The organism is Streptomyces sp. NPDC020742, from assembly GCF_040641675.1.
Taxonomy (GTDB): domain Bacteria; phylum Actinomycetota; class Actinomycetes; order Streptomycetales; family Streptomycetaceae; genus Streptomyces.
In genome coordinates, this window is sequence record NZ_JBFAEA010000015.1 from 55664 (window position 1) to 100394 (window position 44731).

The following is a 44731-nucleotide window of genomic DNA, read 5'->3' on the forward strand; positions in this document are numbered from 1 at the left end:
CTTCGGCGTCGGCGCGGTGGTCGCCGCCCGGCTGGTGCGCGAGGGCCGGCAGGCCCGGGCGGTGGCCACCATGTTCCTCGGCCTGACCATCGCCAACATCGTCGGCGTACCCGCCGCGACCCTGCTGGGCCAGCACTTCGGCTGGCGGGTCACCTTCCTGATCGTGGCCGGCATCGGCCTGGTCGCGATGGCCGCACTGACCCGGCTGATCCCGCCGCTGCCGGCCGAGGAGCACACCGGGCTGGCGCGCGAGCTGCGCGCCCTGGCCGGCCGCCAGGTGCTGCTCGGCCTGCTCACCACGGTCTTCGGCTTCGCCGGCATCTTCGCCGTCTACAGCTACCTGGCCTCGATGATGACCGAGGTCACCGGCTTCGCCGAGGGCTCGGTCCCGCTGGTGCTGGCCCTCTTCGGCATCGGGATGACCCTCGGCGCGCTGGCCGCCGGCCCGCTGACCGACCGGGCGCTGCGTCCCACCCTCTACGGCTCCCTCGCCGCCCTCGCGCTGGTCCTGGCGGCCTTCCACCTCACCGCCCGGTCCCCGGTGGCCGCCCTGGTCACCGTCGTCCTCATCGGCGCGGTCGGCTTCCTGACCACCACCCCGCTGCAGATGCTGGTGATGGACAAGGCCCAGCAGGCGCCCACCCTGGCCGCGGCCTCCAGCCAGTCCGCCTTCAACCTGGCCAATGCGGGCGGCGCTTGGGCCGGCGGGCTGGCCCTGTCGGCCGGCTGGGGCTGGACCTCACCGACCCTGGTGGGCGCGGGCCTGGCGGCCCTCGGCCTGGCCGTCGCCGTGGTGGCCGGCCGCCTGGACCGGGACGCCCCCGACGCCTCCCGCATCGTGGCCCGCAGCCACGAGGAGGCGGACCGGCCGGCGCCGGCTACCTCGGAGGCCGCCTAGTCCACTGGCTGTCCCGTAGTCCCAGGTGGATCAGCGCACGGCGTCAGATGCACTGCGCTCGCTGCGTCCACTTCGTCTCGGCTCCTTGCTTGCTGTACGGATGCCGAGCTGCATCGCAAGGCGGAGGGACGTCCTGATGGTGGGCGTATCCGGACGTTCCGAGAAAGCGGCGAGGCGCTTGGACCTTCCTCGATGCCGTCCCGACTCCCGGTGTCATCCGGCCCGGACATGGGGCAACAAGACGATCACGTTCCCCAGTTGGCTATCGAGGACGCCCTGTCGTTCCAGCCGAACGGAGTCAGGTCGGGAGTATTACAGCCTTTGGGGGCGAAGAATTCTCCTCCGCCCGCGTCGAAGCCGGTCAGATCGAAGAGTGAGATATCGAACCGACACCAGCTGAGCGAGGAGATGATGTTGTTCCAGTTCTGTGTACCGAGGAATCCACGGTGTAGCCCGCTCAAGTCCTTGTATCCCAAACCAGGTCCGACGCTCCTGATGTCGCCCTGCTCGCCGGCGTCCTCCCAAAAGCGCACGATGTCCTCAAGGGAGTCCGGGTTGGACGTGCAGACGTGTTCGCTCTCCAGCAGCGTCGCCGACTGGCTAACGGCTGGCAGCCGGCGCGCCTCCGAGACCATCGCCTCGCGGTCGGTGAAGGCGCCGAGGGCCACGGACGAGTCGTGAACCAGACGGGTCATGAACAGCGGGACCGTGGTCTCCGCATTCATGCGCTCAAGGTCCTCGACGACTTCCCCATCAAGGACAAGCGGGACCTGGGGCACGAGGGGGCGTTTGCGCTGGCCTGGCGCCCGCTCTTTGTTCAGCTCTTGGACGAGTTCGCCCGGGAGTGTCACAGGTTCGGTGTCCCTGCCCGGGTCTATGGTCTCGCGCGGTGTACGCGTCATTTCCCTCACTCCCCGCATGGTTGCTCGGGCGGCCACATGTCCTCTCACGCCACCAGGCCACCAGCCGATCCGCCAACTCGGAAGGCCTCATGGTCGGCGCGACACCGACCGACCGAACCTACGTCCAGATGCTCCGGACCCGGCCGCATCATGACGTTCGATCGCTCTGGATGGACGGGCAGCTCCCAGCCCCTGTTTCCGGCGTAAACCGCGCTTCAGGCGGCTTCTCCACTCCAGAATGCTCGGAGGTGGCACGAAGCGCATCTGGGGTCCCGAGCATGGGCCCTGCCGACGCGCTTCCATGAAGTATGCGGGCAGGGCCTTTGCGGGTTACTCAGGTTGAACTGAGCCCCTTCCAACCTTGCTGTGCAAGGCGGTGGTTGGGGCCGTGAGCGGCGTCCGGGCGCGGAGAAGCTCCTGGTGGACGGGGGTGTCGAAGTCAAGCCGTGTTGCCAGGAGCTTCCGTGTGTCACGGACTCGCAGCGCTATGTCTTGCGTGTCGACAGCCCGATCTACGCCTTGCCTCCGGCTGAGGAGAACGAATCCGACCGCATCGAGTGGGCTCCCTCGCCGTCGTTCGAGGCGTGATCATGCCAGGTCGGGTACGTGCCTGAGAGGCGCGAATGTCGTATCCGGCTAGGCTGAAAGTAGCGCCCAACAACAGTGCGCCCTTCAACTTTGGGGCAATAGTCGTCCCCCCTTGAGCCAGCTGAGCCTCGCAAGCGCGGCTGTTGGCGAGGACTCAAGTGCCCTGGTGTGGGACCGGTCTTGGGGCCGTGCGTAGTGGGGACCTCCGGGGCGAGCTCATCGATTCAGGTGAGCCAGATGGCCAGGAAGGCCGATATCATGCCTACAGAAGCGCAAGTGTTCGTCGACTGGACGTCGCGGGACAGCGATCAAAAGGCGACCGGGCAGCTGGAAGGCCGAACGGTGACCGTCACCGGGCCCTTGGGCGAGGCGGACCTCAACGGGCAGTCCACCGTCTTTGGGACGCCGTCCGTTTTCACTCCCCCGCTGCCCACCTCGGACGCGATAGAACTCAGAAGCAAGCCCACTGACAGTGACTTCGAAGTCGACCTCGGTGCCGCGGTACAGGACGCCGTCTTTCACCTGGCATCGCTCGGTTCAATCATGACGATTGACCCTGATATGACTGTCGAGCAGCTCAGCGGCGACAACGGTTTCGCCGTCCAGGGCAACGTAGTCACAGGTGTGGCGAAGAACGGCCCGCCCAGTGATTCCAACGGCACCATTCTCGTCAGCAGGTCCACCCCCTTCAGCTCGGTCAAGTTCACACTGAGGCTGAACTTCGCGGGCGATGGGGAGGGTGTACTCCTCCAGGTCGGCCGTTAGCCTCGGTTGTTTATGAGTCCTCATTGAGGTGCTGATGGGGACTCATGGAATGCCGGTAGCGGTTTCGGCCTGGCGCGGGGTGCGTTGCCGGTCCGCGGTGGGGAGGCGTCCTCGGTGAAGGGGGTGTGTCTCACGTGGTGCAGCGCCGTCAGCACAACGAGCGCCGACCGCCCCTCTGTCGAGGCCCCCCGTGGCGCCCCGCTCAGTCGCCCTCGCGCCAGTGGTTGGTGATCGGGAGGCGGCGGTCCTTGCCGAAGCCCTTGGCGGAGATCTTGGGGCCCGGCGGGTACTGGCGGCGCTTGTACTCGGCGTGGTCGACCATCCGCAGCACCCGGGTGACCAGGGCCTCGTCGAAGCCCTGCGCGATGATGTCCTCCCGGCCGCGGTCGTGGTCGACGTAGAGGGCCAGGATGCGGTCCAGGACGTCGTAGTCGGGCAGCGAGTCGGTGTCGACCTGGCCGGGGCGGAGCTCGGCGCTGGGCGGCTTGGTGAGGGTGTGCTCCGGGATCGGCGGGGTCCGGCCACGGTCGGCGGCGGCCTGGTTGCGCCAGCGGGCGAGCTGGTAGACCACCGACTTGTAGACGTCCTTGATGGGGCCGTAGCCGCCCACCGAGTCGCCGTAGAGCGTCGAATAGCCGCACGCCAGCTCGGACTTGTTGCCGGGGGCGAGCACCAGGTGGCCCTCCTGGTTGGAGATCGCCATCAGCGTCGTCCCGCGCAGCCGGGACTGGAGGTTCTCCTCGGCCAGCCCGGTCAGCGCCAGCGAGTCCATGTACGCGTCGAACATCGGGCCGATCGGGACCGTGCGGAACGACAGCCCCGTGCGGCGGGCGAGCTCCTCGGCGTCGGTGACCGAGTGCTCGGAGGAGTAGCGGGAGGGCATCGCCACCGCGTGGACCCGGGACGGGCCCAGCGCGTCGCAGGCCAGGGAGGCGACCAGGGCCGAGTCGATCCCGCCGGAGAGGCCGAGCACGACGCTGGTGAAGCCGTTCTTGGCGACGTACGCCCGCAGTCCGACCACCAGCGCGGTGTAGATCTCCTCCAGGTCGCCGAGCCGCTCCGCCTGCCCGCCCGGCGTTTCCGGGGCGTACGCCGGCAACGGGTCGGCGGAGAGCACGACGTGCTGGACGCGCAGCCCGTCGTCCAGGACGCCGGAGGGTGGCTCCGGAGCGGCGGCCGGCAGGTCGAGGTCGACCAGCACACAGCCCTCCGTGAACTGCGGGGCCCGTGCGATCACCCCACCGTCCTTGTCGACCACGATCGAGTCGCCGTCGAAGACCAGCTCGTCCTGGCCGCCGATCATCGCGAGGTAGGCCGTGGTGCAGCCGGCCTCCTGGGCGCGCTTGCGGACCAGCTCCAGGCGGGTGTCGTCCTTGTCCCGCTCGTACGGCGAGGCGTTGATGGACACCAGCAGCCCGGCCCCGGCGGACCGCGCCGCCGGCACCCGGCCGCCGTCCTGCCACAGGTCCTCGCAGATCGCCAGCGCCACATCGACGCCGTGCAGCCGCACCATCGGGAGTGTGTCGCCCGGGACGAAGTAGCGGAACTCGTCGAAGACGCCGTAGTTGGGGAGGTGGTGCTTGGCGAAGGACAGCGCGACCTCGCCGCGGTGGAGGACGGCGGCGGCGTTCTGCGGTGCGCCGGCCGGCCGGCCGTACCGGGGCCGGTCCTGCGCACCGCGGTCCAGATAGCCGACGATCACCGGGAGGTCGCCCAGCCCCTCGGTGGCCAGCCGCGCGGCCAGCTCCCGCAGGGCGGTGCGGCTCGCCCCGACGAACGACGGCCGCAGCGCCAGGTCCTCGACGGGGTAGCCGGTCAGCGCCATCTCGGGGAACGCGACGAGGTGAGCGCCCTGGTCGGCGGCGTGCCGGGTCCAGTGCACGAGCGTCTCGGCGTTCTGGACGAGGTCGCCGACGCAGGAGTCGATCTGGTTGAGGGCGAGACGAAGTTGGGGCACCCCGCCAGTGTAATCGTCTTTCTGACGCAATGGGGGGTCGGGCGGATGCGGAGCGAGGAAAGGGCGGCCCGCTCCTGCCGTGCGGGCCGCCCCGGAACCGGTGCCGCTCACCTCATCGCGACGACCGGTAGCCCACGATCGTCATCATCCCGGATTCCGAGTGGTAGACGTTGTGGCAGTGGATCATCCACAGCCCGGGGTTGTCGGCCTGGAAGTCGACCGGCACCTCCCGGCCGGGCAGCAGCATCAAGGTGTCCTTGCGGGGGCCGCCGTCGGGCAGCGTGAAGCTGTGCCCGTGCAGGTGCATCGGGTGGAACATCCCGGAGCGGTTGCGGAAGACGAGCCGCACCCGCTCGCCCGCCCGCACCGGGTAGCGCTGGGACGACGAGTACGTCCGGTGGTTGATCGCCCAGTCGTAGCGCGCCATGGAGCCGGTGAGGACCATGTCGATGCTGCGGTCCGGGGCCCGCCGACCGGCCCGTGCCGAGCCGGCGGCCCGGAGCCGGTCCGCCGTCATCAGCGCGCCGCGGAGCTCCCTGGGGCGGGTTCTGGCGCCGGGCGCCTCCCCGCCACCGGTCCGCAGCACGGCCAGTGCGGAGCGCCCGCGTTTGCCCTCGGCCAGCGCGGTGAGCGGGAAGACCCCGTCCCCCGCGGTGACCAGGACGTCATAGCGCTCGCCCATGCCGATCAGCAGCGCGTCGGTCGCCCGGTGCTGCACGGGGGAGCCGTCGGTGTGGGTCACCGTCATCCGGTGCCCGCCGAGCGCCAGGCGGTAGGCGGTGTCGCTGCCGGCGTTGATGATCCGGATCCGGATGCGATCGCCGGGCTTGGCGTGGAAGGTCTCCGGATTCTGCGCCATCCGGCCGTTGACGAGGTGGAGCGGATGGTCCACGCTGCCCGCCTCGCCGCCCAGCAGCCGGCTCCGCGCGCCCATCAGCACCCGCGACGGGCCCTGCGGGCGCACGTCCGACTGCGCCCGGCTAGCGTCCGTGCCCGCCATCTCGCCCATGTCGTGCCCGCCGTGCGGCATGCCCTTGTGGAGCTGCCTGAGTACCGCGTCCGGGGTGCTGCCGTCGATCCCGTCGAGCCAGTCGTCGAGCAGCACCACCCACTCCCTGTCGTACGCCAGCGGCTCCCTGGGGTCCTCGATGATCAGCGGTGCGTACAGGGCGCGGTCCAGCTGCACCCCGACGTGCGGGTGGATCCAGTGCGTACCGGGTTCGATGACCGTGAAGTGGTAGTCGAAGGAGGCGCCGGGCGCCACGGCCCGCTGGGTCACGCCGGGCACGCCGTCCATGTCGTTGCGCACCGGCAGCCCGTGCCAGTGCACGGTGGTCGTCTGCGGGAGGCGGTTGTTCAGGGTCAGTGCGACCCGGTCCCCCGCCGTGACCCGGATCTCCTTGCCGGGCAGCTCCCCGTCGTACGCCCAGGTCGTGACGGTGCGTCCGCCCAGGTCGACCCGGTCCTCGGCGGGGGTCAGCGACAGCCGGCGCACCGGGCCGGTCAGCCCCCGCCTCCGCTCGGCCTCGGCGACCTCCGGGCCGTCGGGGGTGACATAGCCCGACGGGGTGTCACCGCCGGTGTCGTGGGAGCCGTGGGAGCCGTGGGAGCCGTGTCCGCCGTGGGTCGCGTGTCCGCCGTGGGAGCCGTGCCGGCCGTTGTTGCCGTCCATACCGGCGAGGACCGGGCCGGAGCCGTCGGCGGAGCAGGCGGCCAGCAGCCCGCTGCCGGCGGCGGCCAGGCCCGCGCCGAACAGGGCGCGTCGGGAGTGCGTACGCATGGGAGAAGCACCTCGTCACGGTGTCGATGGTGTGCGGTCGGGGTGAGGGCGCTGCCGCGGACTTCCGGGGGTGTCGGCGGCGGGCGCGCTACACGCGCAGCGCCGACGGCCGGGCGAGGAGTCCGGGGCGGGACGCCGGGGATATCGACCACCGGCCGCGCCGCAGCCCGGCGCGGAGCACGGCGGGCGCACCGGCCCGCTGACGCCCGGTCAGCGCGCCCGCGACGAGGAGGAACGCCTGCCCCGCCGCCCAGGTCGACAGCGCGGCGCGGCAGGCGGTGCCGGGGGCCATGGCGCGGTGTCGGGAGCCGGTGTGCGTGCCGTCGGCCCGTGCCGGGGGCGGGTCGGCCGGACGCAGTACGGGTGTCCCGGCCCGGCGGCCGGCCGGCGCCGCCCCTGCCGCTGGCTGGACCGTCCGCGCGGCCCGTGCCGCCCTCCGCGCCGCCCCCGTCGTCGGCCGCACCACCGGTCGCGCTGCCGCCCCCGGCCGCGCCCCGTCCACGGTGCCCGCCGCCCCGGCGGCCCGGTGCCCGTCCCCGTCCGCCCTCGGGTGCCCGCACGCATACCGGGTGACGAGGCCGACGACCAGCGCCGTGAACAGCAGCAGCCAGCCGCACCATGCGGCGGCGTCGCCCTGTTCACGCATCGCGGACCTCTCGACGGGACGGACCGGCGGACGGCCGGAGGACCATCCTCCGCACCCTACCCCCTAGGGGTATACCTCTCCATGGGTGAACCGCCGAACGGAGTGGCGCCCGCCTATCCTTGGCCTTCCCGCGCCACCGGCGTACCCGGCATCACGACCGGCCGGTTCCACCCGAACACCTGGATGCCCGTGACCCGTATCCGCCGCTCCGTCGCAGGCCACCGGGTGGCCGCCGCCCTGCTGCTGCTCGGCGCGGTCGCGTACACCGCATGGGTGCTGGAGCTGGTGCTCGCCACCGGCCTCGACCCGGTCCGGGCGTACGTCAGCGAGCTGGCCGCCGCCGACCAGCCGCTCGGCGGGCTCTTCCGGGCCACCGACCTGGTCGCCGGGCTGCTGGTGCTGACCGGTGCGGTCACCGCGCTGCTGACGACGGAGCGCCGGCCCTGGACGAGTGCCGGTTGGGCCGCGCTGGCCCTCTTCGGCGCCGCCACCGCGGTCGACTCCCGGCTGCCGCTGAGCTGCACACCGACCAGCGACCCCGTGTGCGCCGCACGGGAGACCGCAGGCCTGGTGCCGGCCACCCACACCGCGCACGCCGTCAGCAGCTCCTGCGCCATGGTCGGCGCGCTCGCCGCCCTGGTCCTGCTCACCCACGCCGCCCGGCGCGAGGACCGCTGGCCGCCGCTCGGCCGCTTCGGGCCCCCGCTGGTGCTCGCCGAACTCGCCGCCACGGCCTGGACGTTGGCGTCCGTCGCGGCCTTCAGTGCCGGCCGGGGCACCTGGGCGCTGGGCGCCGGCCAGCGCCTCCAGGTCCTCCTGGTCGCCCTGTACCTCCTGCTGCTCGCGCGGTGCGTGGGGCGCCCGGACGGCGCCGGGGCCCCCTCGCCACCGGAGTCCCGTACGCCCCAGCACCCCCAGCGCGCCGCACCAGGAGAAGGAGACCGATGAACCGCCCCCGCCGCCCTCTCCGCCCCGGTGCTCCCGGCCCCTCAGCCCTCCCCGCCCCGGGCCGCTTCGTACGGGTCGACGGGGTGCCGCTGCACGTCCTGACCGAGGGCCGGGGACCGGTCTGCGTGCTCAGCGGCGGGCTGGGCATGGCGTGGTTCGACTGGGACGCGGTCGCCGCGCTGCTCGCCCCGTACCGCACCGTCGTCCGGTTCGACCGCCCCGGCCTCGGCCTGAGCGCCCCCGCGCCCGAACCGCCCACCCTCGCCGCCGAGGCGGGTCGGATCGCCCGCCTCCTCGACGCCCTCGGCCACCGTGGGCCGGCCACCGTCGTCGGCCACTCGCTGGCCGGGTTCCACGCCGAGGCCTTCGCCCGGCTGCACCCCGGCCGCTGTGCCGGGCTCGTCCTCGTCGACGCCAGCATCGAGGAGGACCCGCGGCCCCGGCTGCCCCGCGCGGTGCGCACCGCCTGGGCGGGCGGTGTGGCCGACGCGCTGTCCGCCGCCGGCCTGCCCCGCGTCCTGGGCCCCGCGGCCCGCCGCCTGATCGGTCGCGCCTCGACCGTCGGCAGCCACCCGCCGCACCCGTGGGAGCGCGCCGGCTACCGGACCAGCCGGGTGGCGCGGGCCTGTGTCCTGGAGAACGCGACCTACCCCTACCAGGCCGCCGAACTCGCCGCGCTCCGCCCGGAGCGCCCGATGCCGCAGGTGCCGGTGACCGTGCTGGCGGCGTACGACGGCAGCGAACGGCCCGGCCGGCTGCGCTGGCTGGAGCGGCAGCGGGCGCTCGCCGCCGAATTGGGCGGCCACTTCGCGGTGGCCGCCCCGGCGGGCCACCTGGTGATGACCGATGTGCCGGAGGCGGTGGCGCAGGCGGTACTGGACCTGTCGGGGACGGGCCGCGGGGCGGCGGCGGAGCTGTTCTAAAGGCCGTGCCGGTGGGGCGCGTGACGTCTGGGTGTCCCGCCCCTTCCGGTGGCTGTGCGGCGGGACGCCGGTGGACCTGACCTTGACCGGTCGGATGCCCCTGGTTCCGGCAAGCAGCTGCGGGTAGCCCGACCAGGCGGCCGTGACCTGGTTCTTCGGGCTCTGGTGGCGCTGACTTCCCCTCCTCACAGCCGTGTTAGCCAGACGTTAGCGCCGCAGCAGCTTCCCGATAGCGGCCCCGACCAGAGTGGGTGACGTACCGAGGAAACAGCGACACCGATTGTCCCGGGGGGGACCCGAAAATGAGCTCCGACATCACCGTCCGCACCGCCCGTCGCCGCACCCTGCGCATCGCCGCCGCGGCCCTGACCGCAGTCGCCGGCCTCACCCTGACCGCCTGCTCCGGCTCGGAGAACACCGGCATGCAGCCCTCGGGCCAAACGGGCGCGGCCGCCGCCGAGTCCAGCGGCGCGGGCTCCTCCGCCGAAGCGCAGGGCTCCGAGGCCCCGGCGGGTCCCGGCGCCAAGGCCGACACCAAGGCCGGCGCCAAGGCGGGTGCTGCGGGCAAGCAGTCGGGCAGCGGGCACGCCGCCGGCGGTGGCAAGGCGGCCTCGGGCGTCCAGCGCTGCCACACCTCCGGCCTGAAGGCAGCGTTCGCCACGGGCGAGGATGCGACCCCGGACCCGAACGCGGGCGGCTCGACGACCACCAGCGTCGTGCTGACCAACAAGGGCAGCCACACCTGTGTGATCGGCGGTTTCCCGGGCGTGGATCTCAAGAGCGAGAACGGCGGTGGGGTCTGGTCGCTGCAGCGCTCGACGGCCAAGCACGGCTCGATCACCCTGGCGCCCGGGGACAGCACGGACTTCACGATCAACCTCGCCTTGTCCAAGGGTGAGGAGGGCTCCTACAAGCCCGCCTCCGCGGTCATCACCCCGCCGAACGAGACCACCTCGCTGACCCTGGCCTGGCCCTGGGACGCGCTCGTCGACCAGCAGGGCGCCACCCACCCGGCCACCTTCGTCAACCCCATCGGCTGACCACCTCGGTACTGCCCTGGGCAGGAGCCCACAGCCTCTCTGAGCGGAACCAGCTCAGAGCGTCAAAGAGAGCAAGGAGAGAGCCATGAAGTTAGCCATGAAGTCGTGGCGTACTCGTGTCGGTCTCGGTCTGGCCGCCGGTGCCGCAGCGGTTGCCGTTCCCCTGACCGCCACCACCGCCCTCGCCGCCCCGCCCCCCGGCGACGGCTGGGTCCCGATCGGTGCCGAGAAGTACCCCTCGAAGGCGGAGTGCGAGGCGAAGGAACTCCCGACCGCCCAGGCGAACGGGTACCACGAGGTGTGGTGCGACGACAGCAAAGAGATCATGCCCATCTTCAACCGCTGACTGCGCTCCCCCCGGCGAGGACGCGTCCCGCCGACGCTGACGCCAAGAAGGTCCGCTGCCCCGGTGCGACACACCGGGGCAGTGGACTTCGGGCGTTTCTTTTGGATCTTCGTGGACCCCGCGAGCCCACGAAGCTCCGAAAGAAGCGCCCCTAGGCCGCCGAGAGCAGCCCCGTGAGCAGCGGCACCTGCCGGCGCTCACCGGCCTCCAGCGCCAGCCAGGACCCGTCCGGGAAGGCGATGTCCACCCGGTCCCGGTGCCGCGGCGGATGGGGGGCGCTCCGTAGGGCGAACTGCCCGCGGGGCAGCTCACCGAGCAGCTGGGAGGCCTCCCGCTCGGGCGTCACCGGCTTGCTGAGCAGCAGCAGCCGCTGCTCCGTGCAGGCCAGTGCGATCTCGTTGGTGCGGTATCCGCGGTCCAGCGGCGCTCCCGTCCGGGTGGTGAGGACGAACCAGCCCGCGGTGCTGTTCCAGCCGCCCTCCCAAACGCGCCCCCGGAAGATCCGGCGCACCCCGTACCAGGTGTGGTGGGCTCCCCGCTCCAGCAGACCGGCCGGCAGGGAGCACAGCCACATGACCCAGGCCACTGGCAGGAAGATCCGCCCCCACCCCGTGAAACGGCCCGCCTCCTCCGCCTCCGGCTTGGGCCGGCGGTGGCGCCTGGGGACGACGTCGGGCACGAGGGGGTCGAGTCTCACCGGCAGGACGCCCCGCAGCGTCTCTCCCGGCCGCAGGAGTGCCGAGCTGTGCGCGACGAGCCAGGCGTCCCGCTCCGGGACGACGGGGGAGGGGTGCATCAATTCCGTCTCTCTGTCCGCTCGGCGCTCAGCCGAAGGTGTCCTCGATACTGCCTTTGGGCACGCGGTAGGGCGCCGGCTCCTTCGGGCCCTCGTCGTCCAGCGCCTCCTTGCCGAAGTGCTTGACGGCGTCCTCGGCCGGCGTCTTGAAGTCCCCGGTGAGGCCGGTGGGGCCCTCGATCAGCGGCTTGGAGCCGTACTCGGCGACCTTGCCGGTCACGATGTGGTGGGCCATCCAGTCCCGCATGCTCTGGCCGCGCATGCCGGTCGGCCCGCCCAGCTTGCGCAGCGTGCCGGCGACCTTGCGCGCCTCGTTGAAGGACTTGGCGCCGCTCTTGAACTCCTTGACCGCCTTCATCAGCTCGCGCAGCGTCTTGGCCAGCCCCGTCGAGACCTTCTCGATCCGGCCGATGAAGACCGCGACCTCGGCATCCGCCACCAGCCCGTCCACCACGGTGGCCAGCCCGAGGGTGAGGATGTCGGTAACCACCATCGCGGCCAGCGTCACCGCCGCCCACTCGATCGCCTCCCGGATGATCTCGATGATGGCGTCCTCGGCCATCTTGCACTCCGCGGCGGCCTGGCTGAGGATCGTGGCGGTCCGGCCCATGTCCTTGCCGGTCTCGTCGATCGCATCGACGATCTTGCCCATGCCGCGGCCGAACCCCTCGGAGGCCTCGCCCTCCCAGTGATCGGGCAGCTGGCGCGCGGCCGAGCGCAGCCCCTCGGCCACCTTGTGCAGCGCCTCGCCCTGGGCCTTCCACTCCAGGGCGGCGTGGGTCAGCTGGGTCGGCATCCCGGTGACCTTTTCCAGCTTGTCCATCACATGGATCTTCTCCAGGAACCACCGGATCGCGTCGTCGAGCCCGGAGTCGATCCCGTGCTCTTCGTTGCTGTGGACCTGCTGGATGTCGGGGAGCTTCTCGATCTCCTTGTTCACCCAGGCGTAGGCGTCGGTGACGGTCATGCGCCCACGCTCCCGCCGCCGGCGCCGCTGCCGCCGAAGCCCTCCTGGGTGGCGTACTCGTTGGCGACGTAGTTGCCGGCCATCGCCCGCAGGCTCTCCGCGGCGTCGTGCAGCAGTTCGGCGATGTCGTGGATGTTCTGGTGCGCTGCCGTGGCGTGCTCGTTGTACGACGAGTGCAGCTCGTCGGACTCGGGAAGCTTGCCGAAGGCGCCCGAAGGAATCTCCACGTGCTCCAGGGCCCGCGCGATGCGGGGCACCTCTTCCTTCAGCCGTTCGGCTCCGGACGCACAGTGGAATATCGCGTCCGGATTGGTGTGGAAGCCTGCGCCCATACCTTGTCTCCCCGTTGTTCCAGGCCGTTCACAGTCCGGAACCACCCTAGGAACGGTAAGGAACGGACCCTTCAACACCGGGTCAACGGTCACTCAGTGCTGGTTCAAGACTGAACCAAGCCGTCCGATTGCCCCTGTCGGCCGCGCTGTGCTCCGTCGTGGCGCGGGAAGGGATCAGGGGTGAGGGTTACGGGACGGCGGTTCTGGTTCAGGCCAAGGGTGCGTAATGTGACGGTAACCGCCCCACGTGATACTGGTGTGCCACGCGCGTCGTTCCTCGCGCGCGGACAGGCCGATTGACCTGCAAGGATTGGTGACCCATGGACAAGCAACAGGAGTTTGTGCTCCGGACGCTGGAAGAGCGCGACATCCGCTTCGTCCGGCTGTGGTTCACCGACGTTCTCGGGTTCCTGAAGTCCGTGGCGGTGGCCCCCGCCGAGCTGGAGCAGGCCTTCGACGAGGGCATCGGCTTCGACGGCTCGGCCATCGAGGGCTTCGCCCGGGTGTACGAATCGGACATGATCGCCAAGCCGGACCCCGGCACCTTCCAGATCCTTCCCTGGCGCGCCGAGGCCCCCGGCACCGCCCGGATGTTCTGCGACATCCTGATGCCGGACGGCTCGCCGTCGTACGCCGACCCCCGGTACGTCCTCAAGCGCATCCTCGCCAAGACCTCCGACCTCGGGTTCACCTTCTACACCCACCCCGAGATCGAGTTCTTCCTGCTCAAGGACAAGCCGGTGGACGGCTCCCGGCCGAACCCCGCGGACTCCTCCGGCTACTTCGACCACACCCCGCAGAACGTCGGCATGGACTTCCGCCGGCAGGCCATCACGATGCTGGAGTCGATGGGCATCTCGGTGGAGTTCAGCCACCACGAGGGCGCCCCCGGCCAGCAGGAGATCGACCTGCGGTACGCCGACGCGCTCTCCACCGCCGACAACATCATGACGTTCCGGCTGGTCATGAAGCAGGTGGCGCTGGAGCAGGGGGTGCAGGCGACGTTCATGCCCAAGCCGTTCTCGGAGTTCCCCGGCTCCGGCATGCACACCCACCTCTCGCTCTTCGAAGGCGACCGCAACGCCTTCCACGAGTCCGGCTCGGAGTACCAACTCTCCAAGGTGGGACGCTCGTTCATCGCCGGCCTGCTCAAGCACGCCGGGGAGATCTCCGCCGTCACCAACCAGTGGGTGAACTCCTACAAGCGCATCTGGGGCGGCGCCAACCGCACCGCGGGCGCCGGCGGCGAGGCCCCCTCGTACATCTGCTGGGGCCACAACAACCGCTCCGCGCTGATCCGGGTGCCGATGTACAAGCCCGGCAAGATGGGCTCCACCCGGGTCGAGGTCCGCTCCATCGACTCCGGCGCCAACCCCTACCTCACCTACGCCGTGCTGCTCGCGGCCGGCCTCAAGGGCATCGAGGAGGGCTACGAGCTGCCGGCCGGCGCCGACGACGACGTCTGGGCGCTGTCCGACTCCGAGCGTCGGGCGATGGGCATCGAGCCGCTGCCGCAGAACCTCGGCCAGGCCATCGAGCTGATGGAGCGCAGCGAGCTGGTCGCCGAGACGCTGGGGGAGCACGTCTTCGACTTCTTCCTGCGCAACAAGAAGCAGGAGTGGGAGGAGTACCGCTCGGAGGTCACCGCCTTCGAGCTGCGCAAGATGCTGCCCGTGCTCTGAGCCACCGCGCCCCCGAGAGGCTGGACCATGGCACTACCCGCTCCGCAGGGACGGCGGAGCAGCACCTTCGCCCGGCTGTTGAGACACGGTTTCACCGACCCCTCCGCAGCCGGGGAGCTGCTCGACATCCCCGAACTCGCCCCGGTGCACGACGACTCGGCGCTGCTGGAGGCGCTCGGGGCGAGTGCCGACCCCGACCTCGCGCTGCGCGGCCTGGTCCGGCTGGTGGAGGCGCTGCCCCCGGACGAGCGGCAGACGCTGCTCGGCACCCTCGTCGCGGCCAAGCCGCTGCGGGACCGGCTGCTGGGCGTGCTGGGCGCCTCCGAGGCGCTCGCCGACCACCTCACCCGGCACCCGGAGGACTGGCAGTCGCTGGTCACCTACGAGTCGGCCGACCTGCACCCCACCACCCCCGAGTTCGAGCTGGCGCTCGCCGAGGGCATCTGGGGCGAGCAGGGCGCCGACCGGCCGCGCCCGGACGCCCTGCGCGCCGCCTACCGCCGCGCCCTGCTGGGCATCGCGGCCCGCGACGTGTGCGGGACGACCGATGTCGCCGAGGCCGCGGCCGAGCTCGCCGACCTGGCCACCGCCACCATCCGGGCCGCCCTGGAGATCTCCTACGAGGAGGCGCCCGGCGACGCCGCGGTGTGCCGACTGGCGGTCATCGGCATGGGCAAGTGCGGCGGCCGGGAGCTGAACTACGTCTCGGACGTCGACGTCATCTTCGTCGCCGAGGCCAAGGAGGGCGTCGACGAGGCCAAGGCCCTCCAGGCCGCGACCCGGATCGCCGCCCGGCTGATGCAGGTGTGCTCGGACAACACCATCGAGGGCACTATCTGGCCGGTGGACGCCAATCTGCGCCCCGAGGGCCGCAACGGCCCGCTGGTGCGCACCCTCTCCAGCCACCTCGCCTACTACCAGCGTTGGGCCAAGACCTGGGAGTTCCAGGCGCTGCTCAAGGCCCGCCCGATGGCCGGCGACCTGGGGCTGGGCCAGGAGTACGTCGATGCGCTGGCGCCGATGGTGTGGGACGTCGCCGAGCGGGAGAACTTCGTCTCCGACGTTCGCCAGATGCGCCGCCGGGTCGTCGAGAACATCCCCGCAGCCCAGGTCGAGCGGGAGCTCAAGCTTGGCCCCGGCGGGCTGCGCGACGTCGAGTTCGCCGTCCAGCTGCTGCAACTGGTGCACGGTCGCAGCGACGGCACGCTGCGCAGCGCCACCACCCTGGAGGCCCTGGCGGCGCTGGCGGCCGGCGGCTACGTCGGACGCCAGGACGCCGCGGCCCTGGACGCCGCCTACCGCTTTTTGCGTACGTTGGAGCACCGCATCCAGCTCTTCCGGCTGCGCCGCACCCATCTGATGCCCGAGGATGAGTCCGAACTCCGGCGCCTGGCACGGTCGTTGGGACTGCGCACCGAGCCGGTGGACACCCTCCGCAAGGAGTGGAAGTGGCATGCGAGGGAGGTGCGCCGCCTGCACGAGAAGCTCTTCTACCGGCCCCTGCTCGACGCCGTCGCTCATCTGGAACCCGGCGAGACCCGGCTCTCCGCGAAGGCCGCCGGCCACCGTCTCGAAGCGCTCGGCTACGCCGACCCGGTCGCCGCGCTGCGCCACCTGGAGGCGCTGGCGTCCGGCGTGACCCGCAAGGCCGCCATCCAGCGGACCCTGCTGCCGGTGCTGCTGGCCTGGTTCGCGGACTCCGCCGACCCGGACGCCGGCCTGCTCAACTTCCGCAAGGTCTCCGACGCGCTCGGCAAGACCCCCTGGTACCTGCGGCTGCTGCGCGACGAGGGCGCCGCCGCCGAGAACCTCGCCCGGGTGCTCTCCGCCGGCCGCCTCGCCCCCGACCTGCTGCTGCGCGCCCCCGAGGCGGTCGCCCTGCTGGGCGCCCCGGACGGGCTGCAGCCGCGCACCCGCACCGCCCTGGAGCAGGAGGTGCTGGCCGCGGTCGGGCGCGCGGACGGTGCCGAGGCGGCGGTGGCGGCGGCCCGCGGGGTGCGCCGCAGGGAGCTGTTCCGTACCGCGGCGGCGGATGTGATCGGCGCGTACGGCACCGAGTTCAGCCCGGCCGGCACCGACCACGGCCAGTCCGTCGACCAGGTCGGCACCGCGCTCTCCGCCATCAACGCCGCCACCCTGGCCGGTGCGCTGCGCGCCGCCGTCCGCGAGCAGTGGGGCGACACCCTGCCCACCCGCTTCGCGGTCATCGGCATGGGCCGGTTCGGCGGCCGGGAGCCCGGCTACGGCTCGGACGCGGACGTGCTGTTCGTCCACGAACCGCGCGAGGGCGCCGACGAGCAGGAGGCCGCCAAGGCCGCCCACGCGGTCGCCAACGCGATGCGCCGGCTGCTCGAACTCCCCTCCTCCGACCCGCCGTTGATCATCGATGCGGACCTGCGCCCGGAGGGCCGGTCCGGCCCGCTGGTGCGCACCCTCGCCTCCTACGCTGCCTACTACCGCCGCTGGTCGCTGGTGTGGGAGGCGCAGGCCCTGCTGCGGGCCGAACCGGTCGCCGGCGACGAGGAGCTCGGTGCGCGGTTCGTCGAGCTGATCGACCCGCTGCGCTACCCCGCCGAGGGGCTGGGCGACGACGCGGTCCGCGAGATCCGCAAGCTCAAGGCCCGGATGGAGGCCGAGCGGCTGCCCCGCGGCGCCGACCCGACCACCCATGCCAAGCTCGGCCGCGGTGGCCTGAGCGACGTGGAGTGGACGGTGCAGCTGCTGCAGATGCAGCACGGCTGGGAGGTCCCCGGGCTGCGCACCACCCGCACCCGCGAGGCGCTGGCCGCCGCGCACGCCGCCGACCTGATCGGCACCGAGGACGCGCAGATCCTGGACGAGGCCTGGGTGCTGGCGGCGCGGGTGCGCAACGCCGTGATGATCGTCCGCGGGCGCCCCGGGGACACCTTCCCCACCGACGGCCGGGAGCTGGCCGCGGTGGGCCGCTACCTCGGCTACGAGGAGGGCCACATCGGCGAGATGATCGACGACTACCGGCGGATCACCCGGCGGGCCCGCGGGGTGGTGGAGGAGATCTTCTACGGGGCGTGAGGCGGGCCGAGGGGGCCGAGGGAGGCCGCGGCGAGCGGCCCCGCCGGCTCACACCGGCACCGGCGCCAGCCGGGCCAGCCGGTGCGGCAGCGTGCCGTACCAGACGCAGGCCACCACGAAGCCGAAGCTCAGGCACAGCACCCCGCCGACCGCGTCGAGCCAGAAGTGGTTCGCGGTGGAGACGATGACCAGCAGCGTCATGGTCGGGTAGAGCAGGCCGAGGACCCTGGCCCACAGCGGTCGCGCGAGCAGGGCGATGGTGATGCCGCACCACAGCGACCAGCCGATGTGCATCGACGGCATCGCCGCGTACTGGTTGGACATCGAGGCGAGGTTGCCGGACGCCATCGACCCCCACGTCCCGTGGTCCACCAGGGTGTCGACGAAACCGCCGCCGGTCATCAGCCGGGGCGGCGCCAACGGGTAGAAGTAGTAGCCGATCAGCGCGACACCCGTGGTGGCGAACAGGGCCAGCCGCGCCGCGGCATAGCGGCCCGGGTGCCAGCGGTAGAGCCAGACCAGCACCCCGATCGTGACGATGAAGTGCAGCGTCGCGTAGTAGTAGTTCATCGACACGATCAGCCAGGTCACCGAGTTCACCGCGTGGTTGACGGTGTGCTCGACGGCGATGCCCAGCGAGTGCTCCGCCTGCCAGATCCAGTCGGCGTTCCGCAGCGCCTTCGCCTTCTGCTCCGGCACCGCGTTGCGGATCATCGAGTACGTCCAGTAGCTGACCGCGATCAGCAGGATCTCGAACCAGAGCCGGGGGGTACGAGGCGAGCGCAGCCGGCCCCAGCGGCCCTCGCGCTCCGGGCGGTCGGCACGCTGCTCCTGATGCTCCCCCTTGGGTGGCGGGGTGGTCGGCAGGCCGTCCAGAGTCCTCGTATTCGCATCACCCATAGGCAGACAGTCTGCCAGAAAGGGACCTACCGGCGATCATCCTTCGGTCGGGTATTCGATCCTTTGTCTCTGTCTTGAGAGGGACGTCGAACCCGTACTTGGGAGGGGTGCGCTCCCCGGGATCTGGCCCCCGCGCACCGGGTCCGACCGGGTCGGCGCAGGTGGCGGCGCCGGGCCGAACGGCGGGGCGGGCGCGGCCCCTGACAGCCCGTCGCCCCCCCGGCCGCCGCACCGCCGTTCCGCCCGTTCCCGCGGGAAGGGGGCGGGCGCCGACGGACGGCACACCGGCGTCGCTGGCCGGGGCGTGGGGTTCGGGACGGGGCGACGGTGGCTCGCCGTACGGGCGGACCGGTGGTGCCTCAGGCGGCCTGCCGTACGGGGCCGTGGCGCCTCCGTGCGGTCCGCCGCACGGGGGTGGACCGGCTGCGCCTCAGGTGGCCCGCAGCGGCCGGGGGATGCCGGCCGTCTTTGGGGCCGAGGCGGTGGACCCGCGGACCACCAGCTCGGGGTGGAAGACGAACTCGCTGTGCGGCGCCGGGGTGCCCCCGACCTCCTCCAGGAGCGCGCGCACCGCCGCCTGCCCCATGGCCGTGACCGGCTGCCGGATCGTGGTGAGCGGCGGGTCGGTGAAGGCGATCAGCGGGGAGTCGTCGAAGCCGACGACGGACAGGTCGCGGGGGACCTCCAGCCCGCGCTGCCGGGCCGCCCGGATCGCACCGAGCGCCATCATGTCGCTGGCGCAGACCACGGCCGTGGCGCCCCGCTCGATCAGTGCGCCCGCCGCGGCCTGCCCGCCCTCCAGGGTGTAGAGGGAGTGCTGGATGTACGGCTCGACCTCGGCCGGGCCGATGTCCAGCCGCACCTGCATGGCCCGGACGAAGCCCTCGATCTTGCGCTGCACCGGCACGAACCGCTTGGGGCCGAGCGCCAGCCCGATCCTGCGGTGGCCGAGCGCGCTGAGGTGGGTGACGGCCAGGTCCACCGCGGCCCGGTCGTCCGGAGAGACGAACGGCGCCTGCACCTGGTCGGAGAAGCCGTTGATCAGCACGAACGGCACGCCCTGGCCGCGCAGCCGCGCATAGCGCTGCATATCGGCGCTGGTGTCGGCGTGCAGCCCGGAGACAAAGATGATGCCGGCCACCCCGCGGTCGACCAGCATCTCGGTCAGCTCGTCCTCGGTGGAGCCGCCCGGGGTCTGGGTCGCCAGCACCGGGGTGTAGCCCTGGCGGGTCAGCGCCTGCCCGATCACCTGGGCGAAGGCCGGGAAGATGGGGTTCTCCAGCTCCGGGGTGATCAGCCCGACCAGACCGGCGCTGCGCTGCCGCAGCCGCACCGGGCGCTCGTAGCCCAGGACGTCCAGGGCGGCCAGCACGGACTGGCGGGTGGTGGCGGAGACGCCGGGCTTCCCGTTGAGAACCCGGCTGACGGTGGCCTCGCTGACACCCGCCTGTGCTGCGATGTCGGAAAGCCGGGCGGTCATGAAGGGGACCTTACCGTCCGGCTGTCAGATTGCCCACCAGGTGCAGCTGTCACCGGGGAGCCCGGCCAGCGCCCCGTCCACGGTCACCGGGGCGCTGGACAGCAACGGCGTCCCCGGCAGCGGCAGAGTGACGTCATGGCCGAGGGTGTTGACCGTGCACAGCAGCCCGGGGCGGGCGAAGGCGAGGACGCCGTCGGGGGCGTCCCGCCACTCGACGGTGTCGCCGGCGCCGAGGCCGGGCAGCCGGCGCCGCAGGAACAGGGCGGTGCGGTAGAGCTCCAGGGTGGAGGCGGGGTCGCCGGTCTGGGCCTCGACGGTCAGCGCCTGCCAGTCGGTGGGCTGCGGCAGCCAGCTGCCGCCCGTGCCGAAGCCGTACGGCGGTGCGCCGCCGGACCAGGGCAGCGGCACCCGGCAGCCGTCCCGGAAGCCGTCCTGGCCGCTGGTGCGGTGGCCGCGGAAGAACGCCGGGTCCTGGCGGACCTCGTCGGGCAGGTCGGTGACCTCGGGCAGGCCGAGCTCCTCGCCCTGGTAGAGATACGCGGAGCCGGGCAGCGCCAGCATCAGCAGGGTGGCGGCCCGCGCCCGGTCCTCGCCGCCACCGAGGCGGGTGCGGTGGCGGACCACGTCGTGGTTGGACAGCACCCAGGTGGTGGGGGCGCCGACGGAGCCGGCGGCGGCGAGGGAGGCGTCGATGACGCTGCGCAGCGCGTCGGCCTGCCAGGGGGTGTTGAGGAACTGGAAGTTGAAGGCCTGGTGGAGTTCGTCGGGGCGGACGTACCGGGCGAGGCGCTCGGGGGTGGGGGCCCAGGCCTCGGCGACGCCGATCACCTGCCGGCCGTGGGCTGCGCCGTAGTCGTCCAGCAGGCGGCGCCAGGCGCGGTGGATGGCGTGCACCCCGTCCTGGTCGAAGAACGGCAGGACCTGATTGCCGATCAGCTTGGCCTGCTGGCCGTGGCCGATGTCCGGCAGGCCGGGGGCCTTGACCATGCCGTGCGCGACATCGACCCGGAAGCCGTCCACGCCGAGGTCGAGCCAGAAGCGCATGATGGCCTCGAACTCGGCGTGCACCTCCGGGTCGTCCCAGTTCAGGTCGGGCTGCTCGGGGGCGAACAGGTGCAGGTACCAGTCGCCGCGGTCGGTGCGCGTCCAGGCGGGGCCGCCGAACACCGACTCCCAGTCGTTGGGCGGGAGTTCGCCGTGCGCGCCCCGGCCGGGGCGGAAGAGGTAGCGCTGCCGGGCCAGCTCGGGGTCGGCGAACCACGGGTGCCGGTCGGAGGTGTGGTTGGGCACGATGTCGACGATCACCCGTAGGCCCAGGTCGTGGGCGGTGCGCAGCAGGTCGTCGGCGTCCTGGAGGCGGCCGAAGAGCGGGTCGACGGCGCGGTAGTCGGCGACGTCGTAGCCGCCGTCGGCCTGCGGGGAGGCGTAGAACGGGGTGAGCCAGAGGGCGTCCACGCCCAGGTCGCGCAGGTACGGCAGCCGCTCGCGGGTCCCGCGCAGGTCGCCGATGCCGTCTCCGTCGCTGTCGGCGAAGGAGCGGACGTAGACCTGGTAGATGACGGCGTCGCGCCACCAGCCCGGACCGTCGCCCGGTCGGGACGGCTGGGAGGCGGGGCTGGGAGAGGTGAGCTCCTGGGTCATCGGTCGTCCCTGTCGGGGTCAGCAGGCCTGAGCGCCTGTACGGGGTCAATGCCGGGGTGGGCGCGGGGTGACGGGGCACCCGGCGCCTTCAGGGTCCCGTTCCGGCCAGTTCGCTGCAATACCTTCCAGCAACCTTGCAGCAATTTGCCGCAAGGTCTTTCGGTTTGTTTTCAGCGCTGTTACGTTCCTGACCGCCATCTGAGGCATTTCCCTAAGGAGTTCACATGCGGCGTGGCATACGGGGCATAGCGGCCACCGCGCTGGTAGCGGGCCTGACAGTGACGGCATCGGCGTGCGGTGGCGGGGGTGACGACGGCAACGCCAACAGCGGTGGCGAACTGTCCGGAACCGTCACCTTCTGGGACACCTCCAACGACGCCGAGAAGGCGACCTACCGCAAGCTTGCGGAAGGGTTCCAGAAGGAGCACCCGAAGGTCCACGTCCAGTATGTGAACGTCCCGTTCGGCGACGCCAACGCCAAGTTCAAGAACGCCGCCGGCGGCAACTCCGGGGCCCCCGACGTGATGCGCACCGAGGTCGCCTGGACCGCCGACTTCGCCAACCTCGGCTACCTCGCCCCGCTCGACGGCACCCCCGCCCTCGACAAGACCGAGGACTACCTGCCGCAGGCCCTCGGCTCCACCAAGTTCAAGGGCAAGACCTACGCCGCACCCCAGGTCATCGACACCCTCGGCCTCTTCTACAACAAGAAGCTCCTCAAGGACGCCGGCGTCGAGGTGCCCAAGACCTTCGCCGAACTGGCCACCGCCGCCAAGAAGATCAAGTCCAAGACCGGCGCCACCGCCCTCTACCTCCGCGGCGACGACCCCTACTGGTTCCTGCCCTACCTCTACGGCGAGGGCGGCGACCTGGTCAACGCCCGCGACAAGGTCATCGAGATCGACGACGGCGCCGGGGTCAAGGCCTTCAAGACCCTCAAGGACCTGGTCGACTCCAAGGCCGCGGTCACCGACGCCACCGACGGCCAGGAGAACCAGCTCAAGGCCCTCAAGGACGGCACCGTCGCGATGGCCATCGACGGCCCCTGGGACATCGAGGGCGCCCGCGCCGGCAAGGCCTTCAAGTCCCCCGCCAACAAGGAGAACCTCGGCGTCGCCCCGGTACCCGGCGGCAGCACCGACCAGGGCTCCCCGCAGGGCGGCTGGAACCTCTCCGTCTACGCCGGCAGCAAGAACCTCCGGGCCTCCTACGCCTTCGTGAAGTACATGAGCTCGGCCCAGATCCAGCAGCAGACCACCGAGAAGCTCAGCCTGCTGCCCACCCGCAAGTCCGTGTACGACGTACCGGCCGTCAAGAAGAACGAGATGGTCAAGTTCTTCAAGCCCGCCGTCGACGGCGCCGTCCAGCGCCCCTGGATCGCCGAGGGCAACTCCCTCTTCGAGCCCATCAAGGTCCAGATGAACAAGGTGCTCACCGGCTCCGCCACGCCCGAGCAGGCCGCCAAGGCGACCGGCGACGCCTACCGGAAGCTGCTCAAGGACTACAAGTGACCCTCGCCGTACGGGTGCGCCGGGCGCTCGGCACCCACTGGTACGCATGGACGATGGTCGCCCCGGTGGTGCTCGTCATCGGGGTGATCATCGGCTACCCGCTGGCCCGCGGCGTGTTCCTCTCGCTCACCGACGCCAACGAGGCCAACGTCGAGCGGAACATTGGCGTCAACCACCTGCCCGCCACCTACTCCTTCACCGGCCTGGACAACTACCAGGCCGTGCTGACCGACGGCGTCTTCTGGGACCGCCTGGGCTGGACCGTCGGCTGGACCGTGGCCTGCGTCGGCCTCACCTTCCTCATCGGCCTGGCGCTGGCGAACATGCTCAACCGCACGCTGCGCGGCCGCACCTTCTACCGCCTCGCGCTGATCCTGCCCTGGGCCGTCCCCGCGTTCATCTCCGTCTTCACCTGGCGGATGCTCTACAACGAGAAGAACGGCATCCTCAACAAGCTGCTGGCCGGCGGCGGCATCGACGCCGTCCCCTGGCTGAACGACCCGACCTGGGCCAAGCTCTCGGTCATCGCCGTCAACATCTGGCTGGGCGTGCCCTTCATGCTCGTCGCACTCCTCGGCGGGCTCCAGTCCATACCCGGCGAGCTCTACGAGGCCGCCGAGATGGACGGCGCGAGCGCCTGGCAGCGCTTCCGCCACATCACCCTCCCCGGACTGCGGGCCGTCAGCAGCACGGTGATCCTGCTCTCCGCCATCTGGACCTTCAACATGTTCCCGGTGATCTTCCTGCTGACCCGGGGCGGCCCCGGCGACTCCACCGAGATCCTGGTGACCTACGCCTACCGGCTCTCCTTCGTCGACAGCCCCCGCAACTTCTCCGAGTCCGCGACCTGGGGCGTCCTGATCCTGGTCCTGCTCGCGGCGGTCGCGGTGGTCTACCGCCGGGCGCTGCGCAAGCAGGGAGAGGTGTGGTGACCATGACCCGCCAAGCCGCGCCCCGCCGGCGCAACCAGCGCTCCCCGCTGGCCTCGGCCGCCCTGCATACGGGCCTGCTCCTGGCCGCCGCGGTGGCCGTCTTCCCGCCGCTGTGGCTGCTGGTGACGTCCTTCAAACCGAAGAACGACGCCTTCTCCACCGGCCTGGTCACCCACTTCACCCTCGCCAACTACACCCATGTGGTGGCCGATACGGAGTTCCTGACCTGGTTCAAGAACTCCGTGATCATCGTCGGGCTGACCACGGTCCTGGGCGTCTTCCTCGCCGCCACCACCGGCTACGCCGTCAGCCGCTTCCGCTTCCCCGGGATGCGCCCGCTGATGTGGCTGCTGCTGATCACCCAGATGTTCCCGGTCGCGGTGCTGATCGTGCCGCTCTACAACCTCCTGGCGAGCCTGGGCCTGCTCAACCAGCCCGCCGGCCTGGTCATCACCTACCTGACCATCGCCGTCCCGTTCTGCGCCTGGATGATGAAGGGCTTCTTCGACACCATCCCGGTGGAGATCGACGAGGCCGGCCGGGTCGACGGCCTCAACCCGTTCGGCACCTTCTGGCGGCTCGTCCTGCCGCTGGCCCGCCCGGGCCTGGCCGTCACCGGCTTCTACACCTTCGTCACCGCCTGGGCCGAGGTCGCCTACGCCTCCGCCTTCATGACCGGCGAGGAGAACCTCACCCTCGCCGGCGGGCTGCAGACCTTCGTCAACCAATACACCAACGACTGGGGTTCGATGACCGCCGCCGCCGTGATCATCGCCGTGCCGGCCGCGCTCGTCTTCGCCTTCGCCCAACGCCACCTCGTCGCCGGACTGACCGCCGGCACCACCAAGGGTTGACATGACTCCACAGCACAACGTCACTCCGGCCGCCGACTGGTGGCGCCACGCGGTGATCTACCAGGTCTATCCGCGCAGCTTCGCCGACGCCAACGGCGACGGCATGGGGGACCTGGCCGGCGTCCGCAGCCGGCTGCCGTACCTGCGCGACCTGGGCGTGGACGCCGTCTGGCTCAGCCCGTTCTACGCCTCCCCGCAGGCCGACGCCGGCTACGACGTCGCCGACTACCGCACCATCGACCCGATGTTCGGCACCCTGGCCGACGCCGAGGCGGTCATCGCCGACGCCCACGGCCTGGGCCTGCGCATCATCGTCGACCTCGTCCCCAACCACTGCTCCGACCAGCACGCCTGGTTCCGCCGTGCGCTGGCCGAGGGCCCCGGCTCCGCGTTCCGCAAGCGCTTCCACTTCCGCAGGGGCCGCGGCGAGAACGGCGAGCAGCCGCCCAACGACTGGGAGTCCCTCTTCGGCGGCCCCGCCTGGACCCGGGTGCCGGTGGACCCCTCCGCGCCGAAGGCGGGTGAGGAGGGAGAGTGGTACCTGCACCTCTTCGCCCCCGAACAGCCCGACTTCAACTGGGACCACCCCGCCGTCCAGGACGAGTTCCGCTCCATCCTGCGCTTCTGGCTGGACCTGGGCGTCGACGGCTTCCGGGTGGACGTCGCCCACGGCCTGGTCAAGGCACCCGGCCTGCCCGACATGGGCCACGCCGAACAACTCAAGCTCCTCGGCAACCAGACCCTCCCCTTCTTCGACCAGGACGGGGTGCACGAGATCTACCGCTCCTGGCGCACCGTGCTGGACGAGTACCCCGGCGAGCGGATCGCGGTCGCCGAGGCCTGGACCCCCACCGCCGAGCGCACCGCGCGCTACCTCCGCCCCGACGAGCTCCACCAGGCGTTCAACTTCCACTACCTGAACACCGGTTGGGACGCCGAGGCGCTCCGCGCGGCGATCGACTCCTCGCTCGACGCCATGCGCCCGATCGGCGCCCCCACCACCTGGGTGCTGTCCAACCACGACGTGGTCCGCCACCGCACCCGCCTCGGTGGCGGCGAGGACCGGGCGCGGGCCGCCACCCTGCTGATGCTGGCGCTGCCCGGCTCCGCGTACCTCTACCAGGGCGAGGAGCTCGGCCTGCCCGAGGTCACCGACCTGCCCGACGAGGTCCGCCAGGACCCCTCCTTCTTCCGGGACAGCGGCCAGGAGGGCCTGCGTGACGGCTGCCGGGTACCGCTCCCCTGGAACGGCGACGCACCCCCGTACGGCTTCGGCGACGGCGGCAGTTGGCTGCCCCAGCCCGCCGACTGGGCCCCGCTGACCGTCGCGGCCCAGACCGGCGACCCCGCCTCCACCCTGGAGCTCTACCGCACCGCCCTGGCCCTGCGCCGCACCCACCCCGGCCTCGGCGCCGGCGATGCGGTCGAGTGGCGGGACGCCCCCGACGGCGTGCTGGTCCTCCGCCGCCCCGGCGGCCTGGTCTGCACCGTCAACACCACCACGGCCCCGGTCCGCCTCCCGTCGCCCGGCCGCCTCCTGCTCTCCTCCGGCGCACTCGACCCGACGGACGGGGAGTTCACCCTGCCCGCCGACACCACCGCCTGGTGGGAGGAGTGACCCTGCCCGAACCCCACCCCGCGCCCCGGCTGTCCGACATCGCCGCCCAGGCGCAGGTCAGCGAGGCGACCGTGAGCCGGGTCCTCAACGGCCGGGCGGGTGTCGCCGCGAGCACCCGGCAGCGGGTGCTCGCCGCGCTCGACGTCCTCGGCCACGAGCGCCCGGTCCGCTTACGGCGCCGCAGCGCGGGCCTGGTCGGGCTGGTCATCCCGGAGCTGACCAACCCGATCTTCCCCGCCTTCGCCCAGATCATCGAACAGTCCCTGGCCGGCCACGGCTACACCCCGGTGCTGTGCACCCAGATGCCGGGCGGGGCCACCGAGGACGAACTCGTCGAGCAGCTGGAGGAGCGCGGGGTCACCGGCATCGTGTTCCTCTCCGGGCTGCACGCCGACACCCGCGCCGACCCGTCCCGCTACACCCGCCTGACGGACCGCGGCATCCCGTACGTCCTCATCAACGGCTGCAACCCGCACATCGACGCACCGTTCGTCTCACCCGACGACGGCGCGGCGGCCCGGATGGCCGTGCGCCACCTCGCCGAACTGGGCCACCAGCGGATCGGACTCGCCGTCGGCCCGGCCCGCTACGTCCCCTCGCTCCGCAAGGCCGAGGGCTTTGTGGCGGCACTGGGCGAGTCGTTCGGCCTGTCGAGGGGGCAGGCCGAACGGCGCGTCCAGCACACCCTGTTCGGCGTCGAGGGCGGCGACGCGGCGGCCGCCCCGCTGCTCGACGACGGCTGCACCGGCATCGTCTGCGGCAGCGACCTGATGGCCCTGGGCGTCGTCCGCGCCGCCCGCCGCCGCGGCCTGGACGTCCCCGCCCGGGTCTCCGTCGTCGGCTTCGACGACTCCCAGCTGATCGCCTTCACCGACCCGCCGCTGACCACCGTCCGCCAGCCGGTCCAGGCGATGGCGACCGCCGCGGTCGGCGCCCTGATAGAGGAGATCCACGAACGAGCCTCGGGCCGCCAGGACCCGCCCCGCCGCACCGAGTTCATCTTCCAGCCGGAGCTGGTGGTACGGGGGTCGACGGGGCCGCTGCGACGTTGACGGGGCCGCTGGCCCGGCCGGGCGCCGGCGGTGGGTGCGGGCCACCGGATTGTCAGTGGCCTTCTGACGCCCCTGCCTGGCAAGCGAGTTGAGCCCAGGCGCGGCAAAAAGGGCTGGACACGGTGCGGAAGATTGGGGGCATGGAGTTCTTCTGTTACCACCGCGATCGGCCCGGCTCCTTGGCGCTCCGTGACGAGTTGCTGGAAGAGCACTGGTCCTACATGGACCGGTACGCGGCGGAGATGATCGCCCGCGGCCCGACGCTCACCGACGACGGCGAAGCGCCCACCGGCAGTGTGCACATCGTCGACCTGCCGGACGCTGCCACCGCCCGTGCGTTCGCCTTCGGCGAGCCCGGCTACCAGGCGGGCGTGTACCGCGACGTGCTGCTGCGCCGGTGGCGCAACCTACTGGGGCGCACCATGTGGGACTTCCCCGGTGGCCGGACCGGCGGCGACCGGTACCTGGTGCTCGGCCTCGGCGCCGGGCCGGCCGCCGACCTCGCCGCGCCGCCCGACCAGGACGAGTTGATCGCGTACGGGCCGCTGCTGTCCGACGACGGCGCCACCTGGCTGGGTACGGCGGCGCTGGTCCGCGCACCGGATCCGGAGACGGCCCGCGCCGTCCTCAGCCCGGACCGGTACGCCGACGTAGAGGTGCACCGCTGGCAGTTCGGCGGCCGGCCGTCATGAACCGGGGCGTGTCACCGGCCGTCCACGTCGGTACCCGCGCGCGCAGAGCTCTGCTCAGTCCACGATGCCGTGTTCCCAGGCCCACGCCGCGATCTCCACTCGGTTGCGGGCCAGGAGTTTGTCCTGGATGCGGCTGAGGTGGCTCTTGATCGTACTGAGGGACAGCGTCAGGTCCTCGGCGACCTCCCGGTTGGTGCGGCCGCGGGCGACCAGCGTCACCACTTTGAGCTCCTGCGGGGTGAGCCGGCGCGCGGCCGCGTCCCTGGTGTGGGCGCGGGAGGGCCGGCCGAGGTGTTCCAGCAGCCGTACGGTCACGGAAGGGGAGATGAGTGAATCGCCGTTGACGGCGGCGTACACGGCCTCCACCAGCAGCCGGGGCCCCGAGTTCTTGACCACGAAGCCGCTGGCGCCGGCCCTCAGCGCGCCGTAGACGTACTCGTCGAGGTCGAAGGTGGTGACAACGACGATCTTCGTCTCGTCCTGGCGCAGGAGTTTCGTCGCCTCCAGGCCGTCGAGTTTGGGCATGCGGATGTCCATCAGGCAGACGTCCGGCCGCAGCCGGCGGACCGCGTCGACGGCCTCCACGCCGTCGGAGGCCTCGGCGATCACGCGGATGTCGTCCTGGCTCTCCAGGATGAGGCGGAAGCCCGTCCGCACCATCTCCTGGTCATCGGCGATCACTACTGACACGCTCAAGGCGTCACCTCACTCCGTTTCTTCACGGTGTACGGGGATGTCGCACGCGGGGGAGCCGCGTACGTCACTGCATGGGGAGCGAGGCCGCCAGTTCCCAGCCGCCCTCGGGCATCGGCCCACTGGTGAGCTCCCCGCCGAGTTCGGCCACCCGTTCGGTCAGGCCGACCAGTCCGAAGCCGCTCGGCCGAAACCGCATCCGGCCGCGCTGCTGCCGGGCCGCGTCATCGCGCACACGGACCACCAGCCGGTCCCCCTCGGCGGCCAGCAGGACGTGCACGGCGCTGGCCGAGCGGGCGTGTTTGCGGATGTTGGTCAGGCCTTCCTGGACGACGCGTTCCACGGACCGGGCGAGCTGCGGGGACCAGGCGGTGCTGTCCAGGCCGGCCTCGACGTTCAGCCAGGCGTGCTGTCCGGGGGTGGAGAAGCGTCGGACGAGGTTCTCCACGGTGGTCATGGCGGGGGCGACCGGGGCCTGCTGCTCTGCGCCGGGTTCGCGTAGCAGCCGGACCATGCGGCTCATGGCCGCCAGGCCCTCCTGCCCGGTCTTCTCGATGTTGGCGAACAGCTGGCGTGCGGTGTCCGGGGAGCGGGCTGCGATGTGCTCCCCGGCCTGGGCCTGGACGACGATGGCGGTGACGTAGTGGGCGACGTGGTCATGCAGGTCGCGGGCCAGGTCGAGCCGCTCGGAGTGGCGTACCCGCTCGACGGCGGTGCGGCGTCGGCCGTCCTCGGTGCGCAGATAGCCGCCGAGCAGTGCGAAGGCGGCCGGCAAGAGCGGGAACAGCCCGTCGAGCCGGTCCAGCACCGGCAGGTACGACAGGGAGGGCGCCCGGCCGGTCAGCCGCACGACGGCCACGAACGGCGCGAGGGCCGACAGCGTCAGCGGCAGCGGCCGCCCGTACCGGCACGACAGGCACAACACACCCAGCAGGCCGACGAGTTCGGCCCAGCCCGGGGTGCGCTGGAGCACCGTGCCTTGCACCAGTGAGGTGGTCAGCAGCGAGACCCCCGCCGCGGTCACGGACATCGCGCAGGCCGTCCACTGGCGGCCGGCCCGGTAGGCGGGCAGGACGGCGATGGCCGTGACCAGGGCGAGTGCGCCGCTTGCGACGACCGCGAGGCCGACGCCGGTTCGGCTGACCACGCCCGCGTCGATCACCAGCAGCAGCGCGCACACACCGGCAGCGACGAGGGCCTCGCTGGGCGGCCGCCGGAGAGACAGGAGCACGGGGGACATGGCGAGGAGAATAGAGGGCCGCTTGCGGCGCCCACGCCGGGGCTGCTGAGCTGGAGGCGGTCGATGAGGTGAACGCGGCCGCGTACCCGCGCGCTCCCGCCAGGCGTGGACCCGCCCCGGCCCAGGCCCCCGCCCCGTCGGCCCCGGCCCCCGCCCCGTCGCTGCCGACCGACGGGTGCGTACTTTCGGCCGATGCCCGAGGCACACATACGGTCTTTCGGTGGCACCACCGGCGGCCGGTCGGCTCGCAGAATCACCGGCGTACCGACGAACAGTTCCCCTGATCCTCAGGAGTTGTCATGCAGTCCGGCCCCTCGCGTCCCCGTACCACGTCCCTGCGGGCGGCCGGCGCCGCCGCCGTGGCGACGGTGGCCCTGACCGGCTGCGCCCTGTTCGGCAAGAGCTGGGACGTGAAGGTGGAGGTCACCGGCCCCGCGGCCACCGGCATCACCTACAGCTTCGCGGGAGAGACCGACAACATGGTGGTCAGGCAGCGGCTGCCGTGGAGCCGCGCGCAGAACGTCGGGTTCGGCTTCAACCAGGTCATGGTCGCCCATGCGCCCGCCGGAACGGCGTGCCGCATCTATGTCGACGGAACGCTCAAGGTCGAGAAGAAGAAGCCCGACTCCCACGGCACCCTGTCCTGCTTCGTGAACCTCCAGGGCTGAGGCCAGCAGTCGGAACGGGCGTCTCCGGGCGGCCAATTGCCCACACCACCACCCGGCCGACCTTCCCGGTCACGGCACTGGCCCTCGCCCCGGGGCGGTCACCCCGCGGTGACGGCGTACGCCACGAACTCCGCCCAGGCCGGGGCCGGTACGGCGAGCTGCGGTCCGTCGGCGTCCTTGGAGTCCCGGACGTGCACGGTGGTGGGGCAGGCAGCGACCTCCACACAGTCGCCGTCACCCCCACTGCTGTAGCTGGACTTCCGCCAGGAGAGGGCGATCTCCACGCAGTCGTCGCCGTCGCCGCCGCTGTAGCTGCTCTTGAACCACGCCAGTTCGGGGGTGCTCATAGCGCTCCTCGCATCTGCTCCAACAGGTCCCGGGAGTCATCCGGGGTGAGGGCCTGTGAACGCAGTTTCGCATACCGCATGTGGAGGACGCTGAGCTCTTTCTGGTCGGCTTGGAACACCCCGCCGCGCTGCCCCTCGTTGTAGGCGTACCACTGGTGCTCCGGCGTCTCCAGCAGCTGCATCGGACCGTCCAGCCCCGCGTGCGCCTCCCGCACCAGCGGCATGACCTGGATCTGGACGTGTCGCAGCCCGGCCATGAGGTCGAGGAGGTGGTCGATCAGCCCCCGGGTGACCTCCACCCCGCCGGTCCGGCGCAGGAACAGCTGCTCTTCGAGGATGAAGTCGTACGCCGTGGTCTGCTGCTCCCGGAGCAGTTGCTGACGCTCCGACCGCGCCGCCCACTGGGCCTCGACCTTCTCGTCCCCCAGCGGCGGAACCTGCTGGGTGAACAGCGTCCGGGCGTACGCCTCGGTCTGTAACAGGCCCGGGACCAGCCGGTTTTCGTAGGTGTAGAGGTTGAGCGCCTGCTCCTCCAGACCCGCCCAGACCCGGAACCAGGACGCGAAACCGCGCCGCCTGGAGAGGTGCTTGGCCGCCTTCCGCAGTACCCCGCACGCGTCCAGCACCTCCTCCGAGCGTTCGATGAAGGTCTTCGACGGCAGTCGTCGGCCCTGCTCCACCGAGGCGATGTAGTGCGACGAGTACTGGATCTCCGGCGCCACGGACTCCTGGGTGAACCCGGCCTTCTTCCGTAGTGCCTGGTACACGGCCCCGAAGATGCGCAGGCTGTCGGATGGTTCGGGTTCGCCGCCGCCGTCGTCGTCGTAGCGGTCGGTGAGGGTGGTGGTGATGGTGTCTTCCATGTCGGTGCTCCACAAGTCACTGGTCCGACCCCGCAAGTCACCCATCGTTACGCCCCGTTACTCGTCCCGTCCACCCTCCGAACTCGTACAGTTCCCGCTGTACGAGTCGGGTTCCTGGCGTATGGGCCGGCCTGCCAGCAGCGTTGCCCGCATGCACAGTCAGCTCACCCCCGACGGCGGTGCCCGCACACCCGTCACCGTACGTACGTTCACCCAGCGCTTCAGCTCCACCCGGCGGGGCGCCCGGCTCGCCCGCTACCTCGCGCTCCAGCAGCTCGACGTCTGGGGCTTCCCGTACGGCGGGGAGGTCTCCGATGCCGCCGCCCTGATCGTCGGCGAACTGGCCGCCAACGCCGCCACCCACGGGCACGTCTCCGGGCGGGACTTCGAGCTGCGGCTGCGGAAGCTGCCGGGCTCGGCGCGGCCGGGCATGTTGGTGATCGAGGTCGCCGACACCCGTACGGAGCGGCGCCCGCCGGGCCCGGGCCCGCTGGTGGTGCCGCCCGCGGACGCCGAGGCCGGGCGCGGGCTGGTCGTGGTGGCCGCGCTCGCCACCTGCTGGGAGGTGCGGGACCGGGCGCCGATCGGCAAGATCGTCCGGGCCGAGCTGCACCTGTGAGCGGGCCGTTCGGCAGATGACGCCCGGCCCGCACTCGGCTGTCGCCCTGCCTTGCCCGTCGTACTCGGGGATCCCCCCGAAGGGGCCCGTGCCTCCTCGCCGTTCGGATCCCGAGAGCCGTGTGAGCCACTTCGAGCCATGGCCCGTCGGTGACGGCCCGGCACCGGTGCCAATGGGTCAGGGACGGGTGGCCATCAGCAGATCGACCACGTAGGCCTCTTCCACCGTCCCGTCAGGGAACGCCTCATGCAGCCGCCTGCGCTCCTCGGTCAGGAAGGCACGCCGGCGTGCCTCGTCAAGGACGAGGAACGCCGAGCGGCTGCCGATGTTGGCCAGGTGTCCGTCGAAGGAGACCTCCCGACTCCAGCGCACCTGCCGGCGGGTGACCCGCAGCCCGGTCAGGCCCGCCAACCGGACCGCTTCGGCGTCGTCGGGACGCACCACGGATGCGGGCTTCACTCCGCAGTACCGTGCGATGCGCTGGTGCTGGGATCGCAGCCACGGCACGTCGAAGCTCGTCGTGTTCCACCAGATCGCCAAGGAGCCCTGCGGACCCAGGACGCGCAGTGCCTCCGGGACGGAACGCCCGGGGTCGGTCCATTGCCAGGACTGGGCGTAGGTGATGAGGTCGTGGGAGCCGTCCGCCAGGGGCAGGGCATTGCCGTCCCCTCGCACGACCGGAACGTCCGGCAGCGCCTCGTGACATTCGGCGGCCATGGCCTCGCCGGGCTCTACGGCGAGCACATGAGCGCCGCGCCCACGCAGCAGCGCGGTGGCGATGCCGGTGCCCGCGCCGACGTCCGCGACGCGGGCGCCGGCCAGGGGACGGCACGTGATCTCTTCGATACAGTCCAGGAGCGGGGACGGATACGAGGGCCTGCTCGCGGCGTACTGAGCAGCGGCGGCGTTGAACGACTGAGCACGTTGACTGGTGTTCATCACCCCATCATCGGCCGCGGGTCCGGGCGGCAGAGGATCGATCGACACCAAACCGGCGATTCCGGATGCGGCACGGGGCTCGTCCGACGGACCTGCGGCCGTAGTCGTCGGATGCGCGGCTGAGCAGGCACCGGCTGCCGGTTCTAGGGTGTGTTCATGATCGATGCCGACAGTCATCTCGCCCGCGTCACCGCACGGGTGCCACCGCCCGTTGAGGCCGTCAATGGACGCGGCGACTGGGTCGATGCGGAGCGGGCTCTGGGCACCCGGCTGCCGGACGACTACAAGCGGCTGGTCGAGACGTACGGCCGTGGTGACTTCTGGGGTGCCCTGTGCCTGTGCACCCCGTTCGGTGCGGACAACCCGGTCCGGCTCGAAGCCAACCTCCTGGAGGACTTCGGACCGATGCGCGAGAGGTGGCCCGAGGACTACCCCCACCCCTTCTTCCCCGAACCGGGCGGGCTGCTGACCTGGGCAGTGACCGACAGTGGAGCGCAATTGTGCTGGCTGACCGAGGGCTCGCCCGAGTCCTGGCCGGTGGTGATCTGGTCACGGGACGCCGACTACGAACGGTTCGACGGAGGGATCGCCGCGTTTCTGGACGGATGGACCAGCGGTCGCATCAGCTCCGAACTCCTGCACCACGAGCCGCAACTCGCCCCATGGTTCGATGCGGCGATCGAGCGCGACCACATCTACCTCAAGCTGGACGAAGGAGTCCTCCCCTACACCGAGCGGCTGCGGATCCTGCGCGAGGCGCTCGCCCCCACCGCGGACCGCAGCGCCGATGAATACAACGGCACCAGACAGGACCACTTCGTCGTCACCGGGACCGGTTGGGAGCTGACGTACGAGACGGCCTACGGGCATCAGCTCCGCGTCGCATTCCCGCCCGCCGACAGCGAAGCGGCCCGCCAGGCGGTCCTCGCGGCCCTCGACCGCATGGGGTGTGCCGTACGGTCCCTCCACACCGTCCACGGCGCATCGTCCTGGAGCCTTGGCCCGGCCAGGTCCGCGTAAGCTCCCCGGACACCGCGGAGCCACCCGGCCGCTCCGGGCCGGTCCGGCGGGCAAGGGACGTCCCCGGAGCCCCCGGTGAGGGCCGGACAGCACCCGGGCAGCACAATCTTTGGCTTGCGAAGGTCTTCCTCCCCCTCGCCCCGGGAGACAGGTTCCGTGCGCCCTCCCTCCGTAGCCTTACAGTCACTCTGGCTGGATCGGTCCGTACACCTCCCCGACGCCCAAGCAACAGCCGTAGGAGTTCTCCGTTCATGTGGTGGCCCCGTCGTCATGGTCCGGCGCAGCAGGCGAGAGCGCCGCAACCCACCCGCCACCGGCCGCCCAGCTCGCTGTGGGCCTCGCTCCGGGAGCAGTTGGCGGTCTTCTTCGCGACCTGGTCCGTGACCCGTCTCGTCCATCGCGACCTCGGGCTGTCCGGCGTACGGGACATGCAGGGGCTGGTCGACGCGGTGGCCGTACGGCGCAACAAGCCGATCACCATCACCGAAGTGCCGCTCCCGCAGCAGGTGTCCGGGTTCTGTGCCCGGGGCAAGGACCGTGACTACATCGTGGTGGACTCCACCGCGAACGAACTGACCCGCCTGCACGTCAGCCTGCACGAGCTGTTCCACCTGTGGGAGGAGCACCCGACCGAGGACGACTCCTCCGGCCAGCTGATGACCGAGGAGACCGTGCGGCAGCTGCTTCCCGGGCTGAAGCCGGGCCCGGTGCTCCAGGTCCTCGGCCGCTCGCACTACGACAGCGCCCATGAGCGACGGGCGGAGGCCTTCGCCACCGTGATGCTCCAGCGCCACCTGGAGCTGCGGCGCGATCAGAGCAGCAACGGGTTCCTCTCCTCGGCGCTCTCCCACCGGAGGTCCGGTGTCTGAGAGCACCTCGAACGTGGTCTACCTGGCCATCGCGGTCCTCGACTTCGTGATCGCCGGGTGGAAGTGCCTGGCGCTGCTGCGCGACCGCACACCGACGCTGTTCCTGATCACGGTGAACTTCGTGGCGTCCGGCCTGGTGTTCGCGATGGCCGCGCCCGCGGGCTACCGGATGCTGGGGGAGCTCACCGGCGTCCCCAGCTTCGCCACCCTGCCCGTCTACATCGGCATCCTGAGCTGCTTCTCCCTCCTCCACGTGCTCACCATGCTGTGGGATCCCCGGCTCCGGGAGCGCCCGGCGGTGCTGCGCCGCCGGGTCACGCTGTGGTCCGCGGCGTACCTCGCGGCGCCGGCCGTCATGGTCGTCACGTTCTGCTCCGCCGACCTGTCCGGGCCGACGGACCACCCCCTCACGTTCAACACCGACTTCGCAGGCGAACCGCCCGTCCAGGTGTTCCTGGCGGTCTTCCTCGCCACGCTGGCCTGCGGAACGCTGAGCACCTACCGGCAGTGCCGCAAGCTGAAGCCGGCGGACCCCCGGTTCCAACGGGCGCTGCGCTCCTTCGGCACCGCCATGCTCTTCGTCTTCGGCTACGTGGTCTGCTCCGCCCCGGCCATCGTGCTGGCCGCCTTCGGCAACCACGCCCTGGACACCGTGGGGGTGCTCGGCTCCACCTTCGGCTCGATCGGCGCCCTGATCACCAGCTACGGCCTCTCCGGAGCCGCGGTGGGCGCCTGGCTACGCGAACGCCGTGACATCAAGGCCCTGCAGCCGCTGTGGGACCTGGTCGTCGAAGGGGTCGACGAGGACCTCGCCTTCAGCGTGGACAGCGCACGGAGCCGTCGCCTGGCCTGGAACGTCGGGTTCAACCTGCACCGCCGCGTGATCGAGATCCTCGACGGGATGCGCGCGCTGCGCCCCTGGGTGTCGCCCCTGCCCGCGGCCGCCGTCCACGCCGCGCAGGAACAGCAGGAACGGCAGGAACGACAAGAGCATCAGGAACGGCAGGAGCATCAGGAACGAGGGGCGTCCCGTTGCCGTGCCGACGCCCGGCGCCTCTCGGAGCAGGAACTACAGGCGGCGGCCACCGCTGCCGCCCTGCGGGACGCGGTGCAGCGGCTCCAGGCCGCCCGGCGCGCGGCGGCGGAGCAGGGGTATTCCGGCCATCCTCAGCCGCCCGAGGGACCGCAGGCGGGGCTGCCCGGCGAGGACACTCCGGCCTCCGACGAACGCCAACGGCTGCTGCGCGTCGCCCAGGCGCTCACCGCCCCGCTGGTCGCCACGGCGCTGGAGGCCGTGCGCGTACAGCGGTCCGCCACCGAGGCGGCCGAACGGCAGTAGCCCGCGGGGCGTCCGCATTCCGGGACCGGGAGACGGGAGACGTACGGGGCGCAATTTCGCACGTGTGTCCGTCGCGCCGGTCGGCTACGGCAGAATTGCCCCGCTCCCGTGTCGGTTCGGGCCTCCTGACCAAGCCCGACGTCCTGTGGCGCGGGGGCGGGCCATCGAACCACATGGGGGATTTCCTGTGAGACGAGCTGTTGTCCTCGGCGGGAGCATCGCGGGCCTGTACGCCGCGCGTGTCCTGAGCGACCATGCCGACGAGGTCGTCATCCTCGAAGCGGATGACATGGGGGAGGACGGCACCGGCCGGGGCGCTCCACAGCGCCACCACCTGCACGCCCTGCTGTCCATGGGCCACACCCACCTCGAACGCTTCTTCCCGGGCATCACCGGCGAACTCGTCGCCGGCGGGGCGCGCCTGGGGGCCGGTCCCGAGGTGCAGTTCTACGTGGACGGGGCACTCCGGGCGCCCGTTCCCGACCTACAGATGCTGGGCGCGACCCGGCCGTTCATCGAAAGCCGGATCCGCCGGCGGCTCAGGGCCCTTCCCCAGGTGCGGGTCCTGCACGGACGGGCCCAGGGGCTGCTGTTCGACGCCGACCGGGTCCGCGGTGTGCAGTACTCCACCGCGGACGAAGCGTCGCCCACGGCCGGTGGTGCGGCGGAACTGGACGCCGACCTGGTGGTCGACGCCATGGGGCGCTCCAGCCGCCTCAACACCTGGCTGCTCGACGGCGGATGGGACCACGCTCCGCTGCACCGGATGAAGATCGACCTCGGCTACGCCACCGCCGTCTTCCGGCGCGGTGACGAACTCCCCCGTACGGTCATCGCGCATGCGTCGCCGGGCCCCGCCAGCGGGTATCAGCCCACGCTCAGCGAAGCCGGGGCGATGGCGGCGGTGGAGGACGACCGGTGGATGGTGGTGCTGGCCGGCTACACCGACCACCGCCCGGGACGCGACCCGGGCGACTTCCTGGCCCGGATGCGGCGCAGTGCGACACCGCTGCGCGAGGTGGCCGACCGCTGCACGATGCTCGGCGATGTCCGGACCTTCCCCTTCCCGGAGAGCCGGCGACGCGACTTCACTGGGCTGAGCCGGTTCCCCGGTGGGCTGGTGGCGGTGGGGGACTCCGTCGCCTCGGTCAACCCGATCTACGGGCAGGGTCTGACCCTCGCCGCGCTGCAGGCCTCGTGTCTCTCCGCGTACCTGCGCGCCGGGTCCGCTCCGCACGATCCGGCGTGGGACTACTTCCGGCGGGCCGCCGTGGTGGTCGATGCGGCCTGGCAGTTGTCGGCGACCGCGGACCTGGCCCAGCCGCATGTGAAGGGCCCGTACCCCCGTGGTTACCGGCTCACCCGCTGGGTCGGCGACAAGATCACGGAGGCCTCCGTCCTCGATCCCGAGGTCAACCGGGCGTTCATGGACGTGGTGCACATGCGGCAACATCCGAAGGCGCTGACCCGCCCCCGGGTGCTGGCCCGAGCGGCACGGGTGCTGTCCGGCCGCTGAAGACCTGACCCTCCCGCTCCTGGGGTCCGTCCCCCCGCCCGGCATTCCGGCACCCTCCCGCACCTGGCGTTACGGCCGGAGGCGGCAACCCCCTTGGGGGCCGGACGCCTTGCGGGGGGGGAGGGAGGGAAGGAGGGAGGGAGGAGCGGGGGAACGGGGAACGGGAGGGGCAATGGGGGCGCGCGGCCCGCCGTCCGGCGCCTCGAAATCGGGCCGATCCGGCCCCTCGGCGTCCATCACCTATCGTGAGCTGCACCCAAGGAGAGGGGAGCTGACGATGGCCACCTGGCCGAAGACGCTCGACCAGGCAGGGATCACGGACCCCGCGCTGCGTCGCGACTACAGCGAACAGCGTCAGCTGGTGGCGCACTACGCCCGCGCTGAGTACACGGCCGTGCGTCTGCTCCTTCCCGCCCCGCTGGTGCCCGACATCATCGCTGCGACCGCGTTCATGCACCACAGCGACGACCTCATCGACCAGGGGCCGGTCGACGAGCGCATCGCCGCGCTCGCCGACTGGGAGAGCCGGGTGCACGCCGCTCTCAAGAGCGGCGAGGCCGACGAGCCCGTGCTGCGGACGCTGCTGGACACCCTCGCCCGGCGGCCTCAACTACGGCAGTACGTCGAGGACTTCCTCGCCGGGGCGCCGCTGGAGGTACGGACCACGGGTTTCGCCTCGGAGCGCGACTTCCAGCACTACGTCGACGGCTACTCGCTGCCCGCCTTCCTGCTCATCGCCTGCCTGCTGGGCGACGGAGCACCCACGGCCCCGTACGTCGCCGGCTGCCGGACCTTCATCGAGGCGAGTCAGCGGCTGGACTTCCTCAACGACCTCGCCGAAGACCTGGCCGCCGGGCGCCTCGGCCTCCCCGAAGAACTCCTCACCCGCCACGGTCTGACCGGCTCCGGCCTGACCGGCTCCGGCCTGACCGGGTCAGGCTCGACTGGGAAGAACAGCACCGCCGTTGACGGGTTCCGCGCGCTGCTCGGGGAACAGGCGCGGCAGATCCGCGCGGGCCTGGTGGCGTCGTACGGCCTCGTGGACCTGGTGCCCGCCCACAACCGGCCGTTCGTCCGCGCTCTCATCACCATCCAGGGCCTCACACTGCGCGCGGCGGCCCGTAAGGGGACCGCGCTGCTGCACGGGTCCGCCCGGCCGCAGCTGGCGGCCGCCCTGCGGGTTCTCGTCCGGGAGTACGCGGCGGCGCGTCGCGGACGTGGTACGGGACCGGTCGCCGGAGGTACCGCGCCGAGGGCGGACGAGAAGGCCTGACCCCAACGCCCCGATCGGGCTGAACGCACCGAACGGACCCAACGCCCCGATCGGGCTGAACGCACCGAATGGGCTGAACGACCCCGACGCACCGACCGGACCTGCGACCTCCGGCCGCCTTCAGACGCCGCGCCGGCCGGGCAGCGGCCGATCCTCGGGCTCGGGCCGAGCCAGGCCCAACAGCCCCTGGATCAGGGGAAAGACCCGCCTTCTGCTCTTGGAGGGCAGGGAGCGCATCCGGTCCGTGAGCTCCCGCACCTCGGGATCCTCGGGCTCCTTGGACTCCGGCCGGCTCAGGGCCTCGGACAGCGCGTCCCGGAGTTCCCGGTCGATCCTGCTGTCACCGCTGGTGTCGCTGCGCATCGCCAGCCGGTCGATGCCCTTGCCCCGTAGCAGCGCGAGATGGGTCAGCTGCTCGTGCGTCGACTGCAGCGCCCGGTAGAGCGCCTGGCGCTCGGTGGCGGTGAAGAAACCCGGCTCGACCTCGAAGAACTTCTCCAGCTTCCGGGTGACATCCAGCCCGGGGCTCTTCCGCTTCCCGTTCAGCAGGTAGCCGACCTGGCCGTGGGAGATGCCGGCCCCCGCACCGATCTCGTCGAGGGTGTACATCTTCCCGTCAGGCTTGCGGCGGGTCTCCCGAAGGAAGACCAGGCGGTCCTGGAAGGAGTCCTGCTCCTGCTCGGATTCCTCGCCGCCGTCATCGAGCAGCGCCTGTACGCGGGGGACCGTGAGGCCCGTCCGGTGCGAGAGGTGGTCGAGGTCGATGACATCGCGCCCGAGGTCCAGGTCCCGCAGGAGCCCGTCGATCGCTGCGACGACGGCTCGAAGCCCATCCGCCGGGTGCATGTCTGAGGCATCCATGGCGATGAGCGGTCTCCTGGTCGGTGGACAGACGGGACGGCGGCACGCTCGCAGCCGCTCCGAGGCTAGCGGTAGCCAGCACCGTACGCCATGAAGGTCACCACAATTGTGTCGAGGAGCGTCGGGTGGCGGCCCGTGAAGCCGCCACCAGCACCCATGAATTAAACGATTGTTGACAACGCTGCTTTGGTTGAAGGATCCTCGCCTGGGCGATGCCGCTGAACGACCGGCGGGCACGGCGCGCAGGGGGCCGTTGGTACGTCCCGCGCCTCGCAACTGCCGCCCCACCCGGCGGTGGTGCCGGGCTCCACAGGGGAGAGCCCGGCACCACGACCGCCCGTCCGGCGGCTGGGCGGACCAGATCGAGCAGGGGGCTCACGGCACCGTGCGGGCGATCGCTCCCGCCGCGCAGGTGACCTCCGATGGAGCTTCGAGGACGAGGACGACTAGGGCGTCCGGTTGGTGCCGTTCGGGCGGTGACGGAGTCCCTGGGGCGGGTGTCCGGCGGTCGCTGCCGGCGTCAGGCTCCTGGTTGGTCTTTCGCCTTCCGCCACCACCCTCGCGCCGCTGTGCCCGGCGCCGTGACCCGACTCCCGCGCTGACGGCCGTTCCGGCGGTATCCGCCACCGGTGAGGCCGCCGGTGGGACCGCCGGGGGCGGCGGCGATCCGAACGAAATGCGCTGTTCCATGGGCCAGTTGGGCAGGTCAGGTGGACTGTCAGTGGTGTGTTTTAGGGTCAGCCCATGACCGCTAGCGTGGAAACGATCAACCCCGGTGACGTCCGTACGCGCACGGAGATCCGTGCAGCCTTCGGGGGGAGCCCGCAGGGGGGCATCTGCCCTTCTGAGGAGATGCAGAGCGTCAACCTCTACTCGGACCCGGACGTGGGTGAACGGGCCGGCTACTACGACGGCTGGTTGGCCGAGGAGGACGAACTGGGCCGGGTCTTCGAGTACACCGGTGCGGGCAAGATCGGCGATCAGACCTTCGACGGTGTTGCCGGCTCGGGGAACCGGGCGATCCTTCGCCACGCGGAGCAGGACCGGGTGCTCCGGGTGTTCACGCGGGTGGGCAAGCTCCCGAGGAGCGATACGAAGACGCACCGGTACCTCGGGACGTTCACGCTGGACGGTATGGAGCCGTACGTATGGCGCAGGGTCCATGACGAGGACGGTCACGAGCGCAATGTCCTCGTGTTCCGCCTGCGCCAGGAAGGTGCGGTGCAGCACGCTGCCCAGGACGTGATCCCGGCGGCGGCGGAGACCACGGCCGAGTTCGTGCCGTTCCGGGCGGTCACCGCGGCGATGTTCCAGTCGGATCCGGCAACCAGCGGCGCCCTGCCGCTTCCCCAACAGCGTGTGCGCAAGGGGAGTTCCGCAGGGAAGGCGGCGGCGCCCAACGCGGAGACCAGCGGCACCTTCGTCGTCCCCGAGGCCTTCAGCACCAAGCTGAGCGTGCGTGCCGCCAGTGCCGCCACGGTCGCCGTGCGGCACGAGGCCGAATTGACCCAGGCGTACAAGGCCTACCTGGACTCCTTGGGGCATCAGACGGGCGCCTTCCAGATCAAGGTGGAGGGCCTTACCTCGACGTTCCGCACCGACCTGTATGACGCGACGGATCACGTGCTCTACGAGGCGAAGGGGTCGAACTCCCGGGAGGACGTGCGGATGGCCCTCGGGCAGATCCTGGACTACAGCCGCTACGTCGAGATGCCGAGCCATGACGGTGAGCCCACCCGCGTCATCCTGCTGCCGGCCGCTCCCGCCCCCGACCTCTACAGCCTGCTCGATCGGTATGAGGTCGGGGTCGTGTACCGCGCGGACGACGGTGGCTTCGTCGGAGCGGCCGTCCCCAAGGCCGACCAGTAACGCGCCCCCTCGCGCCCCCGCTCCGTCGCCGTGCCGCGCCACGGGCGACTGCGAGGGGCCTGCCCCTGGCGACTGCGAGGGGCCTGCCCGTCGATGCCTCATCGTCGTCCTTCGACATCCCGTGACTGCTTGCGAACGTCGGCTGACTGCTTGCGAACGACGACCTCGACGATCCCCACGACGAGCGCCGCCCGTACCGCCGCTGGCTCGCCCACGCGGCGGTACGGGCAATTCGGCCAACCTCCCCTTCCTCCATGAGCTCGCGGCTCGTCTGGCCGCGCCGGCCCTCCGTGGTGGCCGCCGCCGCGCATCCCGGCTACGCCGCCACCCCCTCCAGACCGCCGCCGCCCGTAGGGAACACCGCACCGGCGCCTCATGCGTCAGGGAATTCCGACAACCGCCTCGTCGCCCAACCCGCCGGATCCGGTGCCCTCCCGACGCGCTGTGCCGCCGCCACTCCCCACCTGAAAATCGAACGCGTTTATCGGCCCCGCAACGGACTCCGCGGACGCCCCATCCCGTCATTCCGCGCCCCCTGGGCCCGCAACGACGGGACCGCTGAAAGTTTGTGGACCCGTTCCGGACAACTGAGGGGTGCACCCTGCAACTTCTCTTAGCAGACTCATTCGATTCATTTAGGTGTCTGAATCCGCCCTGTCTGTCTCTTTGCGATCTTGACGGGAAACGGCAAGGGCCGGTACCCAGTTAGACGAGAAGAAAAGCCGAGAATCACGGGAGGCCCTACCCATGGCTGGTCCTTTTCGCCTCGCCCCGCAGGAAGTGCAGGGGCACATCCCCACCTGGGGCTTCGGCAGGCAGACCAAGGTGATCGTCGACTGCAAGGCCGATGGAAACTTCGAGATGACGGCCGGCGGATCCGCGACCGAGGTCAACGCGCTCAGGGTGGGACGAAATGAGTTTGAGCGCGCCTTCGGTGGCGTTGAACTGGCCGTCAAGAACCTGACTCTTGAGGACATCACCGTTACGACGGAATAGGCGGGCGCCATGCCGTGGACGTTCGACAAGAGCCGGATGGAAGTCGTCGGCCAGCTCACCAAATCTGAGCAAGAGACCTTCGACATATTCCAGAACGCGATCCAGAGCGAGGGGCTCCACCCGGCCCAGGCGGCCGCGAGGGCCGGAGACACGAACTACAAGAGGCTGCTGGGCGATCAGTTCCAGATCCGCCTGAGTCAGAGCTCACGCGCCACATTCCTGGTCCTGGACGACGGGGGAGGAAACGGAAGGGTCGAGATGCTCCAACTCGCCGGTCATACGTAACGGGTCGTGAGGGCCAGGACGTGGCCTCGCCCCTGCCCGTGGTCGGGCAGGGGCTCGCTCGTACTCCCCGAGTGGCGTTAGATCTTCCACCGCCCGGCAATGTTCCCCAACGGCGTGGCGCCGGAATAGGGGAGGAGGTCGAGCGGATTCATCCAGGCGTCCGAGAAATGGATGTTGAGGTGAAGCGCCAGCGGGAGGAGGATGTCTTGATCCGGGTCGGCATCGATCTGGAAGAGTGCGGCACCCGCCACCGGAGACCTGAAGAGGGAATGGCCGCGAGCATCTCCCCACTGGAGGTGCCCCTTACCTACCACCCATATGCTGTCCGGCCACTCCATGGGGTGGCGAGTGCGGCACCAGTCAACGAGATGCTTGCCGATCGTCTCCAGTTTGAGGCTGTCGAACGCGACGACCATGCCTGAGGTCGGGAAGAACGCGTGAGTCTTTCCGTATGCCTTGGTGGAGCGGGGAATCGTCCCGGGAATCGGTCGGTATGCCGTCTTTGGCATCCTACGCATCCTGCTGATCTTGTTGCAGGCATCGGTGAGCTGGGCCCCGTCCAGCTTCGTCTTGACTTCGACCATCCCGTAGACGCATTCGTTGGGGATGATCCGAAACCCATTGAGGCTCGTGAACGGCGGTGTTCCGCGGTCAATCAGGACGATGTCGGACTGTGGTGACACCTCGCCGTTCGTCGCGATGACTTCCACGTTGTGCACCGCTTCGACATGAGCCGGCAAGTACCCAGAAAGAAACTGCTGGATGAGCACCTCGCGCGATGTCCCGGCCTCGCCATTGTGGTGGAAATTCTGGGACTGCTCAAAGTCGGCGCGCATTCTCTTCGCCACGGAACCGAGGATCTTACCGAGCTTGTCTTGGGCCATGCATGGATCCTAGGTCCAGGCGAGATGCCCCTGGGGTCCACTCCTTGCCAGCAAGCCAGCAAGCCAGCAAGCCAGCAAGCCAGCAAGCCAGCAAGCCAGCAAGCCAGCAAGCCAGCAAGCCAGCAAGCCAGCAAGCCAGCAAGCCAGCA

General features: G+C 71.1%; 41 protein-coding genes (1 of these 41 only partly in view). 24 read left to right on the forward strand and 17 right to left on the reverse strand.

Annotated elements, in window-relative coordinates; all coding sequences use genetic code 11:
* A protein-coding gene (locus AB0G84_RS24030; protein WP_361324274.1) for an MFS transporter crosses the window boundary here: on the forward strand, positions 1-898 show its 3' portion. The gene continues 323 nt to the left of window position 1, outside the view; 898 of the gene's 1221 nt are visible here — the last part of the coding sequence; its start codon lies beyond the left edge, outside the window; its stop codon occupies positions 896-898.
* A gap of 245 nt (positions 899-1143) precedes the next feature.
* Here AB0G84_RS24030 and AB0G84_RS24035 read toward each other — a convergent pair whose 3' ends face one another.
* On the reverse strand, positions 1144-1809 hold the full coding sequence (locus AB0G84_RS24035) for a hypothetical protein (protein ID WP_361324277.1): 666 nt from the start codon (positions 1807-1809) through the stop codon (positions 1144-1146).
* An 816-nt stretch (positions 1810-2625) separates the two neighbouring features.
* Between AB0G84_RS24035 and AB0G84_RS24040 the strand changes: the two genes are divergently transcribed.
* Positions 2626-3153 (forward strand): hypothetical protein, encoded by a 528-nt coding sequence (locus AB0G84_RS24040; protein WP_361324279.1) that lies wholly within the window; start codon positions 2626-2628, stop codon positions 3151-3153.
* Positions 3154-3355: 202 nt separating this feature from the next.
* Here AB0G84_RS24040 and AB0G84_RS24045 read toward each other — a convergent pair whose 3' ends face one another.
* From AB0G84_RS24045 to AB0G84_RS24055, 3 genes are all read right to left on the reverse strand, one after another.
* The gene (locus tag AB0G84_RS24045; protein ID WP_361324282.1) at positions 3356-5110 is read right to left on the reverse strand and encodes an NAD+ synthase; all 1755 of its coding nucleotides are present in this window, start codon (positions 5108-5110) and stop codon (positions 3356-3358) included.
* A 112-nt stretch (positions 5111-5222) separates the two neighbouring features.
* Positions 5223-6890 (reverse strand): multicopper oxidase family protein, encoded by a 1668-nt coding sequence (locus AB0G84_RS24050; RefSeq protein WP_361324285.1) that lies wholly within the window; start codon positions 6888-6890, stop codon positions 5223-5225.
* A gap of 88 nt (positions 6891-6978) precedes the next feature.
* The gene (locus tag AB0G84_RS24055; protein ID WP_361324288.1) at positions 6979-7536 is read right to left on the reverse strand and encodes a hypothetical protein; all 558 of its coding nucleotides are present in this window, start codon (positions 7534-7536) and stop codon (positions 6979-6981) included.
* 183 nt (positions 7537-7719) lie between these two features.
* Here AB0G84_RS24055 and AB0G84_RS24060 point away from each other — a divergent pair, with 183 nt between their 5' ends.
* From AB0G84_RS24060 to AB0G84_RS24075, 4 genes are all read left to right on the forward strand, one after another.
* Positions 7720-8484, forward strand: a complete 765-nt coding sequence (locus AB0G84_RS24060) for a DUF998 domain-containing protein (protein ID WP_361324606.1) — start codon at positions 7720-7722, stop codon at positions 8482-8484.
* Positions 8481-9407, forward strand: a complete 927-nt coding sequence (locus tag AB0G84_RS24065; RefSeq protein ID WP_361324291.1) for an alpha/beta hydrolase — start codon at positions 8481-8483, stop codon at positions 9405-9407. Before AB0G84_RS24060 ends, AB0G84_RS24065 begins: the two co-directional genes overlap by 4 nt.
* 302 nt (positions 9408-9709) lie before the next feature.
* Positions 9710-10447, forward strand: coding sequence for a DUF4232 domain-containing protein (locus AB0G84_RS24070; RefSeq protein ID WP_361324294.1), 738 nt, complete (start codon positions 9710-9712; stop codon positions 10445-10447).
* 85 nt (positions 10448-10532) lie between these two features.
* The gene (locus tag AB0G84_RS24075; protein ID WP_361324297.1) at positions 10533-10793 is read left to right on the forward strand and encodes a hypothetical protein; all 261 of its coding nucleotides are present in this window, start codon (positions 10533-10535) and stop codon (positions 10791-10793) included.
* Between the two features lie 151 nt (positions 10794-10944).
* Here the strand turns inward: AB0G84_RS24075 and AB0G84_RS24080 are convergent, their stop codons facing one another.
* From AB0G84_RS24080 to AB0G84_RS24090, 3 genes are read right to left on the reverse strand one after another with little or no spacing between them, the layout of a single operon-like run.
* The gene (locus AB0G84_RS24080) at positions 10945-11589 is read right to left on the reverse strand and encodes a hypothetical protein (protein ID WP_361324300.1); all 645 of its coding nucleotides are present in this window, start codon (positions 11587-11589) and stop codon (positions 10945-10947) included.
* 28 nt (positions 11590-11617) lie between these two features.
* The gene (locus AB0G84_RS24085; RefSeq protein WP_361324303.1) at positions 11618-12556 is read right to left on the reverse strand and encodes a WXG100 family type VII secretion target; all 939 of its coding nucleotides are present in this window, start codon (positions 12554-12556) and stop codon (positions 11618-11620) included.
* The gene (locus AB0G84_RS24090; protein WP_361324306.1) at positions 12553-12888 is read right to left on the reverse strand and encodes a hypothetical protein; all 336 of its coding nucleotides are present in this window, start codon (positions 12886-12888) and stop codon (positions 12553-12555) included. Before AB0G84_RS24090 ends, AB0G84_RS24085 begins: the two co-directional genes overlap by 4 nt.
* Before the next feature lie 320 nt (positions 12889-13208).
* Between AB0G84_RS24090 and glnA the strand changes: the two genes are divergently transcribed.
* Complete coding sequence (gene glnA, locus AB0G84_RS24095; RefSeq protein WP_361324309.1) at positions 13209-14570, forward strand: type I glutamate--ammonia ligase; 1362 nt, start codon at positions 13209-13211, stop codon at positions 14568-14570.
* 27 nt (positions 14571-14597) lie between these two features.
* Positions 14598-17621, forward strand: a complete 3024-nt coding sequence (locus AB0G84_RS24100) for a bifunctional [glutamine synthetase] adenylyltransferase/[glutamine synthetase]-adenylyl-L-tyrosine phosphorylase (RefSeq protein ID WP_361324312.1) — start codon at positions 14598-14600, stop codon at positions 17619-17621.
* Between the two features lie 48 nt (positions 17622-17669).
* Here the strand turns inward: AB0G84_RS24100 and AB0G84_RS24105 are convergent, their stop codons facing one another.
* From AB0G84_RS24105 to AB0G84_RS24115, 3 genes are all read right to left on the reverse strand, one after another.
* Entirely contained in the window at positions 17670-18521 is an 852-nt protein-coding gene (locus AB0G84_RS24105) for a phosphatase PAP2 family protein (protein WP_361324315.1), read from the reverse strand.
* 430 nt (positions 18522-18951) lie between these two features.
* Positions 18952-20001 carry a LacI family DNA-binding transcriptional regulator gene (locus tag AB0G84_RS24110; RefSeq protein WP_361324318.1) on the reverse strand — a complete coding sequence of 350 codons (1050 nt, stop codon included), beginning with the start codon at positions 19999-20001 and terminating at the stop codon, positions 18952-18954.
* Positions 20002-20025: 24 nt separating this feature from the next.
* Positions 20026-21642, reverse strand: coding sequence for an alpha-amylase family glycosyl hydrolase (locus AB0G84_RS24115; protein WP_361324320.1), 1617 nt, complete (start codon positions 21640-21642; stop codon positions 20026-20028).
* 224 nt (positions 21643-21866) lie between these two features.
* Between AB0G84_RS24115 and AB0G84_RS24120 the strand changes: the two genes are divergently transcribed.
* The 6 genes from AB0G84_RS24120 to AB0G84_RS24145 all read left to right on the forward strand — a co-directional run bounded on the left by AB0G84_RS24120 (position 21867) and on the right by AB0G84_RS24145 (position 28301).
* Positions 21867-23153 carry an extracellular solute-binding protein gene (locus AB0G84_RS24120; RefSeq protein ID WP_361324323.1) on the forward strand — a complete coding sequence of 429 codons (1287 nt, stop codon included), beginning with the start codon at positions 21867-21869 and terminating at the stop codon, positions 23151-23153.
* The gene (locus tag AB0G84_RS24125) at positions 23150-24085 is read left to right on the forward strand and encodes a sugar ABC transporter permease (protein ID WP_361324326.1); all 936 of its coding nucleotides are present in this window, start codon (positions 23150-23152) and stop codon (positions 24083-24085) included. The genes AB0G84_RS24120 and AB0G84_RS24125 overlap by 4 nt, the downstream gene beginning before the upstream one ends.
* 2 nt (positions 24086-24087) lie before the next feature.
* Entirely contained in the window at positions 24088-24939 is an 852-nt protein-coding gene (locus AB0G84_RS24130; protein WP_361324329.1) for a carbohydrate ABC transporter permease, read from the forward strand.
* Position 24940: 1 nt separating this feature from the next.
* Positions 24941-26557, forward strand: coding sequence for a glycoside hydrolase family 13 protein (locus AB0G84_RS24135; protein WP_361324332.1), 1617 nt, complete (start codon positions 24941-24943; stop codon positions 26555-26557).
* Complete coding sequence (locus AB0G84_RS24140; protein ID WP_361324335.1) at positions 26554-27609, forward strand: LacI family DNA-binding transcriptional regulator; 1056 nt, start codon at positions 26554-26556, stop codon at positions 27607-27609. Before AB0G84_RS24135 ends, AB0G84_RS24140 begins: the two co-directional genes overlap by 4 nt.
* 140 nt (positions 27610-27749) lie before the next feature.
* Positions 27750-28301 carry a YciI family protein gene (locus AB0G84_RS24145; RefSeq protein ID WP_361324338.1) on the forward strand — a complete coding sequence of 184 codons (552 nt, stop codon included), beginning with the start codon at positions 27750-27752 and terminating at the stop codon, positions 28299-28301.
* 54 nt (positions 28302-28355) lie between these two features.
* Here the strand turns inward: AB0G84_RS24145 and AB0G84_RS24150 are convergent, their stop codons facing one another.
* Together AB0G84_RS24150 and AB0G84_RS24155 are read right to left on the reverse strand one after the other, a co-directional pair.
* Positions 28356-28997 carry a response regulator transcription factor gene (locus AB0G84_RS24150; RefSeq protein ID WP_361324341.1) on the reverse strand — a complete coding sequence of 214 codons (642 nt, stop codon included), beginning with the start codon at positions 28995-28997 and terminating at the stop codon, positions 28356-28358.
* A 64-nt stretch (positions 28998-29061) separates the two neighbouring features.
* On the reverse strand, positions 29062-30234 hold the full coding sequence (locus tag AB0G84_RS24155) for a histidine kinase (RefSeq protein WP_361324344.1): 1173 nt from the start codon (positions 30232-30234) through the stop codon (positions 29062-29064).
* A 299-nt stretch (positions 30235-30533) separates the two neighbouring features.
* Here AB0G84_RS24155 and AB0G84_RS24160 point away from each other — a divergent pair, with 299 nt between their 5' ends.
* On the forward strand, positions 30534-30902 hold the full coding sequence (locus AB0G84_RS24160; RefSeq protein ID WP_361324347.1) for an MmpS family transport accessory protein: 369 nt from the start codon (positions 30534-30536) through the stop codon (positions 30900-30902).
* Between the two features lie 98 nt (positions 30903-31000).
* Here AB0G84_RS24160 and AB0G84_RS24165 read toward each other — a convergent pair whose 3' ends face one another.
* A complete protein-coding gene (locus tag AB0G84_RS24165; protein ID WP_361324350.1) occupies positions 31001-31249 on the reverse strand; it encodes a DUF397 domain-containing protein in 249 nt (82 codons plus the stop codon).
* Complete coding sequence (locus tag AB0G84_RS24170; RefSeq protein WP_361324353.1) at positions 31246-32112, reverse strand: helix-turn-helix transcriptional regulator; 867 nt, start codon at positions 32110-32112, stop codon at positions 31246-31248. The genes AB0G84_RS24165 and AB0G84_RS24170 overlap by 4 nt, the downstream gene beginning before the upstream one ends.
* A 151-nt stretch (positions 32113-32263) precedes the next feature.
* On the opposite strand from AB0G84_RS24170, the gene AB0G84_RS24175 reads away from it, so the two are divergent.
* The gene (locus AB0G84_RS24175) at positions 32264-32731 is read left to right on the forward strand and encodes an ATP-binding protein (RefSeq protein ID WP_361324356.1); all 468 of its coding nucleotides are present in this window, start codon (positions 32264-32266) and stop codon (positions 32729-32731) included.
* A 177-nt stretch (positions 32732-32908) separates the two neighbouring features.
* On the opposite strand, the gene AB0G84_RS24180 is transcribed toward AB0G84_RS24175, so the two are convergent.
* Entirely contained in the window at positions 32909-33670 is a 762-nt protein-coding gene (locus tag AB0G84_RS24180; protein ID WP_361324359.1) for a methyltransferase domain-containing protein, read from the reverse strand.
* 156 nt (positions 33671-33826) lie between these two features.
* Here AB0G84_RS24180 and AB0G84_RS24185 point away from each other — a divergent pair, with 156 nt between their 5' ends.
* The 5 genes from AB0G84_RS24185 to AB0G84_RS24205 all read left to right on the forward strand — a co-directional run bounded on the left by AB0G84_RS24185 (position 33827) and on the right by AB0G84_RS24205 (position 39687).
* The gene (locus tag AB0G84_RS24185; protein WP_361324362.1) at positions 33827-34690 is read left to right on the forward strand and encodes an SMI1/KNR4 family protein; all 864 of its coding nucleotides are present in this window, start codon (positions 33827-33829) and stop codon (positions 34688-34690) included.
* Between the two features lie 251 nt (positions 34691-34941).
* Positions 34942-35559, forward strand: coding sequence for a hypothetical protein (locus AB0G84_RS24190; protein ID WP_361324365.1), 618 nt, complete (start codon positions 34942-34944; stop codon positions 35557-35559).
* On the forward strand, positions 35552-36898 hold the full coding sequence (locus tag AB0G84_RS24195) for an MAB_1171c family putative transporter (protein ID WP_361324368.1): 1347 nt from the start codon (positions 35552-35554) through the stop codon (positions 36896-36898). Before AB0G84_RS24190 ends, AB0G84_RS24195 begins: the two co-directional genes overlap by 8 nt.
* Before the next feature lie 187 nt (positions 36899-37085).
* Positions 37086-38414, forward strand: a complete 1329-nt coding sequence (locus AB0G84_RS24200; protein WP_361324371.1) for a hypothetical protein — start codon at positions 37086-37088, stop codon at positions 38412-38414.
* 277 nt (positions 38415-38691) lie between these two features.
* On the forward strand, positions 38692-39687 hold the full coding sequence (locus tag AB0G84_RS24205; protein WP_361324374.1) for a squalene/phytoene synthase family protein: 996 nt from the start codon (positions 38692-38694) through the stop codon (positions 39685-39687).
* A gap of 120 nt (positions 39688-39807) precedes the next feature.
* Here the strand turns inward: AB0G84_RS24205 and AB0G84_RS24210 are convergent, their stop codons facing one another.
* Positions 39808-40548, reverse strand: a complete 741-nt coding sequence (locus AB0G84_RS24210; protein WP_361324377.1) for a helix-turn-helix transcriptional regulator — start codon at positions 40546-40548, stop codon at positions 39808-39810.
* 744 nt (positions 40549-41292) lie between these two features.
* Here AB0G84_RS24210 and AB0G84_RS24215 point away from each other — a divergent pair.
* From AB0G84_RS24215 to AB0G84_RS24225, 3 genes are all read left to right on the forward strand, one after another.
* Positions 41293-42417, forward strand: a complete 1125-nt coding sequence (locus tag AB0G84_RS24215) for a hypothetical protein (protein WP_361324380.1) — start codon at positions 41293-41295, stop codon at positions 42415-42417.
* Between the two features lie 747 nt (positions 42418-43164).
* The gene (locus tag AB0G84_RS24220; RefSeq protein WP_361324383.1) at positions 43165-43413 is read left to right on the forward strand and encodes a hypothetical protein; all 249 of its coding nucleotides are present in this window, start codon (positions 43165-43167) and stop codon (positions 43411-43413) included.
* Positions 43414-43422: 9 nt separating this feature from the next.
* Positions 43423-43698: a hypothetical protein gene (locus AB0G84_RS24225; RefSeq protein WP_361324385.1), complete on the forward strand. Its 276-nt coding sequence runs from the start codon at positions 43423-43425 to the stop codon at positions 43696-43698.
* 77 nt (positions 43699-43775) lie between these two features.
* Here AB0G84_RS24225 and AB0G84_RS24230 read toward each other — a convergent pair whose 3' ends face one another.
* Positions 43776-44582, reverse strand: a complete 807-nt coding sequence (locus tag AB0G84_RS24230) for a DUF6602 domain-containing protein (protein ID WP_361324388.1) — start codon at positions 44580-44582, stop codon at positions 43776-43778.
* Positions 44583-44731 lie beyond the last annotated feature (149 nt).

Excerpts from the sequence above, each read along its gene's own strand:
- AB0G84_RS24040 (WP_361324279.1), top strand. The coding sequence starts at position 2,626 with ATGGCCAGGAAGGCCGATATCATGCCTACAGAAGCGCAAGTGTTCGTC.
- AB0G84_RS24050 (WP_361324285.1), bottom strand. The coding sequence starts at position 6,890 with ATGCGTACGCACTCCCGACGCGCCCTGTTCGGCGCGGGCCTGGCCGCC.
- AB0G84_RS24055 (WP_361324288.1), bottom strand. The coding sequence starts at position 7,536 with ATGCGTGAACAGGGCGACGCCGCCGCATGGTGCGGCTGGCTGCTGCTG.
- AB0G84_RS24060 (WP_361324606.1), top strand. The coding sequence starts at position 7,720 with ATGCCCGTGACCCGTATCCGCCGCTCCGTCGCAGGCCACCGGGTGGCC.
- AB0G84_RS24065 (WP_361324291.1), top strand. The coding sequence starts at position 8,481 with ATGAACCGCCCCCGCCGCCCTCTCCGCCCCGGTGCTCCCGGCCCCTCA.
- AB0G84_RS24070 (WP_361324294.1), top strand. The coding sequence starts at position 9,710 with ATGAGCTCCGACATCACCGTCCGCACCGCCCGTCGCCGCACCCTGCGC.
- AB0G84_RS24075 (WP_361324297.1), top strand. The coding sequence starts at position 10,533 with ATGAAGTTAGCCATGAAGTCGTGGCGTACTCGTGTCGGTCTCGGTCTG.
- AB0G84_RS24080 (WP_361324300.1), bottom strand. The coding sequence starts at position 11,589 with ATGCACCCCTCCCCCGTCGTCCCGGAGCGGGACGCCTGGCTCGTCGCG.
- AB0G84_RS24085 (WP_361324303.1), bottom strand. The coding sequence starts at position 12,556 with ATGACCGTCACCGACGCCTACGCCTGGGTGAACAAGGAGATCGAGAAG.
- AB0G84_RS24090 (WP_361324306.1), bottom strand. The coding sequence starts at position 12,888 with ATGGGCGCAGGCTTCCACACCAATCCGGACGCGATATTCCACTGTGCG.
- glnA (WP_361324309.1), top strand. The coding sequence starts at position 13,209 with ATGGACAAGCAACAGGAGTTTGTGCTCCGGACGCTGGAAGAGCGCGAC.
- AB0G84_RS24100 (WP_361324312.1), top strand. The coding sequence starts at position 14,598 with ATGGCACTACCCGCTCCGCAGGGACGGCGGAGCAGCACCTTCGCCCGG.
- AB0G84_RS24105 (WP_361324315.1), bottom strand. The coding sequence starts at position 18,521 with ATGGGTGATGCGAATACGAGGACTCTGGACGGCCTGCCGACCACCCCG.
- AB0G84_RS24110 (WP_361324318.1), bottom strand. The coding sequence starts at position 20,001 with ATGACCGCCCGGCTTTCCGACATCGCAGCACAGGCGGGTGTCAGCGAG.
- AB0G84_RS24115 (WP_361324320.1), bottom strand. The coding sequence starts at position 21,642 with ATGACCCAGGAGCTCACCTCTCCCAGCCCCGCCTCCCAGCCGTCCCGA.
- AB0G84_RS24120 (WP_361324323.1), top strand. The coding sequence starts at position 21,867 with ATGCGGCGTGGCATACGGGGCATAGCGGCCACCGCGCTGGTAGCGGGC.
- AB0G84_RS24130 (WP_361324329.1), top strand. The coding sequence starts at position 24,088 with ATGACCCGCCAAGCCGCGCCCCGCCGGCGCAACCAGCGCTCCCCGCTG.
- AB0G84_RS24135 (WP_361324332.1), top strand. The coding sequence starts at position 24,941 with ATGACTCCACAGCACAACGTCACTCCGGCCGCCGACTGGTGGCGCCAC.
- AB0G84_RS24145 (WP_361324338.1), top strand. The coding sequence starts at position 27,750 with ATGGAGTTCTTCTGTTACCACCGCGATCGGCCCGGCTCCTTGGCGCTC.
- AB0G84_RS24155 (WP_361324344.1), bottom strand. The coding sequence starts at position 30,234 with ATGTCCCCCGTGCTCCTGTCTCTCCGGCGGCCGCCCAGCGAGGCCCTC.
- AB0G84_RS24160 (WP_361324347.1), top strand. The coding sequence starts at position 30,534 with ATGCAGTCCGGCCCCTCGCGTCCCCGTACCACGTCCCTGCGGGCGGCC.
- AB0G84_RS24165 (WP_361324350.1), bottom strand. The coding sequence starts at position 31,249 with ATGAGCACCCCCGAACTGGCGTGGTTCAAGAGCAGCTACAGCGGCGGC.
- AB0G84_RS24170 (WP_361324353.1), bottom strand. The coding sequence starts at position 32,112 with ATGGAAGACACCATCACCACCACCCTCACCGACCGCTACGACGACGAC.
- AB0G84_RS24175 (WP_361324356.1), top strand. The coding sequence starts at position 32,264 with ATGCACAGTCAGCTCACCCCCGACGGCGGTGCCCGCACACCCGTCACC.
- AB0G84_RS24180 (WP_361324359.1), bottom strand. The coding sequence starts at position 33,670 with ATGAACACCAGTCAACGTGCTCAGTCGTTCAACGCCGCCGCTGCTCAG.
- AB0G84_RS24185 (WP_361324362.1), top strand. The coding sequence starts at position 33,827 with ATGATCGATGCCGACAGTCATCTCGCCCGCGTCACCGCACGGGTGCCA.
- AB0G84_RS24190 (WP_361324365.1), top strand. The coding sequence starts at position 34,942 with ATGTGGTGGCCCCGTCGTCATGGTCCGGCGCAGCAGGCGAGAGCGCCG.
- AB0G84_RS24205 (WP_361324374.1), top strand. The coding sequence starts at position 38,692 with ATGGCCACCTGGCCGAAGACGCTCGACCAGGCAGGGATCACGGACCCC.
- AB0G84_RS24210 (WP_361324377.1), bottom strand. The coding sequence starts at position 40,548 with ATGGATGCCTCAGACATGCACCCGGCGGATGGGCTTCGAGCCGTCGTC.
- AB0G84_RS24215 (WP_361324380.1), top strand. The coding sequence starts at position 41,293 with ATGACCGCTAGCGTGGAAACGATCAACCCCGGTGACGTCCGTACGCGC.
- AB0G84_RS24220 (WP_361324383.1), top strand. The coding sequence starts at position 43,165 with ATGGCTGGTCCTTTTCGCCTCGCCCCGCAGGAAGTGCAGGGGCACATC.
- AB0G84_RS24225 (WP_361324385.1), top strand. The coding sequence starts at position 43,423 with ATGCCGTGGACGTTCGACAAGAGCCGGATGGAAGTCGTCGGCCAGCTC.
- AB0G84_RS24230 (WP_361324388.1), bottom strand. The coding sequence starts at position 44,582 with ATGGCCCAAGACAAGCTCGGTAAGATCCTCGGTTCCGTGGCGAAGAGA.